At 68.9% G+C, this 55,901-nt stretch carries 53 protein-coding genes, 1 tRNA gene, 1 other RNA gene and 2 pseudogenes (2 of these 57 running past the window's edge); 17 read left to right on the plus strand and 40 right to left on the minus strand.

Annotated features, from left to right (window positions below; all coding sequences use genetic code 11):
• Positions 1-1,734: the 3' portion of a vWA domain-containing protein gene (locus B5D37_RS04465; RefSeq protein ID WP_078757528.1), read on the plus strand. Its footprint begins 21 nt before the window's first position; 1,734 of the gene's 1,755 nt are visible here — the last part of the coding sequence; the start codon falls outside the window, past its left edge; the stop codon is at positions 1,732-1,734.
• On the opposite strand, the gene B5D37_RS04470 is transcribed toward B5D37_RS04465, so the two are convergent.
• Positions 1,724-4,654, minus strand: a complete 2,931-nt coding sequence (locus tag B5D37_RS04470) for a bifunctional diguanylate cyclase/phosphodiesterase (protein ID WP_078757529.1) — start codon at positions 4,652-4,654, stop codon at positions 1,724-1,726. The genes B5D37_RS04465 and B5D37_RS04470 overlap by 11 nt on opposite strands.
• 190 nt (positions 4,655-4,844) lie before the next feature.
• On the opposite strand from B5D37_RS04470, the gene B5D37_RS04475 reads away from it, so the two are divergent.
• The 6 genes and pseudogenes from B5D37_RS04475 to B5D37_RS04500 all read left to right on the plus strand — a co-directional run.
• Positions 4,845-5,399 (plus strand): RNA polymerase sigma factor, encoded by a 555-nt coding sequence (locus B5D37_RS04475; protein WP_078757530.1) that lies wholly within the window; start codon positions 4,845-4,847, stop codon positions 5,397-5,399.
• On the plus strand, positions 5,396-6,298 hold the full coding sequence (locus B5D37_RS14625) for a hypothetical protein (RefSeq protein ID WP_143814146.1): 903 nt from the start codon (positions 5,396-5,398) through the stop codon (positions 6,296-6,298). The genes B5D37_RS04475 and B5D37_RS14625 overlap by 4 nt, the downstream gene beginning before the upstream one ends.
• Positions 6,295-6,879 carry an IMPACT family protein gene (locus B5D37_RS04485; protein WP_078757532.1) on the plus strand — a complete coding sequence of 195 codons (585 nt, stop codon included), beginning with the start codon at positions 6,295-6,297 and terminating at the stop codon, positions 6,877-6,879. Before B5D37_RS14625 ends, B5D37_RS04485 begins: the two co-directional genes overlap by 4 nt.
• Positions 6,880-6,934: 55 nt before the next feature.
• Complete coding sequence (locus B5D37_RS04490) at positions 6,935-8,719, plus strand: ABC transporter transmembrane domain-containing protein (protein WP_078757533.1); 1,785 nt, start codon at positions 6,935-6,937, stop codon at positions 8,717-8,719.
• A 55-nt stretch (positions 8,720-8,774) separates the two neighbouring features.
• Positions 8,775-9,164 (plus strand): DUF2946 family protein, encoded by a 390-nt coding sequence (locus B5D37_RS04495; RefSeq protein WP_078757534.1) that lies wholly within the window; start codon positions 8,775-8,777, stop codon positions 9,162-9,164.
• Between the two features lie 8 nt (positions 9,165-9,172).
• Positions 9,173-10,882, plus strand: a pseudogene (locus B5D37_RS04500) (TonB-dependent copper receptor); the annotation flags it as partial.
• Between the two features lie 39 nt (positions 10,883-10,921).
• On the opposite strand, the gene B5D37_RS04505 reads toward B5D37_RS04500, so the two are convergent.
• From B5D37_RS04505 to B5D37_RS04550, 10 genes are all read right to left on the minus strand, one after another.
• Positions 10,922-11,608 carry a glutathione binding-like protein gene (locus B5D37_RS04505; protein ID WP_078757536.1) on the minus strand — a complete coding sequence of 229 codons (687 nt, stop codon included), beginning with the start codon at positions 11,606-11,608 and terminating at the stop codon, positions 10,922-10,924.
• A 76-nt stretch (positions 11,609-11,684) separates the two neighbouring features.
• On the minus strand, positions 11,685-13,349 hold the full coding sequence (locus B5D37_RS04510) for an acyl-CoA dehydrogenase family protein (protein ID WP_200809190.1): 1,665 nt from the start codon (positions 13,347-13,349) through the stop codon (positions 11,685-11,687).
• Between the two features lie 97 nt (positions 13,350-13,446).
• Positions 13,447-13,653, minus strand: coding sequence for a cold-shock protein (locus tag B5D37_RS04515; protein ID WP_078757538.1), 207 nt, complete (start codon positions 13,651-13,653; stop codon positions 13,447-13,449).
• A 115-nt stretch (positions 13,654-13,768) separates the two neighbouring features.
• Positions 13,769-14,536, minus strand: coding sequence for an S-methyl-5'-thioinosine phosphorylase (locus B5D37_RS04520; RefSeq protein ID WP_078757539.1), 768 nt, complete (start codon positions 14,534-14,536; stop codon positions 13,769-13,771).
• Between the two features lie 3 nt (positions 14,537-14,539).
• On the minus strand, positions 14,540-15,091 hold the full coding sequence (locus tag B5D37_RS04525) for a hypoxanthine-guanine phosphoribosyltransferase (protein ID WP_078757540.1): 552 nt from the start codon (positions 15,089-15,091) through the stop codon (positions 14,540-14,542).
• Entirely contained in the window at positions 15,088-16,083 is a 996-nt protein-coding gene (nagZ, locus tag B5D37_RS04530; protein ID WP_078757541.1) for a beta-N-acetylhexosaminidase, read from the minus strand. The genes B5D37_RS04525 and nagZ overlap by 4 nt, the downstream gene beginning before the upstream one ends.
• Before the next feature lie 82 nt (positions 16,084-16,165).
• Complete coding sequence (locus B5D37_RS04535) at positions 16,166-16,690, minus strand: CYTH domain-containing protein (RefSeq protein ID WP_078757542.1); 525 nt, start codon at positions 16,688-16,690, stop codon at positions 16,166-16,168.
• Positions 16,691-16,718: 28 nt separating this feature from the next.
• A complete protein-coding gene (rlmD, locus tag B5D37_RS04540) occupies positions 16,719-18,053 on the minus strand; it encodes a 23S rRNA (uracil(1939)-C(5))-methyltransferase RlmD (protein ID WP_078757543.1) in 1,335 nt (444 codons plus the stop codon).
• 67 nt (positions 18,054-18,120) lie between these two features.
• On the minus strand, positions 18,121-18,741 hold the full coding sequence (locus B5D37_RS04545; RefSeq protein WP_078757544.1) for a YdbL family probable chaperone protein: 621 nt from the start codon (positions 18,739-18,741) through the stop codon (positions 18,121-18,123).
• A 33-nt stretch (positions 18,742-18,774) separates the two neighbouring features.
• Complete coding sequence (locus B5D37_RS04550) at positions 18,775-20,796, minus strand: AsmA family protein (protein ID WP_078757545.1); 2,022 nt, start codon at positions 20,794-20,796, stop codon at positions 18,775-18,777.
• A 35-nt stretch (positions 20,797-20,831) separates the two neighbouring features.
• Between B5D37_RS04550 and B5D37_RS04555 the strand changes: the two genes are divergently transcribed.
• On the plus strand, positions 20,832-21,536 hold the full coding sequence (locus B5D37_RS04555) for an Hpt domain-containing response regulator (protein WP_078757728.1): 705 nt from the start codon (positions 20,832-20,834) through the stop codon (positions 21,534-21,536).
• Here B5D37_RS04555 and recO read toward each other — a convergent pair.
• From recO to rpoE, 9 genes are all read right to left on the minus strand, one after another.
• Positions 21,533-22,279, minus strand: coding sequence for a DNA repair protein RecO (gene recO / locus B5D37_RS04560; protein WP_078757546.1), 747 nt, complete (start codon positions 22,277-22,279; stop codon positions 21,533-21,535). The two genes, B5D37_RS04555 and recO, sit on opposite strands and share 4 nt — an antisense overlap.
• Positions 22,280-22,299: 20 nt before the next feature.
• A complete protein-coding gene (gene era / locus B5D37_RS04565; RefSeq protein ID WP_078757547.1) occupies positions 22,300-23,205 on the minus strand; it encodes a GTPase Era in 906 nt (301 codons plus the stop codon).
• 167 nt (positions 23,206-23,372) lie between these two features.
• A complete protein-coding gene (gene rnc, locus B5D37_RS04570) occupies positions 23,373-24,032 on the minus strand; it encodes a ribonuclease III (protein ID WP_078757548.1) in 660 nt (219 codons plus the stop codon).
• A 2-nt stretch (positions 24,033-24,034) separates the two neighbouring features.
• Positions 24,035-24,412, minus strand: a complete 378-nt coding sequence (locus B5D37_RS04575; protein WP_078757549.1) for a DUF4845 domain-containing protein — start codon at positions 24,410-24,412, stop codon at positions 24,035-24,037.
• A gap of 52 nt (positions 24,413-24,464) precedes the next feature.
• Positions 24,465-25,250, minus strand: a complete 786-nt coding sequence (lepB, locus tag B5D37_RS04580) for a signal peptidase I (protein ID WP_078757550.1) — start codon at positions 25,248-25,250, stop codon at positions 24,465-24,467.
• 10 nt (positions 25,251-25,260) lie between these two features.
• The gene (gene lepA / locus B5D37_RS04585) at positions 25,261-27,054 is read right to left on the minus strand and encodes a translation elongation factor 4 (protein ID WP_078757551.1); all 1,794 of its coding nucleotides are present in this window, start codon (positions 27,052-27,054) and stop codon (positions 25,261-25,263) included.
• A 118-nt stretch (positions 27,055-27,172) separates the two neighbouring features.
• Positions 27,173-28,675: a DegQ family serine endoprotease gene (locus tag B5D37_RS04590; RefSeq protein ID WP_078757552.1), complete on the minus strand. Its 1,503-nt coding sequence runs from the start codon at positions 28,673-28,675 to the stop codon at positions 27,173-27,175.
• 66 nt (positions 28,676-28,741) lie between these two features.
• Positions 28,742-29,599 (minus strand): sigma-E factor negative regulatory protein, encoded by an 858-nt coding sequence (locus B5D37_RS04595; RefSeq protein ID WP_078757553.1) that lies wholly within the window; start codon positions 29,597-29,599, stop codon positions 28,742-28,744.
• Positions 29,599-30,204, minus strand: coding sequence for an RNA polymerase sigma factor RpoE (rpoE, locus tag B5D37_RS04600; protein WP_078757554.1), 606 nt, complete (start codon positions 30,202-30,204; stop codon positions 29,599-29,601). The genes B5D37_RS04595 and rpoE overlap by 1 nt, the downstream gene beginning before the upstream one ends.
• Before the next feature lie 223 nt (positions 30,205-30,427).
• On the opposite strand from rpoE, the gene B5D37_RS04605 reads away from it, so the two are divergent.
• Entirely contained in the window at positions 30,428-32,497 is a 2,070-nt protein-coding gene (locus B5D37_RS04605; RefSeq protein ID WP_078757555.1) for a 3-hydroxyacyl-CoA dehydrogenase NAD-binding domain-containing protein, read from the plus strand.
• 30 nt (positions 32,498-32,527) lie between these two features.
• On the opposite strand, the gene B5D37_RS04610 is transcribed toward B5D37_RS04605, so the two are convergent.
• The 13 genes from B5D37_RS04610 to B5D37_RS04670 all read right to left on the minus strand — a co-directional run bounded on the left by B5D37_RS04610 (position 32,528) and on the right by B5D37_RS04670 (position 43,406).
• Complete coding sequence (locus tag B5D37_RS04610; RefSeq protein ID WP_078757556.1) at positions 32,528-32,881, minus strand: PilZ domain-containing protein; 354 nt, start codon at positions 32,879-32,881, stop codon at positions 32,528-32,530.
• A 4-nt stretch (positions 32,882-32,885) separates the two neighbouring features.
• Positions 32,886-33,929, minus strand: a complete 1,044-nt coding sequence (locus B5D37_RS04615) for a DNA polymerase III subunit delta' (RefSeq protein ID WP_078757557.1) — start codon at positions 33,927-33,929, stop codon at positions 32,886-32,888.
• Positions 33,926-34,558, minus strand: coding sequence for a dTMP kinase (tmk, locus tag B5D37_RS04620; protein ID WP_078757558.1), 633 nt, complete (start codon positions 34,556-34,558; stop codon positions 33,926-33,928). The genes B5D37_RS04615 and tmk overlap by 4 nt, the downstream gene beginning before the upstream one ends.
• A gap of 5 nt (positions 34,559-34,563) precedes the next feature.
• Positions 34,564-35,631 carry an endolytic transglycosylase MltG gene (mltG, locus tag B5D37_RS04625; protein ID WP_425478036.1) on the minus strand — a complete coding sequence of 356 codons (1,068 nt, stop codon included), beginning with the start codon at positions 35,629-35,631 and terminating at the stop codon, positions 34,564-34,566.
• A complete protein-coding gene (pabC, locus tag B5D37_RS04630) occupies positions 35,616-36,458 on the minus strand; it encodes an aminodeoxychorismate lyase (RefSeq protein ID WP_078757560.1) in 843 nt (280 codons plus the stop codon). Before pabC ends, mltG begins: the two co-directional genes overlap by 16 nt.
• Before the next feature lie 5 nt (positions 36,459-36,463).
• Positions 36,464-37,837 carry an aminodeoxychorismate synthase component I gene (locus B5D37_RS04635; RefSeq protein WP_078757561.1) on the minus strand — a complete coding sequence of 458 codons (1,374 nt, stop codon included), beginning with the start codon at positions 37,835-37,837 and terminating at the stop codon, positions 36,464-36,466.
• A gap of 31 nt (positions 37,838-37,868) precedes the next feature.
• Positions 37,869-39,122, minus strand: a complete 1,254-nt coding sequence (gene fabF / locus B5D37_RS04640; RefSeq protein ID WP_078757729.1) for a beta-ketoacyl-ACP synthase II — start codon at positions 39,120-39,122, stop codon at positions 37,869-37,871.
• Between the two features lie 175 nt (positions 39,123-39,297).
• On the minus strand, positions 39,298-39,537 hold the full coding sequence (gene acpP, locus B5D37_RS04645) for an acyl carrier protein (protein ID WP_031373652.1): 240 nt from the start codon (positions 39,535-39,537) through the stop codon (positions 39,298-39,300).
• A gap of 116 nt (positions 39,538-39,653) precedes the next feature.
• Positions 39,654-40,400 carry a 3-oxoacyl-ACP reductase FabG gene (gene fabG / locus B5D37_RS04650; protein WP_078757562.1) on the minus strand — a complete coding sequence of 249 codons (747 nt, stop codon included), beginning with the start codon at positions 40,398-40,400 and terminating at the stop codon, positions 39,654-39,656.
• Between the two features lie 40 nt (positions 40,401-40,440).
• A complete protein-coding gene (gene fabD / locus B5D37_RS04655) occupies positions 40,441-41,382 on the minus strand; it encodes an ACP S-malonyltransferase (protein ID WP_078757730.1) in 942 nt (313 codons plus the stop codon).
• A gap of 89 nt (positions 41,383-41,471) precedes the next feature.
• Positions 41,472-42,452 carry a beta-ketoacyl-ACP synthase III gene (locus B5D37_RS04660; RefSeq protein ID WP_078757563.1) on the minus strand — a complete coding sequence of 327 codons (981 nt, stop codon included), beginning with the start codon at positions 42,450-42,452 and terminating at the stop codon, positions 41,472-41,474.
• Positions 42,453-42,608: 156 nt separating this feature from the next.
• Positions 42,609-42,803 (minus strand): 50S ribosomal protein L32, encoded by a 195-nt coding sequence (rpmF, locus tag B5D37_RS04665; RefSeq protein ID WP_078757564.1) that lies wholly within the window; start codon positions 42,801-42,803, stop codon positions 42,609-42,611.
• Between the two features lie 51 nt (positions 42,804-42,854).
• Positions 42,855-43,406 carry a YceD family protein gene (locus B5D37_RS04670; protein WP_078757565.1) on the minus strand — a complete coding sequence of 184 codons (552 nt, stop codon included), beginning with the start codon at positions 43,404-43,406 and terminating at the stop codon, positions 42,855-42,857.
• Between the two features lie 176 nt (positions 43,407-43,582).
• Here B5D37_RS04670 and B5D37_RS04675 point away from each other — a divergent pair, with 176 nt between their 5' ends.
• Positions 43,583-43,948: a hypothetical protein gene (locus tag B5D37_RS04675; protein ID WP_143814147.1), complete on the plus strand. Its 366-nt coding sequence runs from the start codon at positions 43,583-43,585 to the stop codon at positions 43,946-43,948.
• A gap of 18 nt (positions 43,949-43,966) precedes the next feature.
• Positions 43,967-44,539, plus strand: coding sequence for a Maf family protein (locus B5D37_RS04680; protein WP_078757567.1), 573 nt, complete (start codon positions 43,967-43,969; stop codon positions 44,537-44,539).
• A 3-nt stretch (positions 44,540-44,542) separates the two neighbouring features.
• Here B5D37_RS04680 and B5D37_RS04685 read toward each other — a convergent pair.
• A pseudogene (locus tag B5D37_RS04685) lies at positions 44,543-46,389 on the minus strand (glycosyltransferase family 39 protein).
• A 148-nt stretch (positions 46,390-46,537) separates the two neighbouring features.
• Here B5D37_RS04685 and B5D37_RS04690 point away from each other — a divergent pair.
• Genes B5D37_RS04690 through B5D37_RS04705 form a run of 4 tightly spaced genes read left to right on the plus strand, consistent with a single transcriptional unit; the run spans position 46,538 to position 50,967 of the window.
• Entirely contained in the window at positions 46,538-47,503 is a 966-nt protein-coding gene (locus B5D37_RS04690) for an AAA family ATPase (RefSeq protein WP_078757568.1), read from the plus strand.
• A 7-nt stretch (positions 47,504-47,510) separates the two neighbouring features.
• Positions 47,511-48,485: a DUF58 domain-containing protein gene (locus tag B5D37_RS04695; RefSeq protein ID WP_078757569.1), complete on the plus strand. Its 975-nt coding sequence runs from the start codon at positions 47,511-47,513 to the stop codon at positions 48,483-48,485.
• A complete protein-coding gene (locus B5D37_RS04700; protein WP_078757570.1) occupies positions 48,478-50,445 on the plus strand; it encodes a transglutaminase TgpA family protein in 1,968 nt (655 codons plus the stop codon). The genes B5D37_RS04695 and B5D37_RS04700 overlap by 8 nt, the downstream gene beginning before the upstream one ends.
• Before the next feature lie 36 nt (positions 50,446-50,481).
• Positions 50,482-50,967, plus strand: a complete 486-nt coding sequence (locus B5D37_RS04705; protein WP_078757731.1) for a Slp family lipoprotein — start codon at positions 50,482-50,484, stop codon at positions 50,965-50,967.
• Positions 50,968-50,992: 25 nt separating this feature from the next.
• On the opposite strand, the gene B5D37_RS04710 is transcribed toward B5D37_RS04705, so the two are convergent.
• The 4 genes from B5D37_RS04710 to dnaX form a co-directional block, all read right to left on the minus strand.
• Positions 50,993-51,358 carry a histidine triad nucleotide-binding protein gene (locus B5D37_RS04710; protein ID WP_078757571.1) on the minus strand — a complete coding sequence of 122 codons (366 nt, stop codon included), beginning with the start codon at positions 51,356-51,358 and terminating at the stop codon, positions 50,993-50,995.
• 40 nt (positions 51,359-51,398) lie between these two features.
• Positions 51,399-51,995, minus strand: a complete 597-nt coding sequence (gene recR, locus B5D37_RS04715) for a recombination mediator RecR (RefSeq protein WP_078757572.1) — start codon at positions 51,993-51,995, stop codon at positions 51,399-51,401.
• 6 nt (positions 51,996-52,001) lie between these two features.
• Positions 52,002-52,322: a YbaB/EbfC family nucleoid-associated protein gene (locus B5D37_RS04720; protein WP_078757573.1), complete on the minus strand. Its 321-nt coding sequence runs from the start codon at positions 52,320-52,322 to the stop codon at positions 52,002-52,004.
• A gap of 83 nt (positions 52,323-52,405) precedes the next feature.
• The gene (gene dnaX / locus B5D37_RS04725) at positions 52,406-54,163 is read right to left on the minus strand and encodes a DNA polymerase III subunit gamma/tau (RefSeq protein WP_078757574.1); all 1,758 of its coding nucleotides are present in this window, start codon (positions 54,161-54,163) and stop codon (positions 52,406-52,408) included.
• 198 nt (positions 54,164-54,361) lie between these two features.
• On the opposite strand from dnaX, the gene B5D37_RS04730 reads away from it, so the two are divergent.
• Positions 54,362-54,454: transfer RNA gene (locus B5D37_RS04730), tRNA-Ser, on the plus strand.
• Between the two features lie 42 nt (positions 54,455-54,496).
• Positions 54,497-54,593: signal recognition particle sRNA small type (ffs, locus tag B5D37_RS04735), an RNA gene on the plus strand.
• Between the two features lie 33 nt (positions 54,594-54,626).
• On the opposite strand, the gene moaA is transcribed toward ffs, so the two are convergent.
• Complete coding sequence (gene moaA / locus B5D37_RS04740; RefSeq protein ID WP_078757575.1) at positions 54,627-55,652, minus strand: GTP 3',8-cyclase MoaA; 1,026 nt, start codon at positions 55,650-55,652, stop codon at positions 54,627-54,629.
• Positions 55,649-55,901, minus strand: partial view of an MBL fold metallo-hydrolase gene (locus B5D37_RS04745; protein WP_078757576.1) — the 3' end only. Its footprint extends 503 nt past the window's final position; only the last 253 of its 756 coding nucleotides appear in the window; the start codon falls outside the window, past its right edge; the stop codon is at positions 55,649-55,651. Before B5D37_RS04745 ends, moaA begins: the two co-directional genes overlap by 4 nt.

The raw sequence follows: 55,901 nt of genomic DNA on the forward strand, positions 1-55,901 counted from the left end.
ACCACCAGCACTGCCTCGCGATCCGTCGCGCCATCAGGCGGCGCCGCGCGCCTGGCCGCCGCGGTGCTAGCCGCCCTCGCGCTGGCCGCCTGCAGCACAACCCATGACTCGCCCGTGGCAGCCGAATCCGGGGGCACGCGGGCTTCGGAACGTACTGCACCACCGATCGTCGTGGATGACCCGTCTCCGCTCGATGTTCCCGCGCCCCCGATCGCGCCGGCCGCGCCACCGGCACCGATGGCCTCGATGGCGAACCCCGCGAAGATGTTCGCGGTCTCCCCACCCGCGAATACCGAGCGCTATGCCGAGGTGGAGGACAATCCGGTCCAGCGCGCCTCCGAGCAACCGGTGTCGACGTTCTCCATCGATGTCGATACCGGCAGCTACAGCAACGTGCGACGCATGCTCACCGATGGCATCCGCCCGCCGGCCGATGCCGTGCGTGCCGAAGAGTTCATCAACTACTTCGACTACGGACACCCCGCTCCCGCCGACCGCGCGACGCCGTTCCGGGTCAGCACCGAGGTCGCCGCCGCGCCCTGGAACGCCGATCGCCAGTTGCTGATGATCGGCATCAAGGGCTACGACATCCCGCGCGACGAACTGCCGCCGGCCAACCTGGTGCTGCTGGTGGACACCTCGGGATCGATGCACTCGCCCGACAAGCTGCCGCTGCTCAAGCGCGCCATGGGCATGCTGGTGCGCCAACTGCGTCCGCAGGACCGCGTGTCCATCGTCGCCTACGCGGGATCGGCGGGCCTGGTGCTCGCCCCGACGCCGGGTGACCGGCAGGGCGAGATCCTCGCCGCGCTGGAGCAGCTCCAGGCCGGCGGCAGCACCAACGGTGGCGAAGGCATCAAGCTCGCGTATGCGATGGCGCGACAGGCGTACATCGAAGGCGGCGCCAACCGGGTGTTGCTGGCCACCGATGGCGACTTCAACGTCGGCACCGTGGACCAGAATGCACTGGAGACCCTGGTCGCCGACCAGCGCGACAGCGGCATCGCCCTGACCACGCTCGGCTTCGGCAGTGGTAATTACAACGACGCCCTGGCCGAGCGCCTGGCGGACCTGGGCAACGGCAACCATGCCTACATCGACAGCGCGCTGGAGGCGCGGCGGGTGCTGGTGGAGTCGATGGGGTCGACCCTGCTGACCATCGCCAGCGACGTGAAGGTGCAGGTCGAGTTCAACCCGGCGCGGGTCGCCGAGTACCGGCTGGTGGGCTACGAAAACCGCGTGCTACGCAACGAGGATTTCGCCAATGACAAGGTGGATGCCGGCGAGATCGGCGCGGGGCACGAGGTGACCGCGCTGTACGAGATCACGCTGGTCGGTTCACCGGCGGCACGCCTGCCGGCGCTGCGCTATGGCGCCCCACCAGTCGCTACCGGCGATGCCAATGCGAAAGAACTCGCCCACGTACGGCTTCGTTACAAGGACCCCGGCACGACGCACAGCAAGTTGATCGAAGCCCCGGTGCTGCCGACAGCGCCCGGCACGCAGCCGGGTGAAGCGATGAAGCTGGCCGCGACCGTCGCCGGGTTTGCCGATGCCCTGCGCGGCGGCACCCGCACCGATGGCTGGGGCTGGGAAGGGATCCTCGCCAGTGCCCGCACCGGTGATCGTGGACAACGACTGGCACCACGGGAGTTCATCGAACTGGTGGAGCAGGCGCGGATGTTGAGCGGCGGCACCGTCATGGGTCCCACAGGGGAGTCGCTCAGGAACTGATGGCCAGGTCCCCGGCCGGGTGCATCTGCTCGGCCGGGCGACCCAGCAGGAAACCCTGCCCGCAGGTGCAGCCCAGCTCGCGCAGGGCGATCCGCTGCTCCTCGGTCTCGATCCCCTCGCCGATGGTGTAGATGCCAAGCGTACCGGCCAACGCCTGGATCGCCCGCACCACCGCGATGCTCTCGGTCCGGCTGTCGCCGACCAGGCCGGCGACGAAGCTCTGGTCGATCTTCAGGCACTCGATCGGGAACCGGTGCAGGTACGACAGGGCGGAGTAGCCGGTGCCGAAATCGTCGAGCTGGGCCATGATCCCGTGGCTGCGCAGCGTCCTCAGCGTGCGCAGGGCGCGTGGCACGTCGTCGAGCAGAGCCACTTCCGTGATCTCGATGCGCAGGCGGCAGGGATCCGCGCCGGCGGCATCGACCAGCCGCAGCAAGCGGTCGGCGAAGTCGGGCGCACGGAAGTGGCGCGGCGAGACGTTGATCGAGATGTACCCTTCCCCGCCCCGCGCCAGCCGCGATATCACCTGCGCGTACATCAACCAGTCGACTTCTTCGATCAGGCCGTTGTCCTCGCCCAGGCCGATGAACTCCCCCGGGCTGAGCAGCCCACGCTCCTGGTGGCGCCAGCGCAGCAGTGCCTCGTGACCGATCACGGTGCGGTCGCTCAAGCGCACGATGGGCTGGTAATAGGCCACGAAACTGTCGACGTTGATGGCGCGGCGCAGGTCCGCCTCCAGGTCGAGGATCTGCACGGCGTGCTCGCGCATTGCTTCATCGAACACCGCCCAGCGGTCCCGTCCCCCGGCCTTGGCGCGATACATCGCGGCATCGGCGTCCCGCAGCAGCTCGGCGCCGTTGTGGTAGCGCGGGTGCCACATCGCGATGCCCAGGCTGGCCGAAGGGAAGACCTCCCGGCCTCCGACCCAGCACGGCTGCCCCAACGCATGGAGGATGCGCTGGGCGAGGTCCTCCGCGACGTGCAGACCGTCGATGTCGTCGATCAGGATCGCGAACTCGTCGCCGCCCAGCCGCGACACGGTGTCGTCGCCACGCACCGTGGCGACGATCCTGCGACCGGCCTCCACCAGCAGGTCGTCGCCGGCGGAATGGCCGACGCTGTCGTTGACGAGCTTGAACCTGTCCAGGTCCAGGAACAGGACTGCGAACGCGCGCGGCTGCGGGCCTGCCCGGCCCGGGCGGGTCCGGGTGCGGGCGGCGGTGATCGCCCCGGCGAGCCGGTCCAGCAACTGGTGGCGGTTGGGCAAACCGGTCAAGGCATCGTGCCGCGCCTGGTGGGTCAGTTGCTGTTCGGCCCGCATGCGCTCGCCGATCTGCTCCAGCAACTCCGCATTCGCCATCGCCAGCTCGCGTGTCCGCGATTCGACCCGCTGTTCGAGCTCGGCATGCGCGGAAACCAGCCGGTCCTGCCCCTGCTTGCGCGCCAGGCCGATCCCGATGTGGTGGGCCACGAAGGTCAGCAGGTCCTGGTCACGCGAGGTGAACCCGATCGCGGGCGAATAGCTCTGCACCACGATGACACCGACCACCGCCTCCTCGCGGTACAGGGGCACGCCGAGCCAGCAGTGCGACAGCGTGCCGTGGCTGCGCAAGCGCCCGCGCGCCTCGAGTTCGCTGATCCGGCTGCGGTCGGCCAGCAAGGGCTTGCCACTGGAGATGACGTACTCGGTCATGCCCATACCAATTGGCCGGCTGTCGCGTGCGACGTCGCGCTCGTCGATCGAATACGGGAATTCCAGTTGCTTGCCGTTGTCGGACACCAGCGCAATGTAGAAATTGCGCGCGTAGAGCAGCTCGCCCACGACATCGTGGACCTGGGCGTAGAACCGCTCCAGCGTCTCTGAGGTGATCGAGAGCTCGGCGATGCGGAACAGCGCGCGCTGCAGGCGCTCCGAACGCTGGCGTTCGACGATCTCTGCCTGGAGGTCGCGGTTGCTCTGCTGCAGGGCCTGGGTGCGCTCCTCGACCCGGCGCTCGAGCTGCTCCCGCGCGGTGTGCCGGTCGAGCGCCGTCAGGATGTGCTGGGCGACGAAGACGAGCAGCGCGCGTTCCTCCTCGCCGTAGCTGAAGGGGCGGTCATAACTCTGCACCACCACCGCGCCGCAGACCCGGTCGTCGCGGCGCATGGGCACGCCCAGCCAGTCCTGGCTGTCGGGACCGTGGTTGTCGTCGCGCTCCACGCCCAGTTGCGCGCGCACCCGGTCGGAGGAGCCCTGCGCCGGCTCACCATGCCGCAGCAGCGCCAGGGTGAGGCTGTTGGGCATCTCCGCAGCATGGATCTCGCGCTCGGGCTCGGCGACGTAGGAATCGATGCGATCGGCGAAGTAGAGGAAGCGGAAGGTGTCGCGCAGCTCGTCGTACAGCACGATGTAGAAATTCTCGGCATACATCAGCCCGCCGACGACACCGTGGATGCGCTCGAGCATGCGCGCCATCTCCAGGTCGGAGCCTGCGAGGTCGGCGATCTCGTACAACGCCTGCTGGAGCCGCTCGGACTTCTCCAGCGACTCCACGCGTGCCCGGGTGCGTGCCTTCTCCAGGTGCGCGTCGACCAGGCGGCGCGCCAGGCACGACCACGCCGACTGCATGGCTGGCACCACTTCCCCGGCCAGATCCACCGCGATGGCGGCGCGGCCATGTTCTCCTTCCCAGGCCTGGTCGAGCGGACCGGTGCTTTCCGAGTGGTGCCCCGGACGGCCGAGCAGCAGGTGCTCCGCGCGGTCCGACAACGCAGCGCTCACCCCGGCGCTCGCCGAGCCGCCCGGCGCGCCGGCCCCTTCACGCCAGCGCACGGCGACCTCCGCCCCGGCCGGAAGCGCCTGCTGCAGGACGGCCGCAAGCGAACCCGCGCCCCGCCCCGACTGCACGGCTTCCGTGTGCTCTGCTGGTCCTGGCTGCATCCCGTGGCTCTCGCCGAATCGCCCCCGATCGGCCGAGGATAGCGCGCCGGCAGGGTTCGCGGGACTTTCGGCATGGCAACCCCGCAGGCCGTGCCCGGGCGTTCCATCAACAATGGATTCCTGTCGTAAATTTCCCGGACACGGCGCCACCGGCTTTGCGGACCTGCTTCCACCGCTTAACCTGCAGCGGATGAATGCGCCCGCAGATGCAAGCGACGAGGTCCTGATGCTGTCCTGGTGCAGCGGGGATGCGAGCGCGTTCGAGCAGATCTACGCCCGGCACCGCAGGCCGCTGTATGGCTTCCTGCTACGCCAGTTGCGGCAGCCTGCGCTGGCGGACGAGATGTTCCAGGACGTGTGGCAACGGGTGATCGGCGCCCGCGCGGGTTGGCAACCGGACGGCGGATTCCGCGCCTGGCTGTTCCGCATCGCCCACAACCGCCTCAACGACCACTGGCGGGCATCGCGCCACCGGCCGCCTGCGCCCGCGGACAGCGACGACAGGATCAACCGCGAGGCCGATCCGTCCACCCCGGAACACGTGCTGTCGGAATTCGAACAGAGACGCCGCCTGCAACTGGCGATGGAACAACTGCCGGACGAGCAGCGCCTGGTGCTGGCACTGAGACTGGAACAGGAACTGAGCCTGGAGGAGATCGGAGAGGTGACGGGAGTGGGCCGGGAAACCGTCAAGTCGCGGTTGCGGTACGCGATGGACAAGCTGCGCGCGGAGCTAACTCCATGACAACGCCCCGGAAAGAACCTTTGGATCCACAGGAGCGCGAATGGGCCGATCGCCTGGCGCGCCTGGGCCCCCATGGAGATCCGCCGACGGGCGTGGATGCCGCCATCCTCGCTGCCGCCCACGCCGCCGCGAACCCCGGGCGGCGGAAGCCGAAGCGCTGGCCTGCCATGGCCGGACTGGCGGCGATGCTCGCACTGGCGGTCGGCGTCACCTGGCAGTTGCGTCCCACCCAGGAGTTGCCAGCGACGGCCGGTGAAGGGCCTGCCACGGCGGCCGAAGGTGTTGCCATCAAGCCCGCCGAGCCCGCTCCGGCACCCGCACTCTACGAAGCGCTACCCGCGCCCCCTCCGGAGCCGGCACCGGCGACGCCCCCGCCGCCAGTGGCCAAACCGGCGGCTCCTCCAAGCTCGGCCGCGCCGCCACCCCCGCCTCCGGTCGTAGCCCCGGCACCACCGGCACCACCGGCACCACCGTCACCCGCGGCGGCGGCGCCACGTGAAGCCTCGCGGTTGCAGAGCGAAGTGCGGGCCGTACCCGAAGGCATCTCCGACCCTGCGCCCATGGATATCGACCGGGAAAGCGCAAGCACAGACGCAGCGGAAGCGACGGCCTCCGCTTCGCGCCAGCGCCTCTCGCGATCTGCCCCGGCTGCGGCTGAAGCGACGGCTGCCAGGGCCGAGCCGATCGAGGACCGCGGCCTCACGGTCGACGACCTCCCCATCGAGGCCGACCTGGGCCTGGCACCCGAAGTCTGGATCGAGCGCATCCGGCAAAGGCGCGAGCGCGGGAACCTGGAGCAGGCGCGCCGGAGCCTGGATGCCCTGCGCGAAGCCCACCCGGACATCGAGCTGCCGCCGGACCTGGCCACCCTGCGACGTGCGACAGATCCGGGGCGATGAGCGGATTCACCCTCGCCCGCCGCGAACGCCATGAAATCGAGGTCAAGCACAGCCGCTTCCTCGCGCTCGCCGGTCCGGTTGATTCCCCCGCGGCGGCCTTGGCCTTCGTCGAGGAAGTCGGTGATCCCGCGGCAACCCACAACTGCTGGGCCTACCGGATCGGGGACCTGTACCGCTCCAGCGACGATGGCGAGCCTGCCGGGACCGCTGGCAGGCCGATCCTGGCCGCGATCGATGGCCAGGGGCTGGACGAGGTGGTGGTGGTGGTGACGCGCTGGTACGGCGGCATCAAGCTGGGGGCAGGCGGGCTGGTACGTGCCTACGGCGGTTGCGCCGCCGAGTGCCTGCGTACCGCCGAACGCAGCGAGCTGGTGCAGTGGACGCAATGCACCGTGCACTACGCCTTTGCCGATACCGGCCCGGTCCACGCCTGCGCCACCGCCCACGGCGCAGAGAAGCTCGAGGAGCACTTCGATGCCGGGGGCGCCCGCCTGCGCCTGCGGCTGCCCGCCGACCGGCTGGAGGCGCTGGCGGACCACCTGCGGGACGCCACCCGCGACCGGGCGACCCTATCGGATTGAAGTGCTGCCGCCTGCCGCCCGAGACGCCCGGCGGCCGATGGCGGACAATGGCGGGATGACTGATCCGATCGAGTCCGGGAAGGACACCACTCCGCCTGCCAAGGCCCCCGTCAGCCGCCTGCGTACCCTCTGGCCGTTCGTGCGCAAGCACCGGGCGCTGTTTGGCGGTTGGCTGTTGGCGCTGGCCGCATCGTCGGCCGCCACGCTGAGCCTGCCGGTGGCGTTCAAGACCATGATCGACCAGGGCTTTGCCGAGGGGGGCGGCGGCGCCATCGACCGGGCGTTCATGCTGCTGTTCGCGGTCGCGGTGGCGCTGGCCATCGCCACGGCGGCGCGCTTCTTCTTCGTCTCGCTGTTGGGCGAGCGGGTGGTGGCCGACCTGCGCGGGCGGCTGTACTCGCACCTGATCAGCCTCGACGCCGGCTTCCACGACCGCAGCCGTACCGGCGAGCTGGTCTCTCGGCTGACCGCCGACGCCGAACTGCTGCGCGGCGTGATCGCCACCAGCATGTCGGTGGCCCTGCGCAGCCTGGTGACTTTCGTCGGCAGCATCGTGATGCTGTTCATCAGCAGTCCGCACCTGGCGGCGTATGCGATGGTCGGCATCCCCCTGGCCGTGCTGCCGATCGTGCTGGGCGGCCGCCGCCTGCAGAAGATCTCCCGCGCCAGCCAGGACCGCGTGGCGGATGCCAACGCGCTGGCCAACGAGACACTGGGCGCGGTGGCGACGGTGCAGGCGCATGCGCGCGAGCCCTACGAGCTCGGCCGATTCAGCGAGGCCCTGAAGATCGCCGTGGCCACCGCCCGCCGCCGCATCCAGGCCCAGGCCTGGGTCACCGCCATCGCCATCGTGCTGGTGTTCGGGGCCATCACGCTGGTGCTGTGGTCGGGCGCCCACGACGTCATGGAAGGCACGATGAGCGCGGGCACGCTCGGCCAGTTCGTGCTGTACGCGCTGATCGGCGGCGGCTCGGTGGGGTCGCTGGCGGAAGTCTGGAACGACCTCCAGCGCGCGGCCGGCGGCATGGGACGGGTGACCGAGCTGTTCGACGAGCAGGCCGCCATCACCACGCCCGCGCAACCGCTGGCCCTGCCCGATCCGGTGCGTGGCGAAATCGACATCGACGACGTCACCTTCCACTACCCGATGCGTCCCGATGCGCCCGCACTGGAGCACTTCTCGCTGAAAGTGGCGCCGGGCGAGACGGTCGCGCTGGTCGGTCCGTCCGGGGCCGGCAAGAGCACGGTGCTGTCACTGCTGCTGCGCTTCCACGATCCGGAAAGCGGAATGCTGCGCATCGACGGCCTGGACGTCCGCCAGCTCGATCCGGCACGGCTCCGCGAGGCCATTGCCCTGGTGCCCCAGCAACCCGCCATCTTCGCCACCACCGCCCGCGACAACATCCGCTACGGGCGCCTGGAGGCCAGCGACGCCGAGGTCGACCGCGCGGTCGAGGCGGCGCATGCCACCGACTTCATCGCAGCGCTGCCGCAGGGCCTGGACACCGAACTCGGCGAACGCGGCGCCCGCCTGTCGGGCGGACAGCAGCAACGCATCGCGATCGCCCGGGCGCTGTTGAAGGATGCTCCGATCCTGCTGCTCGACGAAGCCACCAGCGCACTGGACGCCCAGAGCGAGCGGGCCGTCCAGCAGGCACTGGACGCGTTGATGGAAGGCCGCACCACCGTGGTGATCGCCCACCGCCTGGCCACGGTGCTCAAGGCCGACCGCATCGTGGTCATGGACCACGGACGGATCGTGGCCGAAGGCACGCACGAACAGCTCCTGGCACAGGGCGGGCTGTACGCGGAACTGGCGAAACTGCAGTTCCTCGACTGAGACTTGACATGGATCAGCGCCCGCATTCAGGCGGGCGCATAGCATCGTGTTCACGATGAACACCGCGACCTTCCACCGCTTCATGAGCCGCCTGGCACTGGTCGCTGCGCTGCTGGTGATGCTGGTCCCCACCACGGGTCGGTTGCTGGCCGGGGCGGAAGGTTCGGCGGCCGCCACGGTCGCCCACCACGGGGTGCTCATCCAGGCGTCGGAGCCGTCGGCCTCCGACACCGCTCCGGCGATGCCGGACACGCCGATTTCGGGTCACCTCGAAGACTGCGCCTACTGCCCGTTGCTGGCGTCGTTGATCAGCCAGCCCGGCCCGGCGAGTCCGCCTCCCCATGCCAACCGCCGCGCTGAGCGGTTCGCAAATGCCGACGCCGGCCCCCGTGCGGCATGGCACCCGACCGGCCTGGGCTCCCGCGGACCACCGCGCCCGCTCTGAAGCGCCCGCGCATCGACAACGCGATGTCCTACGTGTCTCCGGAAACCTACGACAGCCTGGTCGTGGTCAAGGGGCCGCAGACAGTGTTGTGGGGGCCCGGGGCCTCGGCCGGTACCGTGCGCTTCGAGCGCGACCGCGAGGTCTTCGACGCACCCGGCGTCCGGCTGGCGGGAAGCCTGCTGGGGGGCTCGTTCGACCGCAACGACCAGGTCCTGGACGTGACGCTCGGTGCCCCGATCGGTTATGCCCGCGTCAGCGCCAATCGCTCCGAATCAGGCGACTACGAGGACGGCGACGGCCGGACTGTCGGCTCGGCATGGAAGAAGTGGAACGCCGACGTGGCGCTCGGCTGGACTCCGGACGCAGACACGCTGCTCGAGCTCTCGGCCGGGTTCGGCGACGGCGAGTCGCGCTATGCGACCCGCGGCATGGACGGCACCCGGTTCGACCGCGAAAACCTCGGGTTCCGTTTCGAGAAGGCCGGCTTCAACGGCCCACTGGAGGACATCGAGTTCACCGCCTTCCACAACCGCGCCGACCACGTGATGGACAACTACACCCTGCGTGATCCCAACCCCGACGGCATGATGCCGATGCCCATGGCATCCAATGTCGAACGCACCACCAGCGGCGGCCGTTTCGCCGCCAGCTGGGTGCTGGACTCGCTGGAGGCGACCGCAGGCGTGGACGCACAGGACAGCCGCCACCGCCGTCGCAGCGCCATGGGCCGCGGGGCCTACCTCGCCCAGCCATGGATCACCGACGCGCGCTTCGCGAACCTGGGTGTTTTCGGCGAGGGCACCTGGGACATCGCCGAACGCAACCGCCTGGTGGCTGGCGCCCGGGTCGACCGTGCTTCCGCCGATGACGAGCGCGCGACGGTCGGGCGGGCAGCCATGCCCAACCCGACCGCCGGAGTGACCCGGAAGGAGACGCTGGTGGCCGGCTTCGCACGCTTCGAACAGGATGCCGCGAACCAGCCACTTACCTGGTATGCAGGCATCGGCCATACCGAGCGCATGCCGGACTACTGGGAGCTGTTCTCGGCCGACGCCGGACCGGCCGGGTATCCGAACGCCTTCAGCGGTTTGGATACGGAAAAAACCACGCAACTGGACGTGGGCCTGCAGTACCGCACCAAGCGGGTCGATGCCTGGGTGTCCGCCTATGCCGGCCGGATCGATGACTTCATCCTGTTCCGCTACGACACCGGCGGGATGATGGGGCCCGCTTCGACGGCGACCAACATCGACGCACGGGTGGCTGGCGCCGAACTGGGCGTCGAGTATCGTCCGCGCGAGTTCTGGAAGGTGGGCGCCACGCTGGCCCACGCCCGCGGCGAGCAGGACAGCGGGGCCGCGCTTCCGCAGATGCCACCGCTGGAAGGGCGCCTGACGCTGGGCCGCGACGACGGCACGTGGTCCTACGGCGCGCTCTTGCGCGCGGTGGCATCGCAGGGCCGGGTGGCGCCGGGCGATGGCAACGTGGTGGGACGCGACCTAGGCCCGAGCGCCGGCTTCGCCACCGTCTCGCTCAACGCGGGCTGGCGCGTGAACAGCCTGGTGCAGGTGACCGCGGGCATCGACAACATCTTCGACCGCGCCTACAGCGAGCACCTCAACCTGGCCGGCAACGCCGACTTCGGTTACCCCGCCGACCCGGTACGCATCAACGAGCCGGGCCGCACCGCATGGCTCAAGGTGAACCTGACCTACTGACCGCCTTCCGTGACCGCACCGGCCTGGCCCCGCAACGGGTCAGGCCTTGCCCTGCCCGAACAACACCTTGCGCTCGTCCTCGCCCAGCGGCTTGCTGGAGTAGGCGCTGGATGGATCCTCGTAGACCCTGGTCGTCGCCGGCCGGGCCTTGATCGTTTCGAACCAGCGGGCCAGGTTCGGGAATTCATCCAGCCGCTGGCCATGCGACTCGTGCGGCACGATCCATGGATAGCAGGCCATGTCGGCGATCGAGTACTCGCCGGCGATGAAATCCCGGCCCGCCAACTGCCGGTCCAGCACGCCGTACAGCCGGTTGGTTTCGCGGGTGTAGCGGTCGATCCCGTAGGGCACCTGCTCGGGCGCGTAGACGCGGAAATGCCCGGCCTGCCCCGCCATCGGCCCCAGCCCCGCCACCTGCCAGAACAGCCACTGCAGCGCTTCGAGGTAATCCCGCTGAGCCACCGGCAGGAAGCGGCCGGTCTTGCCCGCCAGGTACAACAGGATCGCGCCGGACTCGAACACCGGCAGCGGCCCGCCCGGCTCCGAAGGCGCGTGGTCGACGATCGCCGGCATCTTGTTGTTCGGCGAGATCGCCAGGAAACCGGGAGCGAACTGGTCGCCCTTTCCGATGTCCACCGGGATGATGCGGTGCTCGAGCCCTGCTTCTTCGAGGAACAACCGGATCTTGTAGCCGTTCGGCGTTGGCCAGTAGTAGAGGTCGATCATCGCTGGCGTGCTCCTTGCCTGGGTGCGCCAGCTTACCGGCCACCCGGCCGACGCAGGGTATCGGCTCCGGGATGGTCTATTCCAGTCCCGGCAGCGCCCGCGCCACGATCTCCTGCAATGGCAGGCCCGAAGGCAGCGTGCCCATTGCGCGACCATGTGCGCCGCCCAGGCGACTGCGGCAGAACGCGTCGGCGGCCGGGCTGTGGGCCCGCAGCAGGATGCTGCCCTGCATCGCCAGCGCCAGCTGTTCCACGAACAGGCGGGCGCCCGACTCCTCCACCATCGCCCCATCCTGCAACGGAGCGCGTAACCGCTCGAGCGCCGCAGCATGGTCCGGATGCCCATCGCCAGCCCGCTGCAGCTCCGCCCACAGCGCCTCGCGCGTTTCCGGCTCCTTGTCCAGTGCCCGCAGCACGTCCAGGCACTGGATGTTCCCGCTGCCTTCCCAGATCGAGTTCAGCGGCGCCTGGCGGTAGAGCCTGGGCAGCATCGATTCCTCTACGTAGCCGTTGCCACCCAGGCACTCCTGCGCCTCGTTGACGAACATCGGTGCGCGCCGGCAGGTCCAGTACTTGCCGATGGCGGTCGCCACCCGGGCCAGCGCCCGCTCCTGTTCCCGATCCGCCGCTTGGCCATGCGAAGCATCGACCGCGCGTGCGACCCGCATCGCCAGCGCCAGTGCGGCCTCGGCTTCGATGGCAAGGTCGGCGAGCACGTTGAGCATCAACGGCTGCTCCACCAGTCGCTTGCCGAACGCGGCCCGGTGCCGGCAATGGTGTATCGCGTGTGCCAGCGCCATGCGCATCTCGGCCGCGGCGCCGAGCATGCAGTCGAGCCGGGTCAACATCACCATCTCGAGGATGGTCTGGACGCCGCGCCCCTCGTCCCCGATCCGCCAGGCCCGCGCACCGCAGAACTCGACCTCCGAAGACGCATTCGACCAGTCGCCGAGCTTGTCCTTCAGCCGCAACAGGCGGAATGCGTTGCGCTCCCCATCCGGCAGCCTCCGAGGCATCAGCAGGCAGGTCAAGCCGCCCGGCGCCTGCGCCAGCACCAGAAAGCCGTCGCTCATCGGTGCGGAGAAGAACCACTTGTGGCCGACCAGCCCGTATTCACCATCGGCCCGCGGCGTGGCCACCGTCTGGTTGGCGCGAACGTCGCTGCCGCCCTGCTTCTCGGTCATGCCCATGCCGATGGTGACGCCAGCCTTGGCGCCGATCGGCAGTTCACGCGGATCGTAGCGAGGTGCAGCCGCCTTCCGCGCCCACTCCGCCAGGGCCGGCTCGCGCCGCAGGACCGGCACCGCGGCGTGGGTCATCGTGAGCGGACAGCTGGTGCCGGGCTCGACCTGGTGGTGCAGGTAACTCAGCGCCGCACGCGCGACGTGCGCCCCCGGCGACGCGTCCTCCCACGACAGGCCGGCGACGCCGTTCCCGATCGCCGCCTGCATCAGTGCGTGGTAACTGGGATGGAATTCGACGCGATCGATGCGTTGCCCGCGGCGGTCGTGGCTGCGCAACCTCGGGCGGTCCCGGTGCGCTTCGAAGCCCAGTTCGTAGAGGTGGCTGCCGGCCAGCATGCCGTAATCGTGCAGGCGGCCGACAAAGTGGGCGGCACCCTCCCGCTGCACCGCCTCGCGCAGGGCCGGGTCATCCAGCCACAGGTCGCGCGGCGCGAAATCCGGCACCTGGTTGAGGACCTCGTGGGTCTCGAAAGCGATCGGCTCCATCTCTGACTCCATGCGCGCCAGTCCTGAATCTAACGCAGTGGCCCCGGACGCGAGGCAACAAAAAGCCCCGCCTGGGCGGGGCTTCCGTCAGGGCCGCGTTGCTACCTGATCATTCGACCGGGGTGATGTCGGATGCCTGCGCACCCTTCGGCCCCTGGGTCAGCTCGTAGCTGACGCGCTGGCCTTCCTGCAGGCTGCGAAAGCCCTTGGCATTGATCGCGGAGAAATGTGCGAAGACATCGGCGCTGCCATCCTCTGGCGAGATGAAACCGAAGCCCTTGGCGTCGTTGAACCACTTCACGGTGCCGTACTGCATATCCTTGACTACCTCTGTGCTGGGTACGATGTCGCGTATCGGCGCGGGGGATCTTGGACCGACCGCCACCCGAGTATGCAAACTGAACGCACGCTTGACAATCGCAACCGACTGATCAGGCCTCGGCGCCAGCCGACAACAACGCCCGCAGCAGCGGCGGCAGGCCGGCGGAAGCGGCGGCCACGTTGTCCAGCACGTCTTGCAGGGTGATCACTTCAGCCACGTCCGGGCCGGCACCGGCGGCCCAGTTCGCCACCACCGCCAGGCAGGCGTAGTCCAGCTCAAGCTCGCGTGCGAGCGCGGCTTCCGGCATGCCCGTCATGCCCACCAGGTCGCAGCCGTCGCGGCGCATCCGGGCGATCTCCGCCCGGGTTTCCAGCCGCGGGCCCTGGGTGGCGCCGTAACAGCCGCCGTCCTCCAGCGCCACCCCGGCCCGGGTGGCAGCCGCAAGCACTTCACGCCGGAGACCGGGGGTGTAGGGATCGCCGAAGTCCACGTGCATCACTTCGCTGCCCGGTTCCTCGCAAAGGGTCGAGATGCGGCCCCAGGTGTAGTCGATCAGCTGGTCGGGACAGGCGAGCACCCGCGGGCCGAAGCGCGCGGTGATGCCGCCGACCGTATTGAGCGCCAGCACGCGGCGCGCGCCCAACGCCTGCAGGGCCACCAGGTTGGCCCGGTAGTTGATCTGGTGCGGCGGCAGCGAATGCTCCTCGCCATGGCGCGCCAGGAAGGCCACCCGGTGCCCCTCCAGCATACCGACCCGGATCGGCCCGGACGGTGCGCCGAAGCGCGTCACCGGCTGGTGCGGCTCGACGTCCTCCAGCCCGGCCAACTGATACAGACCGGTGCCACCGATGACCGCGAGTTCGATCAGACGGTCCATGTCCTACTCCGCCAGTGCGTAGATGGCCGGCAGGTTGCGGCCCTGCTCGTGGTAGTCCATGCCGAACCCGAAGACATAGCGGTCCGGCACCTGCAGGCCGACATAGTCCGCGCACATGCCTTCCACGCAGCGATCGTGCTGCTTGACCGCCAGCGCGGCGATGCGGACCTCGCTGGCGCCCTGTGCGCGGCACCAGGCAACGATGCCGGCCATGGTGTGGCCCTCATCCAGGATGTCGTCGACCAGCAGCACCCGCCGGCCCTGCAGCGCGGTGGCCGGGCGGTGCTTCCAAACCAGCTCGCCGCCGGAAGTCTCGCCGCGGTAGCGGGTCGCGTGCAGGTAGTCGAACTCGAGGTCCTGGCGCAGCACGCCCAGTTCCATCGCCAGTTGTGCCGCGAACGGCATGCCGCCGTGCATGACGGTCAGGTACACCGGCACGGTGCCTTCGTAATCCTTCGCGATGTCCGCGGCCATCGCGGCGATGGCACGGTCGACGCTGGCACGGTCATGGATGACGTCGGCGGTGGCCAGCACCTGTTCGAGCGAAGCGGTCATGCCAGCCCCTCCAGGCGCCCACGGCTGTCGCCGTATCGCTGTTCGGCGATCAGCCCTTCCCATCCGCGCGCACCACGGCCGATCAGGCCGGTCAGCGCCATCGTGTTGAGGCTGCGGCCTTCGACCGCCTTCAGCGACTCGTCCACCAGTTCGGGATGGCAGACCAGCACCACGTCGCAGCCGGCATCCAGGTGCAGGTCGACGCGCTGCTTGATGCCGCCGGCGGAGAACGCCGCCGCCATGCCGATGTCGTCGGAGAAGACCACGCCGCGGAAACCCATTTCCTTGCGCAGGATGTCGTCGATCCAGCGCCGCGAATAACCCGCCGGCTCCGGCGCGACCTCGGGATAGACCACGTGGGCCATCATCACCGCGTCGGCACCGGCCTCGATGCCGGCCACGAACGGGACCATGTCCAGGGTGCGGATCTCCTCCAGCGGGCGCGGATCGACGGCGTCGTCGAAGTGGGTGTCCTCCAGCACCGAACCGTGGCCCGGGAAGTGCTTGAGGGTGGCCGCCATGCCGGCGGACTGCATGCCGCGCACGTAGGCGCGGGTGAACTCCGCCACGACGGCCGGGTCATCCGAGAACGCCCGGTTGCCGATGGCGCGGTTGCCACGACCGAGGTCGACCACCGGCGCAAAGCTCAGGTCGACACCGCTGGCCTTGATCTCGCTGGCCATCAGCCACGCATGCTCCTGGGCCAGCTTGAGTGCGCCTTCGCGATCGGCCGCGAACTGGCGGCCGAAATCCTCCAGCGGCGGCAGCGCTGTGTAGCCCTCGCGGAACCGCTGCACTCTGCCACCTTCCTGGTCGACGCAGACGAGCTGCGGCCGGGGGGCCGCCTCGCGGATCGCCTGGGCGAGCTCTCCCACCTGTGCGCGGGAAGCGAAGTTGCGGGTGAACAGGATCACGCCGGCGCAGCCGTCATGCTGCAGCCAGTCGCGCTCCTGGACGGTGAGTTCGGTACCGGCGACGCCGATCACGAGCATGTGGGACTCCTGGACGATGGCTTGGGCGCGGATGCCCGGCCGGGCATTGTCGCGCAGTTGGCGGGGACGCGGCTGAAGGCGCCTAGCTCCCCGGATGGCGTTCGGCCGCGCTCCAGCCGGAGTACGGGCGGGAAGCCAACGCGAGGTTGTAGTACCGGGGTTGGTCGGTCACTTCGGCACCGGCCCACCCCGGCAGTTCAAACGCCTCGTCGGCACTGGAAAGCTCGATTTCGGCGACCACCAGCCCGGTGTTGTCGCCCAGGAACTCGTCGACCTCCCACAGATGGCCATCGACGCGCACCAGGTGGCGACGCTTGTCGACCAGACCACCTACGCACAGCGCCAGCAGCGCACGGCCATCCTTGACCGGGATCGGGTATTCGAATTCCTGCCGGGTATGGCCGAGTTCGCGCGACTTGAGGTTCAGCCAGGCCCGCTCGCCGGCGATGCGCACGCGCACCGATGCCTTCATGCGCGACCCGGCGGCGGCCTCGTCCATCGCCGCGATGTCGTTGAGGTAACCCTGGGTCATCGGGACCACCTCGTGCGCGGCCGCACGCCAGCCGTCGCCGGTGACCAGGAACTTCCGCTCGATCTCTATCGCCATGCCGGGTTCTCCTGGTGTCTTTTCGGGCTCATGCCGGTTCGAAGACCGCGATGGATTCCACGTGCGCCGTATGCGGGAACATGTCCATCACGCCGGCGGCCTGCAGCTTCCAGCCCTTCTCGTTGACCAGGTAGCCGGCATCGCGCGCCAGCGACGCAGGATGGCAGCTGACATAGACGATGCGGCGGAACTGTTTCAACGGCAGCTGGGTCAGCACGAAGTCGGCGCCCGAACGCGGCGGGTCGAGCAGCAGCATGTCGAAGCCCTCGCGCATCCACGGCTGGTCGGAGAGGTCCTTGCCGAGGTCGGCCGTATGGAACTCGGCGTTGTCGACACCGTTGGCCGCGGCATTGTCACGCGCCCGCTGCACCAGCCCCGCCTCGCCTTCCACCCCGACCACCTCTCGCACCGAGCGCGCCAGCGGCAGGGTGAAGTTGCCCAGACCACAGAACAGGTCCAGTACCCGGTCATCCGGGCCGGCATCCAGCAGTTCCAGCGCGCGCTCGATCATGCGCTGGTTGAGGCCGGCGTTGACCTGGATGAAATCCAGCGGCTTGAAGGCGAACCGGAGATCCCAGCGCGGCAGCGCGAACGACAGGCTGGGCGCCTCGGGCCAGATCGGATGGACGCTGTCGACGCCCCCGGGCTGCAGGAAGATGGCGAAACCGTGCCGTTGTCCGAACGCCACCAGCCTCGCCCGGTCCGCCTCCGAAAGGGGCGACATGTGCCGGAAGGTCAACGCGATGGTGTCGTCTCCCGCGATGAACTCGATCTGCGGGATATCACTGCGGGCTTCCATCCCGTCCACCAAATTGGCGAGTTCCCCGACCTTCTCGCCGATCGCGGGGATGACGGTATGGCAGTGCTGGATGTCGGCGACGAAACGTGGGTCCAGCTCGCGGAAGCCGACCAAGGTCTTGCCCTTCTTCTCCACCCGCCGCACCGAGAACCGCCCCTTGCGGCGATACCCCCAGGCGGCGTCGACCAGCGGCTCCAGGACGCGACCGGGCTTCACCTTGCCGATGCGTTCAAGGTTCTCCAGCAGGACGCGCTGCTTGGCGAGGATCTGGCGATCGCCCTGGTAATGCTGCAGCGAGCAACCCGCGCAGGTACCGAAGTGGGCACAGCGCGGTGCCACGCGCTCCGGGGCGGCTTGCAGCACCTCCACCACCTGCGCCTCGTCGTAGCTGCGGTGGCGACGGGTCTGCACCGCCATGACGGTTTCGCCCGGCAGCGCGCCGGCAACGAACACGGCCTTGCCGGGCTCACCCGGAACGGCCGATGGCCGGCGCGCGACGCCCCGGCCATCGTGGGTGAGATCGGTGATTTCGGCTTGGAACGGGGTCTTGTCTAGGCGTGCCACGGCATGCTGCGGGAATGACGGCCGGCTATTGTCTCAGACCGTCGCCCCCGCGTGCCGGCGACGCCGCCTACTTCTGCTTCCAGCTGCCACCGCTCTGGTACCACCAGCCGCTGCGCGCGCTTTCGATCCACTGGCGGGCGAATACGTCGCGGATCTGGCCCTCCCACTCAGGGTGGCCGTTGGCGACGGCGATCTCGCGATAGACGGCATTGCGGTCGCGGTTGTCTTCTGCAACGGCCTGCTGGATCGCTGCCCGGTCCTTCAACGGAAGCTTCGAAGCATCACGTACGACGATGGTGCCGTCACCCGAGAAGCCCAGTGCACCGGCATCGAAACCGGCGCGCAGGGTCGAGTCGAAGCGCGAAGCCATGCGCGCCTTGATCGCCTGGATCGCGGGCGTGCGGATGTTGATGTCCGGCGACTGCGCGTGGGCGCTGCCAATGCCGACCAGCGAGTACAGGTCCACGCGCGAGGCGAGCTCGCGCAGGGACACCGGCTGCAGGGAAGCGCTGGGGCCACCGCCGGCTTCCTGCGCTCCTTCGTTCGGCGTCGTGGCCCTGTCGCCGATCACTTCGTCGACGAATTCCTTGGCGGCCTCGCGGGCCTCCGCGGCGGGGAAGTAGACGTTGATCGTGACGCAGGCCGTGACCAGCACGGCGGCGACCGGGATACCCATCCAACGACGCATATGAATTCTCTCCAGGAAAGTGCCCAAACTACTCTAGTCCACGACCGGTTTCACATCGCCGCTGCCAACTGCCTGCAGGCGCTCGACCAGGATCGGCCAGTCCACCCGGCGGTTGAAGCCCACCACCGTGAGCCGCGGCAACCCCGAGCCCTCGACGATGACGAAGCCCGCGCCGGCAGGTACGAGCCCGGTCATCGTGCAGACCTCGTCGGCGAGGGTGCAACCGATGCCGATCCGGGAATAGCCGAAGTCGTCGAAGAAGCCGATCAGCTGCGCCTGCAACGATCCCACGAACGAGCTGTTGCCGACGCTGGTCAGGTCCTGCACGGCTCGTTGGCTGATCCGTTGCCGTACGCCACGATGACGGTCGGTGTTCAGCCATGCATCGAACGCGACCGGCTGCCAGTCGACCAGACGCAGGGCCTGCACCCTACCGTCGAGCTTGCCGGTGATGCTGCCGAAATCGAAGGCGCCAGTGAGTGCCAGCAGGTCGATGTCGTCGAAGGCGACGTCGGCCGACAGCGTCGGCAGGACGCCGAATGGCCGCTCCATCGAGAGCGAACCGACGGTGACCTTTCCGCCAAACAACTGCATCTCCAACCCGCCGTCCAGCACCAGCCGGTTGTCGGCGTAGCGTGCGCTCGGGAGGGTACCGCTGAGCTCGCCGGTGAATGCCGGCCACCCCAGGGCCTCCGACAGCCGGGACACATCCAGCGACGCCAGCCCGAGGCCGAACTCCATCTGCATGCCGGCCCCGTCGCCGGGCGGGACGATGTGCAAGTCCGAAAGCGTTGCCTGGCCACCGAGGATCGGGAAATCGACCTCTTCCCTGAGCCAGATGGCACCCCCTTTGCTCGAGAACGGCAACCGCGCCGCGCCGAACGGCAAGCCGTAGAGCGTCCCACCCTGCCAGCTCAGCTGGCTGGCCGCATCTGACCCACCGGAGAAGCGCAGGTCGCCGTCGAGGTGCTCGAATTCGAACCTGCCGGCGGGATCATCCACATCCACCGCATGCAGGCGCACAAGCGCATCGGACAGCGCGCCATCCAGCCACTCGATCCGAGCGTCGGCACTGCCCTGCAACCGCAGGTCCGCCAGGCCTGCCGTGCCCAGCCAGCCGCTGAGATAGCCATCGGCCAGCCGTGAGAGGTCGGGACTCGAAGCCTCGAGGACGAGCGCATCGAGCGCCATCTCGCCGCCAAACACCGCACTGCCGTCGGCCGTGAAGATGCCGGGGTCGTTCCAGCTGAAGGCGGGAAGCCGCCAGCCCTGGGTGTCCTCCTGGATTGCCCGGATGCCCAGCGATACGCGGCGCTGCCCGAGTGCGACATAGGTACTGCCAAACAGCAGCTCGCTACCCTCCAGCACACCGTCAACGGAGACGGTGCTGGTATCGGCGATCGTCGCGTCGAGCTGGAGCGATCCGTCGATGCCTGCCGCGGCGATGGTCCCATCCGGCGTATCCAGCCCCGCGGAAGCAAGTTGCAAGGGGCCGGAGATTCCGATCCCCTCGTCCATGGATGACACCTGCAGCGACGCATCCACCCGTCCCTGCCCCAGCCGGCCCTCCTCCCACGCCTTCGACAGCAGGGCCTGGGTCCAAGCCAGGGGGATGGCGACCAGGTCGATTCGGGTGACATCGGGCGAGGACCCGCTGCGATGCACACGCACGTTCGCCGGACCGCGCTGGAGTTCGGCAGAAACGTCTTCGTCCTCCAGCGTCACCGACAGCGACGCGACGCCGACCGCCCCGGACACCGGTCCTTCGCAATGCCATGCATTGCCGGCGCCGCGCAGCAGCGGGCACTCCCAGCTGACATCCCGGAACCGATAGCCGAGGGCGGGGGCGTCGATCTCCCGGGCACGCAGGCGCAGCTGGCCTTCGGCCTCGTCCCTGGGCCAGGACAGCTCGACGACCACCTCTTCCAGGTCGGCCACCCCCGTCTCGATGCGGTCTATGCGCGCCACGGCCTCGCGCGCGGAGGCTGTCGGCGCGGCCAGCAGACCGGCCAACAGCAATACGCAGTACGACGGGCTTATGATGGGACGGGACATGAGTGCGACAGCATACCGAGCGCAAGGAGCGATCGATGAAGGCGGGAAGCCGTTGTTTACCCCGGGTGCTGCTGGTCGAGGACGATGCGACCAGCCGAGAGTTCCTCGCTTGCGCATTGCGGACATTGCCGGCAGTGGTCGACGGCGCCGGTTCAGTCACCGAAGCCCTCGACATCGCCACGACCCGGCGGCACGACCTCTGGCTGTTCGACGCGCACCTGCCTGACGGCGACGGAGCCGGCCTGCTGGCCAGCCTCAGGGCGCGATGGCCCGGGACGCCGGCAGTGGCGCATACCGCCTCGAGCGACCCGGCACTGCACGCACGCCTGCTGGCAGCCGGTTTCGTCGAGGTGCTCTCCAAGCCGTTGCCCGCGTCGACCCTGCACAACGTCGTGCGGCGGTGGGCGAGTCGAAGCGGCATCGCGGCGGTATGGGATGACGCGCTGTCGCTGGCGGCGCTCAATGGCAATGTCGCGCACGTGGCTGCATTGCGGGGGCTGTTCCTGCAGGAGCTGCCGGCCACCCGCGCACGGGTACTGGAGCAGGCCCGACATGGCACCGGCCCGACGCTCGGCGATGAGTTGCACAAGCTGCGGGCCAGCTGCGGTTTCGTCGGGGCGGCACGCCTCGCCGATGCGGTGCGGGTGCTGGGCGAGCAGCCCCTGTCGAGCGAGGCAGTGGCTGCATTCGATTCAGCCTGCGAAGAGACCCTGGCGGGGTTGGCGCCGGCAGAAGCCTAGGATTCGCGGCCGGTCGTCCGGTCCCGGGATGACGGCAGCCCACCCAGCATCTCCCAGGACTTGAGCCCACGCGGGCCGAGGTGGTGCGACAACACGACACGCATCACCCGCCGCAGGCCGGGAAGATCTTCCGGCACGGGAGGCCGGTCCGCCGCCAGGTCAAGCAGCGCACGTCCCGTGGCGGCCCCGCTGCGATCGCCCGCGCCACGATCGCTCAGTACCCGTCGCGGCCCATGCTCGGGGTCGACCCGGTAGCGGGCCGCCGGGTCGATCGGGTCGCCGTCGCCATCCACGCTCCAGTCGAAGCCACTGCCGAGTGCGTCGAGCAGGTCGCGTTCGAACTGGCGCAAGGTCCAGCCAAGCGGCTGCAACGCCCGCAGGCGCTCGCGCGTACGGGCATAGGCCGCGAACAGGTCGGGCTGGGGGTCGTCGCGCGGGGTCAGCCGCAGGGTCAACTCATTGACGTAGAAGCCTGCAAGCATCGCCTCGCCGACCAACCGCGGCGCCGCGTCGAGGGCCTCGGCGCCGCGCAGTTGCGCCAGCTCTCCCTGTTGCACGGCCTCCAGGCGAATCCACTGCAGCGGTTGCAGGGCCGCCCTGAGCGGATGGCGTTTCGGACCCTGCACCCCCCGGGCGACCAGTCCGATCCGGCCATGGTTCGCGCTCAGCACCTCCACCAGCAGGCTGGTTTCCCGCCACGCGCGGGCGTGCAGGACGAACGCGGGCTCGGCCGAAATGCGCATCGGAAACGGGGCGTACCGTTTTACTCGTGGTAGCCGAACGCGCGCAGCGCCGCTTCGTCGTCCGACCAGCCTTCGCGGACCCGGACCCAGGTCTCCAGGAAGACCTTGGCACCGAAAAGCCGCTCCATCTGCATCCGGGCCTTGGAACCGATGTCGCGCAGGCGCTCGCCACCCTTGCCGATCACGATCGCCTTCTGCCCGTCGCGCTCGACCCAGATCACGGCGCCGATCCGCAACAGCGCGCCATCGACGACGAATCGCTCGATCTCCACGGTGGTCGCGTACGGAAGCTCTTCGCCCAGCAGCCGCATCAGTTGCTCGCGGACCAGCTCGCCGGCGAGGAACCGCTGGCTCTTGTCGGTGATCTCGTCCTCGGCGTAGGCGGCGGGCTGCTCGGGCAACAGGCCCAGTACCGCCTTGACCAGCGGTTCCAGCCCCTTGCGCTTGAGCGCCGAGATCGGGTGCACCGACGCGAACTCGCGACCCTCGGACACCTGCGCCAGGTACGGCAACAGCGCACTCTTGTCCTTGAGGCGGTCGACCTGGTTGACCACCAGCACCACCGGCACCCCGGCCTGGTGCAGCGCCTGGTAGGCGAAGCTGTCCGCCTCGTCCCATTGGCCGGCACGCACCACCAGCAGGGCGGCGTCCACCCCTTCCAGCGCGCCACGCGCCGCCCGGTTCATCCAGCGATGCATGGCCGAGGCGGTGGACTTGCCCTGGTCGCGGTGCAGCCCCGGGGTATCGACCAGCAGCAACTGCCCCTCCGGGAAGGTGGCGATGCCCAGCAGGCGGTGCCGGGTGGTCTGGGGGCGATTGGAGACGATGCTGACCTTCGCCCCGACCAGCGCATTGGTCAGGGTCGACTTGCCGACGTTGGGACGGCCGATGACGGCAACGTGGCCGCTGCGATGTGGGGTATTCATCGGGGGATTGTAGTAGGAGCGACGTGAGTCGCGACCCACTGACAACAGAATTCGCCACGATCAACGCGCGGATCGAACACGCGACGGACGCGGCGGTTCACTCCTTGCGAAGCGAATCCGGTTGCCGGCGGGTCGCGACTCACGTCGCTCCTACCGCACAGGGACCGTCAGAGCGCCTCCAGCGCAGCCAGTGCCGCCTCGGCAGCCACCTGTTCGGCGCTGCGCCTCGAGTTGCCCTGGCCTTCGGTCACCACCACGGGCTGCGCCAGCGTGCAGGTGACCCGGAAGGTCTTGGCGTGGTCCTCGCCCGACTCCTCCACCAGCTCATAGGCCGGCAGCGGCCGCCCCCGACCCTGCAGCCATTCCTGCAGGCGGGTCTTTGCGTCCTTGCCGACCTTGTGCGGCGGCGGCAGTGCATCCATCGCGGCCTCGAACCACGGCATCACCACCTGTCGGCAGGTCTCGAAACCGCTGTCGAGGTAGATCGCCGCCACCACGGCTTCCAGGGCATCGGCGAGGATCGAATCCCGGCGATGCCCGCCCGACTTCATCTCCCCGGGCCCCAGGGTCAGGCGCGCGCCCAGTTCCAGCGCGCGGGCAATCGGCGCGAGGGCTGATTCACGCACCAGCTCCGCCCGCGCGCGGGTCAGCGCGCCCTCGTCCGCCCTGGGCCACCGTGTGTAAAGCGCCTCGGCGACGAACAGGTTCACCAGCCCGTCCCCGAGGAATTCCAGCCGCTCGTTATGCGGCGCCCCGGCACTGCGATGCGTCAGCGCCTGGGCCAGCAGCTCCGGCGCGGCGAACCGGTGGCCGATCAGGTCCGGCATCGTCAGTCGGCGGCCCCGCGGCGCAGTTCCTTCTCCGCCTCGAACCGGCCGACCACGTCCAGGTTGGCGATCAACGGACGCCGGACTTCGTACTTCACCGTCATCAGGTAACCGGAATCCTTCCGCACCAGCTTCACATGCGCGGGCTTCACGTTTTCCGAGTAGTTGATGTACAGGCGCCGGAAGAACAGGTCCTTGACCTTCGATGGATCCATCTGCGCGACGCCCGCCTGCTTGGACAACCCTTCCATCGACTGCTTGACCGAATAGTACTCGGAATACATCGGGATCACCTTCATCCCCATGTAGATGAACACGCCTACCACGGCCAGTACCACGATGAACCCGACCAGGGTGATGCCGCTCTGCTTCTGCCTCATGTCGCCTACTCCCCTGAATGTCTGTTTCAGAACCCGCCCCAAGCCCCGCGCGTCAGCGAATGCTGTCGCCGATGCGCGAGAAATCGACCCCGCCATCGATGTGCATCCAGATCAGGAACGCCTTGCCCCGCAGGTTGCGCTCCGGAAGGAAGCCCCAGTATCGACTGTCCTCGCTGTTGTCGCGATTGTCACCCATCACGAAATACTGCCCTTCCGGTACAACCCACTCGCCTTCGCCCGGATCCCGGAATGGCAGCCCGGTACGCTCCAGCACCTGGTGCGGACGGCCCTCGAGCTGCTCTTCCAGCAGTTCGGCGCCGGTCATTTCCGAGCCGTTGCCCCGCCCTTCGTAGCGGCCGTGGGAAACATACCCCAACGGCGTGCCGTTCACGTGCACCTGGTTGTCGTAGTAGGCGATGCGGTCGCCCGGCAGGCCCATCACCCGCTTGATCCAGTCCTGGTCGGGGTGGTGCGGCGGCCTGAAGACCACCACGTCGCCGCGCTCGGGCTCCCCGATCTCGACGAACTTGTGGTTGTTGATCGGCAGCCTCAGCCCGTAGGCGAACTTGTTGACCAGGATGAAGTCGCCGGTCAGCAGGGTCGGCATCATCGAGTTGGACGGGATGCGGAACGGCTCGGCGATGAAGCTGCGCAACACCAGCACCGCCAGCAGCACCGGGAAGAACGCCTTGGAATAGTCGACGTACCAGGGCTCGGCATCATCGTCCAGCAGCCCTTGGCGCGCGGTGCGGCGCTTGGCGAGGACCATCTTGTCGAGCAGCCACACCAGTCCGGTGACCAGCGTGAGCACCACCAGGGCGATTTCGAACCAACGCATGCGGCTTCCTTTACTTGTGGTCCACCTGCAACACCGCGAGGAAGGCTTCCTGCGGGATCTCGACGCTGCCGACCTGCTTCATGCGCTTCTTGCCGGCCTTCTGTTTCTCGAGCAACTTCTTCTTGCGCGAAATGTCGCCACCGTAGCACTTGGCGAGCACGTTCTTGCGCATCGCCTTGACCGTGGAACGCGCAATGACCTGCGACCCGATCGCCGCCTGGATGGCGACGTCGAACATCTGCCGGGGGATCAGCTCGCGCATCTTCTCGGCGATCTCGCGGCCGCGGCGGTCGGCGTGGGCGCGGTGGGTGATCATGCTCAGCGCGTCGACCTTGTCGCCGTTGATCAGCGTATCCACGCGCACGAACGGGCCTGGCTCGAAGCGCAGGAAGTGGTAGTCAAGTGAGGCGTAGCCGCGCGACACCGACTTCAGGCGGTCGAAGAAGTCCATCACCACCTCGGCCATCGGCAGCTCGTAGCTGATCTGCACCTGCTGGCCCATGTAGGTGATGCCGATCTGGTTGCCGCGCTTTTCCTCGCACAGGGTGATCACGTTGCCGACGTAGTCGGGCGGCGTGAGGATGTTGGCGCGGATGACCGGCTCGCGGATCTCCTCGATCAGGTTGGACTGCGGCAGCTTGGCCGGGTTGTCCAGCGAGATCACGCTGCCGTCGGTCTTGAGCACCTCGTACACCACGGTCGGCGCGGTGCTGATCAGGTTGAGGTCGTACTCGCGCTCCAGGCGCTCCTGCACGATCTCCATGTGCAGCATGCCGAGGAAGCCGCAGCGGAAGCCGAAGCCCATGGCTTCCGAGGATTCCGGCTCGAAGCGCAGCGCGGCGTCGTTGAGGCGGAGCTTGTCGAGTGCCTCGCGCAGGTCCGGGTAGTCATCGGCGTCGACCGGGAACAGGCCGGCGAACACCCTCGGCTGCATTTCCTGGAAGCCCGGCAGCGGCGCCGGCGCCGGGTCCGCGGCCAGGGTGAGGGTATCGCCCACCGGCGCACCGTGGACATCCTTGATGCTGGCGTTGATCCAGCCCACCTCGCCGGCCCGCAGCGACGGCATGTCCTTGCGCTTGGGCGTGAACACGCCGACCTTGTCGACCTGGTGCGTCCGCCCGGTGGACATCACCAGGATCTTGTCGCCGGCCTTGATCTCGCCCTGCATGACGCGCACCAGGCTGACCACGCCCAGGTAGTTGTCGAACCAGGAGTCGATGATCAGCGCCTGCAGCTTGTCGCTGTCGCGCGGCTTCGGCGGCGGGATGCGGGTGACGATCGCCTCCAGCACCTCCTCGATGTTCAGCCCGGTCTTGGCGCTGACGGCAACCGCGTCAGAGGCGTCGATGCCGATGACCGCCTCGATCTCGGCCTTGGCCCGCTCGATGTCCGCGGTCGGCAGGTCGATCTTGTTGAGCACCGGCACCACTTCCAGCCCCTGCTCCACGGCGGTGTAGCAGTTGGCAACCGACTGTGCCTCCACGCCCTGCGCGGCATCCACCACCAGCAGCGCACCCTCGCAGGCGGCCAGCGAGCGGCTGACTTCGTAGCTGAAGTCGACGTGGCCCGGGGTGTCGATGAAGTTGAGGTGGTAGGTCTTGCCGTCGCGGGCGGTGTAGGAGACCGACACCGACTGCGACTTGATGGTGATGCCGCGTTCGCGCTCGATCGGATTGCTGTCGAGCACCTGGGCCTCCATCTCGCGCTCGGTCAGCCCGCCGCACAGGTGGATGATGCGGTCGGAAAGCGTCGACTTGCCGTGGTCGACGTGGGCGATGATGGAGAAGTTGCGGATCTGCTGCATGGGCGCGGCTGGGGGCTCTGGGGCCGTCGAAGTCAACGGGCGATTATCGCACACCGCAGGCCGCCGCCCCGGTGCCGGGGAAGGGCCACGGCCCCACCCCGCAGCACCGGGAGCATGTTCAGCCGCCCGGCACCGTCACCGCGACGAACTGGGTCGCACCACCACTCCTGACCAGCAGCATCAGGGTCTCGCCGGGCCGGGCACGTTGCAGACGGCGTTCCAATACTTCGACGCTGTCCACGCTCTCGCGTCCGACAGCAAGGATGACGTCTCCCGGACGCAACTGGGTCTCCCGTGCCAGTTCACGATCGACACCCGCCACCAGCACGCCCTCGCCCTCCTCGATCTGCAGGCGCCGGCGCGTCGTCGTATCCAGCTCCTTCAAGGTCAACCCCAGCACATTGGCTTCGGTCGCGTTGCCAGGATCGGATCCCGGCGTGTTGGCGCTTCGGCTGCGGCTCGTCGTGCCGCCCGTCTCTTCGCCACCCACCACCAGCTCGATCTCCCGTGCCCGGCCATCGCGGAACAGCTCGAGCGTCGCGCGGCTGCCAGGCACCAAGGCGCCCACCAGCGGTGGCAGGCTGCTGGCGTCACCAACGGGCGCGCCGTTGAAGGACCGGATCACGTCCATGCGCTGGATGCCGGCCTTCTCCGCCGCACTGCCCGGCTGCACGTTGGTCACCAGCGCACCGCGCGTGTCCGGCAGGCCGATCGCTTCAGCCGCTTCGCTGCTCACCGCCTGGATATTCACGCCGAGCAGGCCCCGCCGCACTTCGCCGGTCTCCTTCAGCTGCTCCACCGCGTTCATCGCCAGATCGATCGGGATGGCGAAGCTCACGCCCATGAACCCGCCGGAATTGGAAAAGATCTGCGAGTTGATGCCGACCACCTCGCCGGAGGTGTTGAGCAACGGGCCGCCGGAGTTGCCCCGGTTGATGGCCACGTCGGTCTGGATGAACGGCACGTACTGCTGGCCCGAGTAGGGATTGGAGCGACCCACCGCGCTCACGATGCCGGCGGTGACCGAATGGTCCAGCCCGAACGGCGAGCCGATCGCCACGACCCACTCCCCGGCCTGCAGCGACTCCTGGCCCGGCCGCAGCCATCGCAGCCCGTCCGCCTCGATCTTCAGCAGGGCGACGTCGTACTGCTCATCGCTGCCGATGACCTCGGCCTCGAATTCACGGCGGTCGGACAGCGTCACGGTGATGGTGTCGGCCCCATCGACGACGTGGTGGTTGGTCAGCACGTAGCCATCGTCGGAAATGACGAACCCGCTTCCCAGCGAGGTGCCGCCGCGTGGCCCCTGCGGACCCTGCGGGCCTCCCGGCATGGGCATGCCGAACCGGCGGAGCAGTTCCTCGAATTCATCCGGCACCTGGCCGCGGCCGCTGCGTTCCGGCGGTGCCATCTCGGCGCTGATATTCACGACGGCGGGCCCGACGCGCTTGACCAGCGTGGTGAAGTCGGGGAGCCCGGTCACCATCGGCGGCGCCGAAGGCGGCGTGACCGCCTGCGCGGCGGCGGCCGCGGTGGTCGGCGACTGCTGCGCGGTGCACGCAGCGGGCAGCAAGGCGGCAAACGCACCGATGAGGACAATGGATCGAATGGGTCGGTTCATGGAATCGGCCTCGGTGATGGATATCTGGGGAAAGGCGGGCGCCGGTGACCGGTAGCCGGCTTGTCGTCAATCGGTTTGCGGCGGAGCCTCTGCGGCAGCATCGGCATGGGGCTCCGGCAGAAGCGGGTCGAACGGGTAGAAGGACGGAGCCACGCCCTGCTCCACGAACCCGGCCGTGAACCCGTCGGCTGCGCGCGCGCCCGGCAGCACGGCCCGTGGCCATGGCCGGGCGACGATCTCCGGCGGCGGCATGAAAGGCCTGGCCACGGAAGGATCGAGTTCGGCCGGAATCGCGTTGTCCGCCAGCATCAGCTCCGGCACTTCGATCCGCTCGGGTTCGATCACGGCCGAGGCCACCCTTGAGCGGTTGCTCTCGCCACCAACTGCACGCGGCCGCACTGGCGACTCGGGCTGCGAGGCGAGCATGGCTGGCGCAGGCCCGGGCATCGCCCGGTAGGCACCAGCCGGCGCGTCGCCCGTATCTGCTCCCGACACGGCAGGCGCTTCGGGTGGTGCCAGTTCCGCGAGGTCCCTTGCGACCTCGGGGCCCGCGGTATCGACACCCGGGCGCACCGCGAACAACGCCACCACGGCCATCGAGGCCGCGATTGCCGCCGCCGGTACCCAGCGGGAACGCGCCCGGCCTGGCGACACTGCGCGTCTGGCGGGAACGGCTTCCTCCGTTGCAGCTTCGGCCGCCATCGCGGTAGCCACCCGCTGCGGGAAGTCCCGGGCGGCGATGCCACTCGCGTGAGAGCGCAGCACGTCCCCCGCCAGTTGCCATCGGCCGCAGGCATCCCGCCAGGATGCGTCGTGGCCCAGGCGCCTGATGGCGAAGCGGCCGGCATCTCCTTCCAGCTCGCCATCGAACAGCGCGCTGAGCGATTCCAGGTCGGTCTGCGGGTGTGGTCGTTGCGTGGGCATCAGTGGGTCGGCTCCGGCTGGAGTTCGTGGTTCTCGAGCAGCGGACGCAAGGCTTCGTCGATGGCTTCGCGCGCGCGGAATATCCTGGACCGCACCGTGCCAACCGGGCACTCCATCCGCGCCGCGATCTCTTCGTAGCTCAGTCCATCGACCTCGCGCAGAGAGATGGCCGTGCGCAGGTCGCCGGGCAGGCCGTCCACCACCCGCATCACGGTCTGCTCGACCTGCTGGCGCATGAGCTCGCGCTCGGGGGTGTCGTTGTCGCGCAGGCGCACGCCGTTGTCGAACTGCTCGGCATCGCCCACTTCGACATCGTCGGCGGGGGGGCGGCGGTTCTGCGCGACAAGGTGGTTCTTGGCAGTGTTCACGGCGATCCGGTGCAACCATGTATAGAACTGTGCATCGCCACGGAAGTTCGGGATCGCGCGATACGCGCGCACGAACGTGTCCTGGGCGACGTCCTGGCATTCACTCCAGTCGGGGATGTAGCGACCGATCAACCCGGTGATCCGGTGCTGGTACTTGCGCACCAGTGCATCGAACGCCGTGCTGTCGCCTCGCTGGACACGCCTGACCAGCTCCTGGTCCAACTCGTTATCAGCCATACCGCGCGCCGGCACTCCTTCGGGCTCGGCCTTGGCCGAACAATGGGACAGCCCCCGAGGGGGAAAGTTCAATGACCAGCATCGGGGCGCTGGGCCCCGCCCACAAGCGCCAGGGGTCATGGCGCCGGAACGGCACCGGGCTGCTTCCTGTCCTGATTTGACGCAGGCGAAACAACATCGGGATGATAGCCACCTATTCCATACCTGAACGGATGGTGCCGCAATGGCTTCCCCCGACACCGGACTGCCCCGCTTTGCCGGCCTGCGCCTCCAGCACTGGCATGCAGAGGATCGCGCCGATGGCGTGGTCGTGCTTTCGCTGGACCGTGCCGGAGAATCCGTCAACGCGCTTTCCCAGGATGTCCTGGTCGAGCTCGACGGGCTGATCGAACGCATCGCCATCGACCCGCCACCGGGCGTGGTGTTCCGCTCGGCCAAAGACAGTGGCTTCATCGCGGGCGCGGACATCAAGGAGTTCCGCGGCTTCGACGAACAGGGCAACGTGGCCGGCGCACTGAAACGCGGCCAGCAGGTGTTCCAGCGCCTCTCCGAGCTTCCCTGCCCGACCGTGGCCGCCATCCACGGCTTCTGCATGGGCGGCGGCACCGAACTCGCCCTTGCCTGCGACTACCGCGTGGCCAGCACCGACGGCTCGACCCGCATCGGCCTGCCCGAAGTGAAGCTGGGGATCTATCCCGGCTGGGGCGGCAGCGTGCGCCTGCCGCGCCTGATCGGGGCGCCGGACGCCTTCGACATGATGCTGACCGGGCGGACGCTCTCGGCTGGCGCGGCCCGTGCCAAAGGGCTGGTGGACAGGACCGCCGAGAAGGCGGTGCTGGTCGATACCGCGGCCACGCTCGCACTGAAGGGTGCCGCCCGACCGCTACGCCAGCGGCTGGTGGGCTGGGCCAGCAACACCTGGGTGGCCCGCCAGGCAATCGCGCCGATGCTGGTGAAACAGGTGGCGCGCAAGGCCCGGAAGGAGCACTACCCGGCGCCCTACGCACTGATCAACACCTGGAAGACCACCGGGGGTGGCACGGAACGCAAGCTCGCCGCGGAGCGCCGCTCGGTGGCGAAGCTGGCGTCCACGCCGACCGCGCGCAACCTGATCCGCGTGTTCTTCCTGCAGGAGCGCCTGAAGGCTGCGGGCGGCAAGGACCATGGGATCCAGCGCGTGCATGTCATCGGTGCAGGCGTGATGGGCGGCGACATTGCTGCCTGGTCGGCCTACAAGGGTTTCGACGTCACCCTCAACGACCGCGAGCAGCGCTACATCGACACCGCCATGGGGCGTGCCAGCCAGCTGTTCGAGCGCAAGGTGAAGGATGAATCCAAACGCCCCGCCGTCGCCGCAAGGCTCAAGAGCGACCTGGCGGGCGACGGCGCGGCCAGCGCGGACCTGGTGATCGAAGCGATCATCGAGCAGCCCCAGGCCAAGCGGGATCTCTACGCGACGGTAGAGCCGCGCATGAAGACCGATGCGCTGCTGACCAGCAACACCTCCTCGATCCCGCTGACCGAGTTGCGCGAAGGCGTACAGCGCCCCGCCCAGTTCGCCGGCCTGCACTACTTCAACCCCGTCGCCTCGATGCCGCTGGTGGAGATCGTGCTGCACGACGCGATGGCGCCCGCCACCGCGGAACGCCTCGCCGGCTTCTGCAAGGCGATCGGCAAGCTGCCCGTACCGGTGGCGGGCACGCCGGGCTTCCTGGTCAACCGCGTCCTGTTCCCGTACATGCTGGAGGCCGTGACGGCGTACTCGGAAGGTATCCCGGGCCGGGCGATCGACAAGGCCGCAGAGAAGTTCGGGATGCCGATGGGCCCGATCGAACTGGTCGACACCGTGGGCCTGGACGTGGCCGCGGGCGTCGGCGCCGAACTGTCCCCGTTCCTGGGGCTGAAGGTGCCGGAAGCACTGGCGGCCAGCGCCGAGCCCGGCAAGCGTGGCAAGAAGGACGGCCAGGGGCTGTACAAGTGGGAATCCGGCAAGGCCGTCAAGCCGGAGCTGCCGGAGAACTACCGTGCCCCCGACGATTTGGAGGACCGGCTCATCCTGCCCTTGCTCAACGAAGCGGTGGCGTGCCTGCACGACGGCGTGGTGGCCGATGCCGACATGCTCGATGCCGGCGTGATCTTCGGCACCGGCTTCGCACCATTCCGCGGCGGCCCGATCCAGTACATCCGCGAGACCGGGGCCGACGCGCTGCTGGAGCGTCTCAAGCAGTTGCAGGCGCGCCACGGCGAGCGTTTTGCGCCGCGACCGGGCTGGGATTCGGAACTGCTGCGCTGACCAGGAGCGGGCGGCATCGCCGCCCACCTGCTACATGGTGTGGGTCGCGCGCTCGGAATCGAGCGTGCCGGCCAGCACCGCTTCGATCTTGCCCTTGACGTTCTCGCCGTCGGCGCCCTCGCCGAACTGCACGCCGATGCCGGCCGGGCGATTGCCCTGCGCGCCGACCGGGGTGATCCAGACGACCTTGCCCGCCACCGGAAGCCGCTCGTTGGATTCGGGCAACGTCAGCAGCACGAACACCTCGTCGCCCAGGAAGTAGCGCTTGGGCGTGGGCACGAAGATGCCGCCCTGCTTCAGGTACGGCATGTAAGCGTTGTACAGCGCGGCCTTGTCTTTCACCGCCAGCGAGAGGATGCCCTGGCGGGCGCCACCTGCATTCATCCGATCATCCCCTGTGTCCTGCAACCGGCCGGCGTGCCTGGGTGGCCCGCCATGCCATCAACAATTCGACCACCACCAGGTCGGCGCGGACGGTGGTCCGCAGCAGTTCCCGGGCCCGGTTGGCGCGATCGAACCATGCCGCCAGACTGCGCGAGCGTGCGGGGTCGGTCAAGCCATCCGATGCCCGGGCCACCGCCAGGTCCGCGGCAAAACGCAGCCGCAGTTCGCCGTGGCCGTCGGCCACCCACCGTTTGGCGGTTTCGACCACCGGCGCCCTGCCTTCGGCGACCGCAAGCAGGTCGTCTGACACTTCCCGGCGTACCTGCAGGCCGCCTTCCCGCAACCACTCCGCGGCCATGCCGGGATGGCCTCGCGCGGCCTCGAGCGCCTCGGCAGCCGCGTCGTCGCCATGGCCCTGGCGACGCAACCACTCCACTGCCTCGGCCCGGGGCGGCAGGCGGAACTCGAACTTCTGGCAGCGGCTGCGGATGGTGGCCGATAGGCGCGCCGGGTGCGCACTGACCATGAACAGGTAGCGGCCGGGGACGGGCTCTTCCAGCGTCTTGAGCAGCGCATTGGCCGCCGCGTGGTTGACGGCTTCGGCCGGATCGATGATCGCCACCTTGGCCTCGCCGTACTGGGGGCTCAGCGACATCTGTTCGGACAGCCTGCGGATCTGCTCGATCACGATCTCGGTCCGTGGCTTGGGCGGCCGCGCCTTCTCATTGATGGCGTAGCCGACCAGGGACAGGTCCGGATGCCCGGGATGCCCCCACGGATGTGCGAGCGACCCGTCCGGCCGGGTCTCCACCACCGGGTCGGTCTGCGATCGCGAGGCGCACAGCCGGCAGCTGCGGCACGCCCCACACGGATCGATGGCGCCACCATGCCCGGTACACAGCATCCGTTGCGCCAGGCGCTCGGCGACCGCCCGCTTGCCCATGTGGGCCGGACCGCAGAACAGCAGCCCGTGGCCAAGGCGGCCGGTCTCCAGCGAGGCCAGCGCCTTTTCGTAGACGCGCGACTGCCAGGGCGCCAATGGAATCACGCAAGCCCCCCGATATACGACTGCAGCGCTTCCACCGCCTGCCCGCGCACCTCTTCCAGCGGCAGGCTGGCATCGATGATCCGGAAGCGGCCGGGTTCCGCCCTGGCGCGCGCCAGGTATCCGCTGCGCACGCGCTCGAAGAACTCGGCCGCCTCGGATTCGATCCGGTCCGCCTCGGCCCGCTTCAGGGCACGTGCCAGGCCAACCTCGACCGGCACATCAAGCAGGAGCGTCAGCCCCGGCACGATGCCCACCACGCGCTCCTCTAGCAGGCCGATGAGCCCGGCATCCCCGCCACGCCCCGCGCCCTGGTAGGCATAGCTGGCGTCGGTGAACCGATCGCTCAGCACCCATGCGCCACGCGCCAGCGCGGGCAGGACCGACCCGCCCACGTGCTGTGCCCGCGCGGCGAACATCAGCAGCAGCTCCGCCTCCGCGGTCGGCGGTTCGTGGGACTGATCCAGCAGCAAGCCCCGGATCTGCTCCGCCAGCGGCGTGCCACCCGGCTCCCGCGTGGACACGACCTCCCGTCCGCCATCCTCCAGGATTGCGCGCAATGCGGCGAGGACCGTGGACTTGCCAGCGCCCTCGCCGCCCTCCAGCGTTACCAGCCGTGGTTCCACCCTCATCCGGGTCACTCGCCGCCGGCCTGGTTGCGACGATAGTTGCGCAGGTAGGCGCGGACGTTGGCCTGGTGCTCTGCGAGGGTCCGGGCGAACAAGTGGCGGCCGCTGCCGTCACCGATCGCCACGAAGTACAGGTCCTCGCCCGGCTCGGGATTGGCCACCGCCTGCAGGGCGGCGACGCCGGGCATGGCGATCGGCGTGGGGGGCAGGCCCGCCCGCGTGTAGGTGTTGTAGGGGGTGTCGGTTTCGAGATGCACGCGGCGGATGTTGCCGTCGTAGTCGGAGCCGATGCCGTAGATCACGGTCGGATCCGTCTGCAGCCGCATCCCGATGCGCAGGCGACGCTCGAACAAGCCGGCGATGCGCGGCCGCTCTTCGGCGATGCCGGTCTCCTTCTCCACGATCGAGGCGAGGATGAGCATCTCGTAGGGCGTTTCCAGCACGGAATCGGGTGAACGCGCCTCCCAGGCCGTGGCGAGCGCCTGTTCGGCGGCGCCATAGGCACGGCGCAGCAGGTCCAGGTCGCTGTCACCGCGGCTGTACTGGTAGGTCTCCGGCAGGAACCGGCCTTCCGGGTGCTCGCCGGGATGGCCCAGCGCCTCCATCAGCGCGCCGTCGTCGAGCTCCGCTGACTCCTGCTCGAGGGGCCGGGCCCGGGCCAGCGCCGCGCGCAACTCGCGGATGTTCCAGCCCTCCACGATGGTGAAACGGTGCTGGATGATGTCGCCCCTGCCCATCGCCACCAGCAGGTCGCGGGGCGTCATGCCCGGCTCCAGCGCGTATTCACCGACATGGAGGCTGGCGTCCGCGCCCAGCTGGCGGGCCAGCAGGCGCCATTCGATCTCCTCGCCCCCGCGCACGCCGGCGTCGCGCAACCTGGACAGCACGCCGCGGAAGGAGTCCCCGCGCTCCACCACCACGCTGTCGCCCTTCTCAACGCCTTCCATGGGGGTGTCGGCGAACGATTGGTAGCGCTGCCAGGCGGAATAGCCGACCGCGGCAACGCCTACCAGCAGTACCAGCAGCAGGAAGGATCCGAATCGAAATGTGCGGGAACGGCTCACGGCATCTCCGATGGAGTCGAAGCAAAGGCGGGATGGGACCGGGCCAGCCGGCGCTGCCATTCGGCCACCGCCGGGTGCGGGACGAAGTTGCGACGGCCCAGCCGGGCGACCGGCAGGATACCGCGCACGGCATTGGTCAGTACCAGCGCGTCGGCGCGCTCGACCTCCTCGACCGTGATCCGTGCCTGATCCACCTCGCAATGCTGCAGCAGCCAGCCGCGACACACGCCGGCGACGCCACAGCGGTCAACTTCGGGGGTCTGCCAGCGGGACCCGTGCAGGACGAACAGGTTGGCGGCGGTCGCGCCCACCACGGCGCCGTCGGTGGCGCACATCAGGCCTTCGTCGGCATCGGCACCCGCGGCACCGGGCTGGTTCCACTCCAGACGTGCCAACACCTGCTCGAGGCGATTGCAGTGCTTGATGCCGGCCAAAGCCGGCTGGATGGAGACTGGGGTCGCGCACCAGCGCAGTACCAGCCCCCTGCGCGGCGGCTCGGGCTCGGCGTGCAGCGACAGCGACCACGAGGGCTCGCCTCCCGCTGGCGGCGCATAGCCGCGTCCACCACCAGTCCGTCCGACCCTCAGCTTCACCACGCCATCGGCGCCTTCGAGCAGGCGGTCCACCTCCGCCTCCACCCGCGCCCGCGCGGGAAGCGCAATCGCGAGCCGCTCGGCGCCGCGCGCCAGCCGGTCCCAGTGGGCGCTCCACCAGGGAATGCGGCCGGCATGGCCGCGCATCGTCTCGAACAGGCCGTCGCCATAGGCCAGGCCACGATCATCCGGCAAAACGCCCCGGACCTCCCGATCACCCAGGAAGGTCCGGAAAATCGCTGCCATGGCAGTCACGCCTCGGTACCCGGCGACAGATCGATCCCGAGCGCACGCAGCATGCCCTTGGCCTTGGCGCGGGTCTCGTCGAGCTCCCGCGACGGGTCCGAATCGGCCACGATGCCGGCGCCGGTGCGGAAGCGGAGTTGCCGACCTTCCAGCTCCGCGCTGCGGATGAGGATGTTGAGGTCCATGTCGCCGTCGCGGTTGAGCCAGCCCATGGCGCCGGTGTAGCTGCCGCGCCCCTCCTCCTCGAGTTCCGCGATCACCTGCATGCAGCGGACCTTGGGACAACCGGTGATGGTGCCCCCCGGGAACGTCGCCCTGATAACCTCGCCCGGACTCACGCCCTCCCGCAGTTGACCCCGGACATTGCTGACGATGTGGTGGACGTGGGCATAGCTTTCCACAGTCATCAGCTCGTCGACCTCGACACTCCCGGGCAAGCACACCCGGCCCAGGTCGTTGCGCTCCAGGTCGATCAGCATGACGTGCTCGGCCCGCTCCTTGGGGTGCCCGGCCAGCTCACGTACGCGATCGGCATCGTCGTCCCCCGGGATGCGCGGCCGCGTTCCGGCGATCGGACGCGTTTCCGCCAGCCCGCCGCGCACCGACACCAACCGTTCGGGCGAGGCACTCACCACCGACCAGCCCTCACCGGCGAAGAGACCCGCGAACGGGGCCGGGTTGTTCTCGCGCAGGCGCTGGAACAGCGCAGCCGGTCCGGGCGGGGCATCGAACATGGCACGCCAGGCGCGGGACAGGTTTGCCTGGAAGACGTCGCCTGCGGCCAGGTAGTCGAGGATGGTGCGTACGCCCTGGATGTAGCGCTCCGGTGGATCCTCTTCCAACGTGGCCGGCGGCGTCCAGGCAGGGAGCGGTGGCTGGCCACGTGCGTTGGCGGCATCGGCCTCGAGGGTGTCCAGCATCCTGGCCCGGCCCTGCTCGGCGACCAGCAGGCAGTCACCGGTGACGTGGTCACGCAGGATCGCCGCGGGGCAGCGCAGCGCCAGTGCCACGGGCAGCCCTCCGGTGGCATCGGGCAAGGTCAGTACGGGCTCCACCTGGCGCGCCATCTCGTAACCGAGCAGCAACGCCCAGCCCCCGCGAAACGGCCATCGCGGCTCATCGCGCGGCGTCCGTTCGGCCCGCCATGCCAAGTCCAGTGCCTCGAGGAAATCCCCGTCCTGCACGACGCCGGCGCCGTCCCGGGTGACGCCATCCGCATCGAGTTGGAGCCGGGTACCGTCCGCGGCGAGCAGCATGTCCCAGCGCCCGTGGGCGGTGCCATGGGCACTGGACTCCAGCAGCACGGGGTATCGCCGTGGAGCAAGCCGATGCAGGTCCAGCAGGTCGAGGTCCGGCGACAGCGGTCGGGTCAACAACATGCTGGGCAAGTCGCGGCCGAAGGTGCGCCGGTCAGATCCGCTTGAAGATCAGCGTGCCGTTGGTGCCGCCGAATCCGAAGCCGTTGGACATCGCCACATCGACCTGCACTTCGCGCGCCACGTTCGGGACGTAGTCGAGGTCGCAGCCTTCGCCGGGCTCGTCGAGGTTGGTGGTGGGCGGGATGATCCCGGTGTGCAACGCCATCACCGAGAAGATCGCCTCCGCGCCGCCGGCCGCGCCCAGCAGGTGCCCGGTCATCGACTTGGTCGAACTCACCATGGTCTTGTATGCGTGGTCGCCCAGGGCACGCTTGACCGCCAGCGTTTCAGCCAGGTCACCCAGTGGCGTGGAAGTGCCATGGGCGTTGAGGTAGCCGATCTCTTCCGGGTTGACCCCGGCATCCTTGATGGCCATGGCCATGCAGCGCGCGGGACCTTCCCCGTTCTCACTCGGGGCGGTCATGTGGAATGCATCGGAGCTGGCGCCGAAGCCCACCAGCTCGCAATAGATGCGGGCACCACGGGCCTTGGCATGTTCGTATTCCTCGAGCACCAGGATGCCGGCGCCGTCACCGAGCACGAAACCGTCGCGGTCCTTGTCCCAGGGACGCGAGGCATGGGCCGGGTCGTCGTTGCGGGTCGACATCGCCTTCATCGAGCAGAAGCCGCCCATCGAAGTCGGGGAGGAGCCACGCTCGGCGCCACCGGCCAGCATCACGTCCGCGTCGCCGTACTGGATCATGCGCATCGCCATGCCGATCGAGTGGTTGGACGTGGCGCAGGCGGATACGGCGGAAAAGTTCGGGCCCTTGATGCCGGTGATCAGCGATACCTGGCCGGGCAGCATGTTGATGATGGTGCTGGGCACGTAGAAGGGGGAAATCTTGCGCGGGCCGCCTTCCAGGTACTTCGCGGTCTGCTCCTCGATGCCGAGGATGCCTCCGATACCGGAGCCGATCAGGGCACCGATGCGTTCGGCGTTGCCCTCGTTGATCTCCAGGCCGGAATCCTCGATCGCCATGAGCGACGCGCCGACGCCGTAGTGGATGAACGGGTCCATCTTGCGCGCATCCTTGGCCGGCACCCAGCGGGTAACGTCGAAGTCGCGGATCTCGCCAGCGATCCGGGTGACGAAGTTGCTGGCGTCGAAGTGCGTGATGGGGCCGATGCCGGAACGGCCGTTGACGATGCCGTCCCAGCTGCTGGCCAGGTCATTGCCCAGCGGCGAGACGATGCCGAGGCCGGTGACGACGACACGCCTGCTTGAAGCCGGTCGAGGGGACATGAAGGGACTCCGCTTGCGGAGCGCTGCCTCCACCCGTTATGCACCGGGCCTGGGGCGCGCCTGAATGGGTGTGACGAGAATGGGATCTTCGAAAAACGCAGGGCCGCAAGATGCGGCCCCGGGTCCTGTTGCCGCGGCGGCGCACCGGCCAGGCCGGGCGCCGCGCCTCGAGCGGTTACGACTTGACGTGAGCCTTCACGTAGTCGATCGCCTGCTGGACGGAGGTGATCTTCTCGGCTTCCTCGTCCGGGATCTCGCACTCGAACTCTTCCTCGAGGGCCATCACCAGCTCGACGGTGTCGAGGGAGTCAGCGCCGAGGTCGTCGACGAAAGAGGCATTGTTGGTGACTTCTTCTTCCTTGACGCCAAGCTGTTCGACAACGATCTTCTTGACGCGCTCTTCGATGCTGCTCATGTCTTTCACTCCTCCCGGACGGGATATTCGATGGAATAGTGTAGTGGAATCGACGGGCGCGCGACCATCCGGCGACCGTCGGGGAAAGCCGGTTTCCGCCTGGGGCGGCCACCTGGTTACGGCATGTACATGCCGCCGTTGACGTGCAGGGTCTCACCGGTGATGTACGACGCGGACGGCCCTGCAAGGAACGAGACTGCCCGTGCGATGTCTTCGGGGGCGCCCAGCCGGCCCAGCGCGATCTGGCCGAGCATGCCCTCTTTCGCGTCATCCGGCAGTGCACGGGTCATGTCGGTGTCGATGAAGCCTGGGGCGACCACGTTGACGGTGACGCCGCGTGACCCGATCTCCCTCGCCAGCGACTTGCTGAAGGCGATGATGCCGGCCTTGGCGGCGGCGTAGTTGGCCTGGCCGGCATTGCCGGTGACGCCGATCACCGAAGCGATGTTGATGATGCGGCCCTTGCGTGCCTTCATCATCGAGCGCATCACCGCCTTGGAGGTGCGGTAGACGCTGGTGAGGTTGGTGTCGAGGATCGCCTGCCAGTCCTCCTCCTTCATGCGCATCAGCAGGTTGTCGCGGGTGATGCCGGCATTGTTGACGAGGATGGAGATCGCGCCGACCTCCTTCGCGATGGCCTCGAGCACGGCTTCGACGGATGCGGGATCGGCCACGTCCAGGACCCTGCCCTGGCCCTGGCGGGCGGACAGGCGCTCGCCGATCGCATCCGCGCCTGCCTGCGTGGTGGCAGTACCGATCACGGTAGCGCCCTGGGCGGCCAGTTCCTCGGCGATGGCTGCGCCAATACCGCGGCTGGCGCCGGTGACAAGGGCGATCTCGCCACTCAATGGGAGGTTGCTCATGGTGTCCTTCCTGGTTGCTTGTTGCGGGTGCGGGCGGGCTTCAGCCCTGTGCGAGCGCCAGCGCCGCCTCGAAGTCGTCGGGGGTGCCGATGACGCGGGCGTCCAACGACTTGTCCACTCGTTTGGCCAGCCCGGCCAGCACCTTGCCCGGCCCGCACTCGATGATGCGGCTGGCACCGTTCTCGACCAGCGCATGCACGCACCGGGTCCACTGCACCGGCAGGTACAACTGCCGGACCAGCGCATCACGGATGGCGCCGGGATCGGGGTGCACGCGCGCATCGACGTTCTGCACCACCGGCAGCCGCGGCGGCGACCATTGGACATCCTGCATCGCGTTTGCGAGCAGGTCGGCCGCTTCCCGCATCAGCGGCGTATGCGACGGCACGCTCACTGCGAGCTTGACCACCTTGCGTACGCCCCGCTCGGCCAGCTGGATCAACGCCTTGTCGACGGCGGACGCATGTCCGCCAATGACGATCTGCCCGGGGGAGTTGTAGTTCGCGGGCACCACCACTTCCTTCCCGGACACGGAAGCGCACACCTGCTCGACCAGCGCGTCGTCGGCGCCCAGCACCGCGGCCATGGCACCGCTTCCGGCGGGTGCGGCGTCCTGCATCAACTGGCCGCGCAGGCGTACCAGCCGCGCCGCATCCTCGAGGGTCAGCACGCCGGCCGCGACCAGGGCGCTGTATTCGCCCAGGCTGTGCCCGGCGAGCTGGCCCGGCTGTACGCCGCCCCGGGACTCCCACAGGCGCCAGACAGCAACGCCAGCGGCAAGCAGCGCCGGCTGGGTGAACTCGGTCTGGTTGAGCCGGTCTTCCGGCCCCTGCTGGCTCAGGGCCCAGAGGTCGACACCGGCGCCCTCGCTTGCTTCCGCGAACGTCTGCTGCACCAGCGGCGCGGAGGCGGCGAGATCGCCAAGCATGCCCAGCGACTGGGACCCCTGGCCGGGGAAGACAAAAGCGAGCGAGTTCGACATCGGCATCCCGGACAGCGAATGAAGCGGGCCATGATACGCGGCGACCCGCCGGCCCGTCTGTACCGCTGCGTAGGGTGCCGCGTGGCCGGTCAGTAACGGAGCAGCGCCGATCCCCAGGTGAAGCCGCCGCCGAAGGCTTCGAGCAGCACCAGCTGCCCGCGCTTGACGCGCCCCGAACGCACCGCCTCGTCCAGTGCAAGGGGCACCGATCCCGACGACGTATTGCCGTGTTTGTCGACCGTCACCACCACCCGCTCCATTGGCATTGCCAGCCGCTTGGCGGTGGCCTCGATGATGCGCAGGTTGGCCTGGTGGGGAATCAGCCAGTCGATTTCGCTCCGGTCCAGGCCGTTGGCTTCCAGCGTCTCTTCGACCACGGCGTCGAGCGCCTTGACCGCATGCTTGAAGACATCGTTGCCGGTCATCAGCACCTTGACCCCGGCGTTGTGCTCGCCGGGCTTGAACCCGACCGAGACACCCACCGGGTTGTACAGCAGCTCCTTCTTGCCGCCATCGGCGTGCAGGTGGGTGCTGAGGATGCCCGTGTCGGCGTCGGCCTTCAGGACCACTGCACCGGCGCCGTCACCGAACAGCACGCAGGTGGAGCGGTCGCTCCAGTCCAGCATGCGCGTCAGGGTTTCCGCACCGACCACCAGCGCGGTCTTGACCGTGCCGGAGCGGATGAACTTGTCGGCCACCGCCAGCGCGTAGACGAAGCCGGAGCACGCGGCGTTGACGTCGAACGCGGCACAGCCGTTGGCGCCCAGCCGGTGCTGCAGCAGGCAGGCTGTGGATGGGAAGATGATGTCGGGGGTGGTGGTCCCCAGGACGATCAGGTCGAGCTCCGAAGCCTCGACGCCGGCCGCCTCCAGTGCGCGGGTGGCGGCGTGGAAGGCGAGGTCGCCGGTGGTTTCACCCTCGGCGGCGACGTGCCGCTCGCGGATGCCCGTACGGGAGGCGATCCATTCGTCGCTGGTATCGACGAACTTGCTCAGGTCGTCGTTGGTCAGCACTTTTTCCGGCAGGTAGCTGCCGGTACCCGCGATGCGGGAATAAATCCTGTCGGTCATCACCACTCCCGCAGCGAAAGGCCATTGCAAGGATGCCAGCGTGCTGGCGATGGAAGCTCGCCGCAAGCAGTCACCAGGGCACGAAGACCTGGAGCAGCCGCCATTGGCGGCCCCTTCCGCGGGAGCGCCCGCACCGGAGGGCGGGCACGACCAAGCTTACTCTTCGTCGGCAACCCGGGACTGGGTGTCGATCACCTTCTTGCCGCGGTAGTAGCCATCGGCGGTGACGTGGTGGCGGATGTGGGTCTCGCCGGTGGTCGGGTCGGTCGACAGCTGCTTGCTGGACAGCGAATCGTGGGCGCGACGCATGCCACGCTTGGACGGGGAAACGCGGGACTTCTGGACAGCCATGGTCTTACTCCAGGTGAAACCGTTGAATGGTGTGTCGGTGGACCCGTCGAACTACTTCGACGAATCCGGTTTGTTCTTCAGTGCGGCCAGGGCGGCGAACGGATTCGCGCGCTCAAGCTCGGCCTCTTCCGCCGGCCAGTCCCGCTCCATCGCCTCGGTGCCGGGCTTTACCGGTATCACCGGGATGGCGAGGATGAGCTCGTCCTCCACCAGCGTTGCCGGCGACAGCATGCCGTTCTCCGGCACCACCAGCGCCTCGTAGTCCGGCGGCAAACCGGCCTCGTCCACTTCCTCGAGCCCACCGCCTGCGCGGAACAACCCGAGTCGCTGCTCGATGGTCACCGGCAGCTCGAAGCGCTCCAGGGTGCGCTGGCACAACAGCGGCAGGGCCGCCTCGGCGCGCAACTCCACGAACGGGACCCGCAGCTCGTCGGTACCGAAATCCAGCGAGTAGACCACCTCGCCCGCGGTGTCGACCAGCGCATCGGCCAGGCGCGTCAGGGCCGCCAGCGGGAACTTCCCGGCGACGCCGCGTCGGGCCGACACCATACGCCAGGCATCCAGCAGATCCGGCACCGGCGGATTGGGGGCGTCAGCGGACATAAGCCGGAGAATGTTAGAGAGCGGCGTTTACGGTGTCAAACAAGGGCCTGCGCCCAGGCTCGACGGTTCAGCAACCGCACGGCCCCGGTCGCCGACCCGCCCCGACGGATTTGCCCCCGGCAGTGCCCGCGCGGCAGACTGGGCGCCTGATTTCCCTGCCCTTCAGCGTGAATGCCTTGGCGATGCTGGTAACCGGTGCGGCCCTGGTCGCAGTGTCCGTCCTGCTCGGGCTTGCCTATGCATTGAGGCGCGGCAACCGGCGCAGGCGAGAGGTCCGGCAACTGCTCGACGCGGCCGATGCCCTCGAGGCCCGCCTCCGCACGGCCCGTTCAGAGTTCGAGGCAGTGGCGGGCGACGAGGCGGACGATCCGGTGCGCGACGCGATGCGCGAGATGTTGCGGCAGCGCCTGTGGCTGCGGGAGCACGGGCAGGACGCGGCCCTGGACGAGATCCGCCAGGTGCGAAGCTCCATCGAGGAGGCGCGGCTGCGCATCGAGCAGCAGTTGCTGCGGATCGACCGCGCGCGGGCGCCGGTTGCCTGAGACCCTGCACTGCCGCCCATGAGCCGACTCATCCTCGCATCCACTTCCCGCTATCGCCGCGAGTTGCTCGCTCGCCTGGGCCTGCCTTTCGACGTCGACCGGCCCGCAGTGGACGAGACGGCGAGGCCGGGGGAAACGCCCGCGGACCTCGCCGCACGATTGGCGGCGGAAAAGGCGGCGGACGTCGCCAGCCGAAACCCCGACAGCTGGGTGCTCGGCTCCGACCAGGTCGCCGAAGTCGACGGGGATGCGCTCGGCAAGCCTGGTTCGGAAGCCGTGGCCACCGAACAGCTTCGACGGATGTCCGGCCGCGAAGTCCGTTTCCACACCGCTGTCAGCCTGTGCCGGGGTGGAACCGCGCACGCGACCAGCGACCTGACCATCGTGCGGTTGCGCGCGCTCGGCACCGCGGAGATCGAGCGCTATGTCAGGGCCGAGCGCCCACTGGACTGTGCCGGCAGCTTCAAGGTCGAGGGGCTCGGCATCAGCCTGTTCGAGGCGATCGAAAGCGGGGATCCCACCGCACTGGTCGGGCTGCCCCTGATCGCCACCGCCCGGCTGCTGAGGCAGGCCGGATTCGCCGTGCCCTGAGGCTCAGCGGACTTCAACCGGCTGCTCCCGCCAGGTCTCCACCGCGCCGTCGCTGCCGTGCAGTCGCAGTCCGAGCCAATGCCGGCCCGGCTCGACTTCGCCAGGCAGCCGCACGGTGGCGGTAAAGCCGACGCGCGGATGGTTGGGATCGTTGCTGATCTGCCAGTAGTCCGCCACGCCCGGGTTCTCCAGCCCGTAGTTCGCTTCGGCCACCACCGCGCCATCGAGCAGCACTTCGACCCGCTCCAGCCCAACGCCATCACGGAACGCCCAGCCCGCAACTTGGAAGTCGCGGCCCACCGTGGCGCCGGAAACCGGTGAGTCCACCCAGGCCATCGCCGGCGTGGTGCATGTGCCCAAAGCCGGCACCGACGCGTCCAGGCGGAACAGCAGGAAGCGCTGGCTGCCATGGTCGACGTTCACCACCCGGGGCGGCGGCAGCGGACCCACCATGTCGCACATCCGGTGATAGCGCTTGAGCAGGTCCTTGTAGGGCACGTCGCTCGACGCCATCACCAGAAGTGCAGGCACCTCCTGCCACTCCGACCGCGGCGCTGCCTGCAGGCCCCACAGGTTCAACTGTGGCGCCCGGCCGTGCTTGTGGTTGAGCGGATGGTCCAGCACCGGAATGCGCGGGTCGCCCAACGCGAAACCGAGCTCCGCGCCGACCTTGAAGCTGCCAGCGACCACGCGCGTGCCTTCAGGCATGCGGCCGAGCTCCATGCGCGTCGCCTGGGCCAACTCGTCCCAGCCCGCGAAGTTGGAGGGGTACCACTTCTCCGCCGCCGTACGTGCGCGCAGGTCCGGGACCGACACCGCCACGTAGTATCCGAGCACCGCTACCAGTCCGGCTGCGGTGCCCATCCATGCAAGCACCCGCAGCCAGCGGGGCCAGGCAGCCAGCAACGCGGGAACCAGCGGCAGCAGCGCGAGGTAGCCCGGCAGTGGCCAATGGAAACTGACCCGCTCGGTATCGGCGAAGAACCCCAAGGCGAAGAAGCCGAGCACGACCAGCCCGCCCAGCAGGGCGAAGTAGCGCGTTGCAGGCATTGCGCTGCGCCGGCCCCGCCACGCCGCCACCGCCATCGCCACGAACAGGACCGGGTGACCATCAATGCCTGGATGGCGATGAAGTACAGGCCCTCCCAATGGAACGACCAGGGGTGGCGATCCACCAGCTGGAACCGCAGCCCGGCATCGGCGTTGTCGAAGTTCCATGCGACCAGCGGGGTCCATGCCGCCGCGCCGATCGCCACCGCGGTCCATACCCGCGCATCGCGCAGCGCCCTGCGTCCCTCCGGCAACAGCAACAACGCGACGAAGCCCACGCCGATGACGGCGATGAAGCGATAGTGGCTCAGCGCTCCGATCACCAGGCCGGTGGCCAGCTCCAGCGCGGCCAGCGCATCCACCCTACGCAGCAGCCGCGCTCCGGCGTCGATGCACAGCAGCGTGGCCAGTGCCATTGCGGCGTCCGGCAGGGCCATGAGGCCAAGCGTGCCCGCCAGCGGCAGCAACAACGCGAGTGAGCCGGCCTGCCAGCCAAACCTGTCGCCGTGCGTGCGCCTGGCGATCTTCACCACCAGCCAGGGCACCAGCGCCGCCATCAGCAGGAACGGCAGCCTCAGCCCCAAGGCGGTATCCCCACCGAGCGTGACGCCCAGCCGGGCCATCCACGCGGTCAGGCCTGGCAGATCGGAATACGCCGGTGCGAGGTGCTGCCCTTCCAGCCAATAGAAGGCCTCATCGACGAACAGGGGCAGCCGAGCGGCGACCAGCAGCTTGACCGCGAACACCAGCACGAACAGCGCAAGGAATATGCGACGCGCGACCTCCGCGCCGGGATCCATCCCGAAGGGCTCAACGCCTGGGTCGATAGGTGAGGGATGCGCCGGCATCCCGGGGTGTTCCCGCATGAAGTGTTCGCCTCGTTAAACTCGATGCCACGGGAACCGGGTCCGGTTCCCGCCCGGCAGGATCGCGCACTGGAGAGCATGAATGGCGTCAACAGCACCGGCATCACCCAATCCGGCCAGCATCCTACCCGACCGGCTGCGTGCAGCCCTCGATGGCGCACAGGCCCAGGTCAACTCGCTGGTGCTCGGCAAGTCGCACGAGGTCCGGCTCGCCTTTGTCGCACTGCTCTCCGATGGACACCTCCTGATCGAAGACCTGCCCGGCCTGGGCAAGACCACGCTGGCGCACTCGCTGGCAGCCACCCTCGGCCTGGAGTTCCAGCGGGTGCAGTTCACCTCGGACCTGTTGCCGGCTGATGTCGTGGGCGTGTCGGTCTTCGACCCGCAGGCGCGGCGCTTCGAGTTCCATCCCGGCCCGGTGTTCACCCAGGTCCTGCTCGCCGACGAGATCAACCGCGCGCCCCCGCGCACGCAGAGCGCGCTGCTGGAAGCCATGGCCGAACACCAGGTCACCGTCGACGGGACCAGCCATCCGTTGCCCCGCCCGTTCTTCGTGATCGCCACCCAGAATCCGGTGGACCTGTCGGGCACCTATCCCCTGCCCGACTCCCAACTGGACCGGTTCCTCCTGCGCCTTGCCCTGGGCTATCCAGGTGAAGACGCCGAACGAGACCTGCTGGCGGGGGCCGACCGCCGCAACCTGATCGCCCAGGCCAACCCGCTGCTGGGTGCCGACGACGTGCTGGCCGCGCGCCAGGCGGTGGAGGCGGTGCATGCCAGCGATGCACTGATCCGATACGTGCAGGCACTGCTGGGACGCAGCCGCCGGCATCCGGGGGTCCGGGTGGGACTCTCACCCCGCGCCGGGCTCGCGCTGCTGCGCGCCGCGCGCGCCTACGCGCTGTTGCTGGGCCGCACCCACGTGTTGCCGGAAGACGTGCAGGCGTTGTTCATCGCGGTTGCCGCGCACCGGCTGGTGGGCGAGGCCGACGCAGGAAGCGACGCGACACTCGCGAAATCGATCATGCACGCAGTACCGGTGGACTGACACGGTGTTGCATGCGATCCCGCAGCGGTTGCATGCGTGGGGGCTCGCGCTGGCGCGGCCACGCGAACCCGAAGCGCTCCCGGCCCGGTTCGACCGGCGCCGGGTCTATGTGTTGCCGACGCGCTTCGGCCTGTTCTACGCGGTCCTGCTCCTGGCGATGCTGCTGGGAGCACTGAACTACAACAACAATCCGGCCCTCCTGCTGGGCCTGCTGCTGGCCGGCGCGGGGCTGGCAAGCCTGGTGGCCACCCAGCTCCAGCTCACCGGCCTGTCGATCGTCGCGCTGGAAGCCGAACCGGTTCCCGCCGGCGACGACCTGGTACTGCGCATCCATGCCAAGGCGCAGGACGGCCGGGCCCGCCGGGGTCTGCAGGTACAGCTGGAACCGGGCGCGGCCGGCACCTCCACCGACCACGCCATCCTCCGGCTGCTGCAGGGCAACGGCGAGGCGGACCTGCGGATCCCCACCTCCCAGCGCGGCTGGCTGGACCTGCCCCGCCTGCGCGTCTGGAGCATCCGCCCTCTCGGCCTGGCGCGGGCATGGGCCTATGTGTGGCCACAGGCGCCGCTGCTGGTGTATCCGCGGCCGGAATCCGACGGCCCTCCGCTGCCCCTGGGCTCGGGCGATCGTGTCCAGAGCCGTCTGCACCCGAGCGGCGACGATGTCCACCACCTGCGAAGCTACCGGCGCGGCGACTCGCGCCGTGCGATTGCCTGGAAGCCCTCGGCACGCCGGGACACCTTGCTGGTGCGAGAGTACGAAGAGCCGTTGGGTGCGGACGTGGTGCTCGACTGGCACGCCACCGGCCAGGCACCGGTCGAGAACCGCATCTCTCGACTTGCGCGATGGGTGGACGAAGCCGAACGCGACGGCCGGCGCTACCGGCTGGCGCTACCGAACCAGCCCTCGCTTGGCCCCGACCACGGGCCCGTCCACCGCCACGCCTGCCTTCGTGCACTCGCTCTGATGCCGCATGGCTGACTCCCTGCCACCGCAAATGCTGGACCGTGGCAGCCGCGCCTGGACCCTGGCAGCCGGGGCGGCGTGCCTGCTCCCCTTGCTGCTGCAATTGCCCGGTGCGCTGGGCACGCTCATCGGTGTGGCGGCGGTCGTGGTCGCGGCGCTGTCCTGGCGGCGGCCATTGCACGTCGTCCTGCGGGTGCTGGTCGCCCTGGCGGTACTTGGCGCCGTGGTCGGCATGTCCGGCCTCAACTTCGGCCGGGACACCGGAGCAGCAGTGCTGGCTGCGATGCTGGCGGTGAAGCCGGCGGAAACCTTCAGCCTCAGGGACGCCCGCAGCCTGATCGGGTTCGCCCTGTTCGCACCGTTCGGCGCATTCCTGCTCGACCAGGGTCCGCTGTCGCTCGTGCTGGGCCTGGCGGGCGCGGCCTTGGCGCTGGGCGCCCTGCTGCAGCTCGCGGACCTGGAGTCGGGTGAGGCGGACGAAGGGATACCCGCCGCGCGGATGCTGGGCGTGGCGCGGCTGCTCGCCATCGGGCTCCCGCTGGCGCTGGCCGCATTCTGGTTGTTCCCTCGCCTCGGCTCGCCCCTGTGGGGGGTGCCGGAGCGCGCGCTGGCGCGGCCGGGTTTGTCGGACGAGATGAGCCCCGGGCAGTGGATCGACCTGATGGCGGACGACGCGCCGGCACTGCGGGTCCGGTTTGCCGGCCGCCCCCCGCTGAAGTCGCAGATGTACTGGCGCGGGCCGGTGCTTTGGCATTTCGACGGTCGCACCTGGTCGCAATCGCGCTGGCTGGCCAACCTGCCGCCGGCACCGGTCGTGCATGAGGACGAGGCGTGGGAGTACGAGGTCGAGATCGAGCCGACCGACCGCCACCAGCTGGTGGCCCTCGACCTGCCGGTTGCGGCGCCGGACGGTGCCCACCTGGCCCACGACCACCAGTTGTTCACCCCGCGCCCGCTGACGGCGCTGACCCGATGGCGGATGCGCTCGTCACCGCCGGCAGTCTACGACCCCGAACTGCGGCCCGCGCTGCGCCGCGCCGCGCTTTTATTGCCGGAAGGATTCAATCCGCGCACCCACGCGCTCGCCCGCCAGTGGCGCGCCGAAATGGGGGGCGACGATGCCGCCATCGCGCAACGGGCGATGGACTGGATCCGCGAGGAGTTCTCCTACACGCTCACCACGCCGCTGCCAGGCCGCCACTCGGTGGACGAGTTCCTGTTCGACGAGCAGGCCGGCTTCTGCGAACACTTCAGCTCGTCCTATGTCGTACTGATGCGGGCCGCCGGCATCCCGGCGCGCGTGGTCACCGGTTACGTGGGCGGCTATCGCAACCCATTGGGGGACTACTGGCTGGTGCGCCGCATGGATGCCCATGCCTGGGCGGAAATCTGGCTAGCGGACCGCGGGTGGGTCCGGATGGACCCGACCTCGGCGGTCGCACCCGAACGCATCCTCGACACGCTCGACGACCGGCTTCCCGGTGGCGGACTGCTCGGCGACATGTTCGGCGAAGGCGGGGGGGTCCTCGACCTGGCCGACCTCCTCCGCAGCGGCTGGAACGACATGGTCCTGGGATTCGATGCCGAACGGCAGGCACGCCTGCTGCGTCCGCTTGGCGTCGGGCGCCTGGACGGGATGCGGCTGGGAATGCTATTCGCCATGGCAGCGCTGCTGGGGCTGCTGTGGATGGTGTGGCTCAGCCGTCGCGGTGAGCGACAACCCGACCCCGTCCTGCGCGCCTGGCACGCGCTCGACCGGCGCTATCGGAAGCTGGGGCTGGGTCGGGAACCCGACGAGCCCGCACTGGCGTGGGCTGAACGGGTCAGCCTCGCCCGGCCCGGCAAGGCCGATGTACTGCGCCAGCTCAGCCGACGTTTCAGCGATTGGCGGTACGCTAGCGATCAGCCGGGCGCCGCGCGGTCGCGTGAATCGAAGGAGCTGGTTCGCGCGCTACGGGCACACCGCCCGGATTGATGGCCGACGGGCATCCCTCCACAGGAGAATCCGATGATGAAGGTCCGCACCGCAACGATCGCCCTGGCCACGGCCCTGCTGGCCGCCTGCGCAAGCCAGCCCAAACCGTTACAGGGCGAGTTCGCGCCGATGACGCCGCGCGAGGCGGCCGACACCGACCGCACCGGCCTGATGGTCCGGTGGGGCGGCCGGATCGTCGACGTCGAGCCGCTGCCCGATCGCACCTGTTTCGAAATGATCTCCACCCGGCTGTCGGTCACCGGCCGGCCGTACTGGGCGAGTGACGACATCGGTGGCCGTTTCATCGCCTGCCGCACCGGCTTCTACGACCCCGCACTGTTCGAGACCAACCGCGAGGTCACGTTCACCGGGCGCATCGATGGTTACGAGAACCGCAGGATCGGCGAATACGATTACCGCCTGCCGCGGGTAGCTGCAGACGTGGTCTACCTGTGGCCCGTCCGCGAACGCGTCGACGTGGTGACGCGTCCGGCGCCGTGGCCTTGGTGGGGGTGGTGGTAAGCGGGGTCCGACCCGTCCCGCAGGATCAGGCCGGGGTGCCGAAGCGCCCCAGCTGGGCACCTGCGAGCAGGTGCAGGTGGATCTGGAACACGGTCTGCCCGCCGTGTCCGTTGCAGTTCATGACCACCCGGTAGCCGTCCTCCGCCAGCCCCTCGCGGCGTGCATACGCGGCGGCGGCATGGACCAGCCGCCCCACCAGCGACGCCTGGTCTGGAGAGAGCGCATCCAGCGTGGCGATCGGCGTCTTCGGTACGAACAGCACGTGCACCGGCGCCTGCGGCGAAATGTCCCGGAACGCGATCAGGTCGTCATCCTCGTAGACGATGTCGGCGGGGATCTCGCGGCGGATGATCTTCCCGAAGATGGTGTCGTCGGTGGCGTTGTCGCTCATCGCATGCTCCGGTCGTGGGGATTCGGTTGTCGGGCCCTGCTCAGCCCATCTCGCTGCGGGTGCCGAAGGCATGCGACAGCGTGCCGCGGTCGACGTACTCCAGCTCCCCTCCGAGGGGTACGCCATGGGCCAGCCGGCTCGGCCTGATGCCGTGCTGGCGCGCCAGCTGCCCGATGTAGTGCGCCGTCGCCTCGCCTTCCACGGTCGGGTTGGTGGCGATGATCACTTCGGCGACCTCGCCTTCCGCCAGGCGCGCGGCCAGCCGGTCCAGGCCCAGCTCGGCCGGGCCGATGCCATCGAGCGGGCTCAGGCGGCCCTGCAGCACGTAGTACAGCCCGCGATAACCGGTCGCGTCTTCGATCGCGAGGCGATCGGCGGGTGACTCGACCACGCACAGCTGCTGCACGTCGCGGCTGGCGCTGGCGCAGGTCGGACAGATCTCGTCCTCGCTGAAGTCGCGGCAGCGGGCGCAGTGGCCGATCCTGTCGACCGCCGCGGCAAGTGCGTCGGCGAGTCGCTGCCCTCCGGTCCGCTCCCGTTCGAGCAGGTGGTAGGCCATGCGCTGGGCGGACTTCCGCCCCACGCCCGGCAGCACTCGCAGGGCTTCGATCAGTTGCTCAAGCAGTGGCGAGCTCACGCCGGATCAGAACGGCAGTTTCATGCCCGGCGGCAACTGCATGCCGGCGGTGGCGCTGCCCATCTTCTCCTGCGATGCCTCGTTGACCTTGTTCACGGCGTCGTTGATCGCCGCGGCGACCAGGTCCTCGGCCATCTCGGGGTCGGAGATCACGCTGGGATCGATGCGGACCTTGCGGCACTCCATCCGGCCGGTCAGCGTCACGCTCACCATGCCGCCGCCGGCGTTGCCGGTGACTTCGATGCCGGCCAGTTCTTCCTGCGCGCGCTGCATGTTTTCCTGCATCTTCTGCGCTTGCTGCATGAGTTGGGCGATGTTTCCGCGCATGTCGTTTGCTCGTGTTGGGTGGGAGCCCGCACTGGGCAGGCGGTAAGGCATTGATGAAGGCGGCCGGTGCCGACCTCAAGGGGTCAATGGTCGTCGAGTGGCCGGATCGAATCGGGCACCAGTTTCGCACCATGCTGCTGGATCAGGTGCTGGACCTGGGGATCGTTCATGAATACCTGCTCGGCCTTGGCCTGGCGCTCGTCGCGTGCACGCTGGTTCCGCTCGCGGACCGAATCGCCCGCGCCGTCGGCCTCTTCGAACCGCAACCGGGGGGCGCCGCCAAACACCCCTTCCAGGGCCTTCGCGATCTGCTCCACCAGCGCAGGTTTCCGCAGGAGCTCGTCCTCCGGCGAAAGCGCCAGCACGAGTTCGCCGCCGCTGCAGGCCACGAAGCCGCAGTGTTCGGCAAGTACCCGTACCGGGCCCTTGAGGCCACTGCTGGTGACCCATGAGTGCCAGTCGTCCGCATCGGCGATCAAGCCGGTACCGCCCTTGGATATCGGCACGGGCGCGGGAGTGGACGACGGAACGGGCGGCGACGACGCAACCGGCTCGGCTGCCTGCACCTGCTGCACTCGCTTTGGCTCTGGCTCCGGCCCCGCAGTGGCTTCGGGAGCCGGCGCCTCCTCCCGTGACTCCATCGCTGGCCGGGAAGCGGCCTCGCTTGAAGGTGCTTCCGCTGCTGCTGGCGCCGTCGCCTTGATGCTTCCCTGCCCGGCGCCACGGGAGCCCGCCGACGGTGCCGGTCGGGCAACATCTTCACCTGCGGGCCGGAAGGCCAGCATCCGCAGCACGGTCATCTCGAATCCCGAACGCGGGCTCGGCGCCAATGGCAGGTCGCGGCGGCCGTGCAGCGCCATCTGGTACCAGAGCTGCACCAGCTCCGCAGGCACCTGGCCGGCGAGGCCTATAGTGTCAATACCGTCACCGTCGACCGCTGCCGCCGGCACCAGCTGCCGGACCTGTACCCGGTGCAGCGCTTCGGCCAGCGCATCCAGCACGCTGCCCCAGTCGGGCGAGAACTCGGCCAGCGTCCCGACTTCGGAGAGCAGGCGCTCGCCGTCGCCGCCAGCCAGGGCATCCAGCAGCGCACCCACCCGGGAGCGGTCCACGCTTCCGAGCATCCCGGCCACCGCGCTTTCGGTCAGCTGGCCGCCGGTATAGGCGATGGCCTGGTCGAGCAGCGAAAGTCCGTCACGCAGGCTGCCGTCGGCGGCCTTGCTGAGCTCACGGACGGCGCCGGGCTCGACTTCGATCGCCTCGGCCTCGAGGATCCTTTCGATCTGCCCGCCGATCTGCTGCTCGTCCAGGCGCTTGAGGTTGAACTGGAGGCAGCGCGAGAGCACCGTCACCGGCAGCTTCTCCGGATCGGTGGTGGCGAGCAGGAACTTAACGTGCCCGGGCGGCTCCTCCAGCGTCTTGAGCAGCGCGTTGAACGCCGCCTTCGACAGCATGTGCACCTCGTCGATGAGGTAGACCTTCACCCGCCCCCGGGAGGGCATGTACTGGGCGTTGTCGATCAGGTCGCGGACATCGTCGACACCGGTGTTGGAAGCGGCATCGATTTCAAGCAGGTCGATGAAGCGGCCGGCATCGATGTCCTTGCAGGAGTTGCACTCGCCGCAAGGGTCGGCCGAAGTGCCCTGTTCGCAGTTCAGCGACTTGGCGAAGATGCGGGCGATGGTGGTCTTGCCGACGCCGCGGGTGCCGCTGAACAGGAACGCGTGGTGCACCCGGCCGCTGTCGAGTGCGTTGGTGAGGGCCCGCACCACGTGCTCCTGCCCGACCAGTTCGGCGAAGCGCCTGGGGCGCCATTTTCGGGCGAGGACAAGGTAGGACATCGAGGCCTTCGGTTCTGCGACGGGAATCGGCGGCGGGCGGGCGGGCGCACCGCCGCGACGGGTCCGGCCATTGTGCCACGGCCCCCGGCGTTCACTGCGCGGGCATCTTTCCCCTTGTCCGCCGGCCCCGCCAACGCTAGACTTTGCGGCCCTGCTGGCGGCCGGATGCCGCGAGCGGGGCCTGCGTGGTTCAGGTGCGGAGAGGTGTCCGAGTGGTTGAAGGAGCACGCCTGGAAAGTGTGTAAGCGTCTAAACCGCGCTTCGGGGGTTCGAATCCCCCTCTCTCCGCCAGTTCCACGTCAGCAGCAACGCCAGCAACAGTCCATGGTGGCCCCGTCGGCCCCTCGCGACGCTAGGCCGAAAACTCCGCCAGGGCCGGAAGGCAGCAACGGTATTGGCTGACGCGGGCGCCGAGGCAAGTTGGCGGGGCTACCGCCTTTTTGGGGCGCGCCGGCGGCCCGTTTCAGCCGCCGACCAGGAACATCTCGACTTTCCGGCCTGGCCGCGCCTGCCCTGCGGTCGCGCGCAGTTCGCTGTAGTGGTCGTCGCGGCGGCGCCAGAGTTCGGCCAGCCGATCGGCCACCACCTCTTCCCCACGCTCGAGCCAGGGCCGCAGCGGGACACCCTCCGCGGCGAACAGGCAGCCGTAGAACTCGCCCCGGGCAGATACGCGCGCCCGAAGGCAATCGCCGCAGAACGGGGCGCTGACGGAGCTGATGAAACCGGTTTCCCCCGTGCCATCCACGAACCCGTAGCGCCGGGCCACCTCGCCCGGGTGGTTCGGTGGCAACAGGCGAAGCGGCCAGCGGCGTTCGATACGTTGGCGCAGCTCCTCCGCCGGCACCACCATGCCCGGCCGCCATCCGTTGCAACTGCCAACATCCATGTACTCGATGAAGCGCAACACGTGGCCTCCCCGCCGGGCGTATTCGATCAGGCCGTCCACCTGGTCTTCGTTGACGCCGCGCTGGATCACGCAGTTGATCTTGATCGGCGGGAACCCTGCCGCACCCGCCGCGGCAATGCCCGCCACCACATCCCGGACGTGACCGCGACCGCCGGAAAGCAGGCGGAAGCGATCGGCGTCCAGCGCATCAAGGCTCACCGTCACCCGCGAAAGTCCGGCGCGCTTCAGGGGCGCCGCCAGGGGCGCCAGCAGCGCGCCGTTGGTGGTCAATGCGATGTCTTCCAGCCCCTCGATGCACCTCAGCCTGGAGACCAGCACCGGCAACCGCTTCCGCAAAAGGGGTTCGCCGCCGGTGAGGCGCAGCTTGCGCACCCCCAGACGCACGGACGCCCGGACCAGCACCTCGATCTCGTCGAAGGTCAGGCGGTCGGCCGATCGCGTGCCATGCCCGTCGCCGAACCTGTCGGCAGGCATGCAGTAGGGACAGCGGAAATTGCAGGCGTCGATGACCGACAGCCGCAGGTCGCGCAGCGGACGACCGCGCAGGTCGCGCGGAGCCGGCCACGGCGCCGCCGCGCTCACTGCCCCGCCCGGGCCGCCGTGCTTTCCGCCAGTGCGATGGCCTCCCCTGCACGGGCCACGCGGTGGCCACGGGCTTCGAGCTCCCGGCCCTCCTCCGCATTGGCATAGTGATAGAACACGCAGCGGCTCAACAGCTCCGGGGGATACTCGCGCTCGAGATCCTCGATGCCGCTATGGGACGGGTTCCCATGCAGGGCGCAATCGTGGGCCACCAGCTCGCCGGCATCGGCGAAGCGCGTGAGCACCTCG

This window comes from Lysobacter spongiicola DSM 21749, assembly GCF_900167055.1.
Taxonomy (GTDB): domain Bacteria; phylum Pseudomonadota; class Gammaproteobacteria; order Xanthomonadales; family Xanthomonadaceae; genus Novilysobacter; species Novilysobacter spongiicola.

What these genes read in the sequence shown, in the direction of transcription:
- B5D37_RS04590 (WP_078757552.1), bottom strand. Translation starts at nt 28,675, where the DNA reads ATGAACCGACCCATTCGATCCATTGTCCTCATCGGTGCGTTTGCCGCC.
- nagZ (WP_078757541.1), bottom strand. Translation starts at nt 16,083, where the DNA reads ATGCTCGTGATCGGCGTCGCCGGTACCGAACTCACCGTCCAGGAGCGC.
- B5D37_RS04705 (WP_078757731.1), top strand. Translation starts at nt 50,482, where the DNA reads ATGAAGGTCCGCACCGCAACGATCGCCCTGGCCACGGCCCTGCTGGCC.
- B5D37_RS04595 (WP_078757553.1), bottom strand. Translation starts at nt 29,599, where the DNA reads ATGCCCACGCAACGACCACACCCGCAGACCGACCTGGAATCGCTCAGC.
- B5D37_RS04475 (WP_078757530.1), top strand. Translation starts at nt 4,845, where the DNA reads ATGAATGCGCCCGCAGATGCAAGCGACGAGGTCCTGATGCTGTCCTGG.
- rpmF (WP_078757564.1), bottom strand. Translation starts at nt 42,803, where the DNA reads ATGGCTGTCCAGAAGTCCCGCGTTTCCCCGTCCAAGCGTGGCATGCGT.
- B5D37_RS04535 (WP_078757542.1), bottom strand. Translation starts at nt 16,690, where the DNA reads ATGGCGATAGAGATCGAGCGGAAGTTCCTGGTCACCGGCGACGGCTGG.
- tmk (WP_078757558.1), bottom strand. Translation starts at nt 34,558, where the DNA reads ATGAGGGTGGAACCACGGCTGGTAACGCTGGAGGGCGGCGAGGGCGCT.
- B5D37_RS04515 (WP_078757538.1), bottom strand. Translation starts at nt 13,653, where the DNA reads ATGCAGTACGGCACCGTGAAGTGGTTCAACGACGCCAAGGGCTTCGGT.
- B5D37_RS04490 (WP_078757533.1), top strand. Translation starts at nt 6,935, where the DNA reads ATGACTGATCCGATCGAGTCCGGGAAGGACACCACTCCGCCTGCCAAG.
- acpP (WP_031373652.1), bottom strand. Translation starts at nt 39,537, where the DNA reads ATGAGCAGCATCGAAGAGCGCGTCAAGAAGATCGTTGTCGAACAGCTT.
- B5D37_RS04660 (WP_078757563.1), bottom strand. Translation starts at nt 42,452, where the DNA reads ATGACCGACAGGATTTATTCCCGCATCGCGGGTACCGGCAGCTACCTG.
- era (WP_078757547.1), bottom strand. Translation starts at nt 23,205, where the DNA reads ATGAATACCCCACATCGCAGCGGCCACGTTGCCGTCATCGGCCGTCCC.
- B5D37_RS04495 (WP_078757534.1), top strand. Translation starts at nt 8,775, where the DNA reads ATGAACACCGCGACCTTCCACCGCTTCATGAGCCGCCTGGCACTGGTC.
- B5D37_RS04670 (WP_078757565.1), bottom strand. Translation starts at nt 43,406, where the DNA reads ATGTCCGCTGACGCCCCCAATCCGCCGGTGCCGGATCTGCTGGATGCC.
- B5D37_RS04545 (WP_078757544.1), bottom strand. Translation starts at nt 18,741, where the DNA reads ATGCGTCGTTGGATGGGTATCCCGGTCGCCGCCGTGCTGGTCACGGCC.
- fabF (WP_078757729.1), bottom strand. Translation starts at nt 39,122, where the DNA reads ATGTCCCCTCGACCGGCTTCAAGCAGGCGTGTCGTCGTCACCGGCCTC.
- pabC (WP_078757560.1), bottom strand. Translation starts at nt 36,458, where the DNA reads ATGGCAGCGATTTTCCGGACCTTCCTGGGTGATCGGGAGGTCCGGGGC.
- B5D37_RS04555 (WP_078757728.1), top strand. Translation starts at nt 20,832, where the DNA reads ATGAAGGCGGGAAGCCGTTGTTTACCCCGGGTGCTGCTGGTCGAGGAC.
- B5D37_RS04525 (WP_078757540.1), bottom strand. Translation starts at nt 15,091, where the DNA reads ATGACCGCTTCGCTCGAACAGGTGCTGGCCACCGCCGACGTCATCCAT.
- B5D37_RS04720 (WP_078757573.1), bottom strand. Translation starts at nt 52,322, where the DNA reads ATGCGCGGAAACATCGCCCAACTCATGCAGCAAGCGCAGAAGATGCAG.
- B5D37_RS04485 (WP_078757532.1), top strand. Translation starts at nt 6,295, where the DNA reads ATGAGCGGATTCACCCTCGCCCGCCGCGAACGCCATGAAATCGAGGTC.
- B5D37_RS14625 (WP_143814146.1), top strand. Translation starts at nt 5,396, where the DNA reads ATGACAACGCCCCGGAAAGAACCTTTGGATCCACAGGAGCGCGAATGG.
- dnaX (WP_078757574.1), bottom strand. Translation starts at nt 54,163, where the DNA reads ATGTCCTACCTTGTCCTCGCCCGAAAATGGCGCCCCAGGCGCTTCGCC.
- B5D37_RS04510 (WP_200809190.1), bottom strand. Translation starts at nt 13,349, where the DNA reads ATGGAGTCAGAGATGGAGCCGATCGCTTTCGAGACCCACGAGGTCCTC.
- B5D37_RS04635 (WP_078757561.1), bottom strand. Translation starts at nt 37,837, where the DNA reads ATGTTGTTGACCCGACCGCTGTCGCCGGACCTCGACCTGCTGGACCTG.
- B5D37_RS04520 (WP_078757539.1), bottom strand. Translation starts at nt 14,536, where the DNA reads ATGGACCGTCTGATCGAACTCGCGGTCATCGGTGGCACCGGTCTGTAT.
- B5D37_RS04690 (WP_078757568.1), top strand. Translation starts at nt 46,538, where the DNA reads ATGGCGTCAACAGCACCGGCATCACCCAATCCGGCCAGCATCCTACCC.
- B5D37_RS04575 (WP_078757549.1), bottom strand. Translation starts at nt 24,412, where the DNA reads ATGAGGCAGAAGCAGAGCGGCATCACCCTGGTCGGGTTCATCGTGGTA.
- rnc (WP_078757548.1), bottom strand. Translation starts at nt 24,032, where the DNA reads ATGCCGGACCTGATCGGCCACCGGTTCGCCGCGCCGGAGCTGCTGGCC.
- lepA (WP_078757551.1), bottom strand. Translation starts at nt 27,054, where the DNA reads ATGCAGCAGATCCGCAACTTCTCCATCATCGCCCACGTCGACCACGGC.
- recO (WP_078757546.1), bottom strand. Translation starts at nt 22,279, where the DNA reads ATGCGCATTTCGGCCGAGCCCGCGTTCGTCCTGCACGCCCGCGCGTGG.
- B5D37_RS04505 (WP_078757536.1), bottom strand. Translation starts at nt 11,608, where the DNA reads ATGATCGACCTCTACTACTGGCCAACGCCGAACGGCTACAAGATCCGG.
- B5D37_RS04610 (WP_078757556.1), bottom strand. Translation starts at nt 32,881, where the DNA reads ATGAATGCAGGTGGCGCCCGCCAGGGCATCCTCTCGCTGGCGGTGAAA.
- B5D37_RS04710 (WP_078757571.1), bottom strand. Translation starts at nt 51,358, where the DNA reads ATGAGCGACAACGCCACCGACGACACCATCTTCGGGAAGATCATCCGC.
- rpoE (WP_078757554.1), bottom strand. Translation starts at nt 30,204, where the DNA reads ATGGCTGATAACGAGTTGGACCAGGAGCTGGTCAGGCGTGTCCAGCGA.
- B5D37_RS04550 (WP_078757545.1), bottom strand. Translation starts at nt 20,796, where the DNA reads ATGTCCCGTCCCATCATAAGCCCGTCGTACTGCGTATTGCTGTTGGCC.
- lepB (WP_078757550.1), bottom strand. Translation starts at nt 25,250, where the DNA reads ATGCGTTGGTTCGAAATCGCCCTGGTGGTGCTCACGCTGGTCACCGGA.
- B5D37_RS04470 (WP_078757529.1), bottom strand. Translation starts at nt 4,654, where the DNA reads ATGCAGCCAGGACCAGCAGAGCACACGGAAGCCGTGCAGTCGGGGCGG.
- B5D37_RS04680 (WP_078757567.1), top strand. Translation starts at nt 43,967, where the DNA reads ATGAGCCGACTCATCCTCGCATCCACTTCCCGCTATCGCCGCGAGTTG.
- fabD (WP_078757730.1), bottom strand. Translation starts at nt 41,382, where the DNA reads ATGTCGAACTCGCTCGCTTTTGTCTTCCCCGGCCAGGGGTCCCAGTCG.
- fabG (WP_078757562.1), bottom strand. Translation starts at nt 40,400, where the DNA reads ATGAGCAACCTCCCATTGAGTGGCGAGATCGCCCTTGTCACCGGCGCC.
- B5D37_RS04605 (WP_078757555.1), top strand. Translation starts at nt 30,428, where the DNA reads ATGGCTTCCCCCGACACCGGACTGCCCCGCTTTGCCGGCCTGCGCCTC.
- B5D37_RS04700 (WP_078757570.1), top strand. Translation starts at nt 48,478, where the DNA reads ATGGCTGACTCCCTGCCACCGCAAATGCTGGACCGTGGCAGCCGCGCC.